This is a genomic window from Variovorax sp. GW823-FHT02B07, from assembly GCF_058797695.1.
The window spans coordinates 110,173-166,314 of record NZ_JBXAJX010000005.1; the positions used below are offsets into that span (position 1 = coordinate 110,173).

General features: G+C 67.6%; 49 protein-coding genes (2 of these 49 cut by a window edge). 25 read left to right on the forward strand and 24 right to left on the reverse strand.

The window, feature by feature from the left end:
* Both AC1RGU_RS24075 and mdeB read right to left on the reverse strand, forming a co-directional pair.
* Positions 1 to 32: the start of a FadR/GntR family transcriptional regulator gene (locus AC1RGU_RS24075; protein WP_070063260.1), read on the reverse strand. Its footprint begins 745 nt before the window's first position; 32 of the gene's 777 nt are visible here — the first part of the coding sequence; it begins with the start codon at positions 30 to 32; the stop codon falls past the left edge of the window.
* A gap of 74 nt (positions 33 to 106) precedes the next feature.
* Positions 107 to 2,767, reverse strand: a complete 2,661-nt coding sequence (mdeB, locus tag AC1RGU_RS24080) for an alpha-ketoglutarate dehydrogenase (RefSeq protein ID WP_492698406.1) — start codon at positions 2,765 to 2,767, stop codon at positions 107 to 109.
* 105 nt (positions 2,768 to 2,872) lie between these two features.
* Between mdeB and AC1RGU_RS24085 the strand changes: the two genes are divergently transcribed.
* The gene (locus AC1RGU_RS24085) at positions 2,873 to 3,346 is read left to right on the forward strand and encodes an Lrp/AsnC family transcriptional regulator (protein ID WP_062480783.1); all 474 of its coding nucleotides are present in this window, start codon (positions 2,873 to 2,875) and stop codon (positions 3,344 to 3,346) included.
* 119 nt (positions 3,347 to 3,465) lie between these two features.
* On the opposite strand, the gene AC1RGU_RS24090 is transcribed toward AC1RGU_RS24085, so the two are convergent.
* Positions 3,466 to 5,721, reverse strand: coding sequence for a PhoX family protein (locus tag AC1RGU_RS24090; protein WP_492698409.1), 2,256 nt, complete (start codon positions 5,719 to 5,721; stop codon positions 3,466 to 3,468).
* Between the two features lie 161 nt (positions 5,722 to 5,882).
* The gene (gene mltA / locus AC1RGU_RS24095; RefSeq protein ID WP_062480787.1) at positions 5,883 to 7,031 is read right to left on the reverse strand and encodes a murein transglycosylase A; all 1,149 of its coding nucleotides are present in this window, start codon (positions 7,029 to 7,031) and stop codon (positions 5,883 to 5,885) included.
* Here mltA and AC1RGU_RS24100 point away from each other — a divergent pair.
* From AC1RGU_RS24100 to AC1RGU_RS24120, 5 genes are all read left to right on the forward strand, one after another.
* Positions 7,030 to 7,179, forward strand: coding sequence for a hypothetical protein (locus AC1RGU_RS24100; RefSeq protein ID WP_167395077.1), 150 nt, complete (start codon positions 7,030 to 7,032; stop codon positions 7,177 to 7,179). The two genes, mltA and AC1RGU_RS24100, sit on opposite strands and share 2 nt — an antisense overlap.
* Positions 7,180 to 7,376: 197 nt before the next feature.
* A complete protein-coding gene (locus AC1RGU_RS24105; protein WP_062480790.1) occupies positions 7,377 to 8,036 on the forward strand; it encodes a YiaD family glycine zipper/OmpA-like lipoprotein in 660 nt (219 codons plus the stop codon).
* Between the two features lie 85 nt (positions 8,037 to 8,121).
* Positions 8,122 to 8,679, forward strand: a complete 558-nt coding sequence (locus AC1RGU_RS24110) for an OmpA family protein (protein ID WP_062480792.1) — start codon at positions 8,122 to 8,124, stop codon at positions 8,677 to 8,679.
* 136 nt (positions 8,680 to 8,815) lie between these two features.
* Positions 8,816 to 9,742, forward strand: a complete 927-nt coding sequence (locus AC1RGU_RS24115; protein WP_492698412.1) for a helix-turn-helix domain-containing protein — start codon at positions 8,816 to 8,818, stop codon at positions 9,740 to 9,742.
* Positions 9,743 to 9,879: 137 nt separating this feature from the next.
* Positions 9,880 to 10,359 carry a 2,4'-dihydroxyacetophenone dioxygenase family protein gene (locus tag AC1RGU_RS24120; RefSeq protein WP_159279179.1) on the forward strand — a complete coding sequence of 160 codons (480 nt, stop codon included), beginning with the start codon at positions 9,880 to 9,882 and terminating at the stop codon, positions 10,357 to 10,359.
* Between the two features lie 20 nt (positions 10,360 to 10,379).
* On the opposite strand, the gene AC1RGU_RS24125 is transcribed toward AC1RGU_RS24120, so the two are convergent.
* Genes AC1RGU_RS24125 through AC1RGU_RS24140 form a run of 4 tightly spaced genes read right to left on the reverse strand, consistent with a single transcriptional unit; the run spans position 10,380 to position 18,094 of the window.
* Positions 10,380 to 11,006 carry a response regulator transcription factor gene (locus AC1RGU_RS24125; RefSeq protein WP_062480799.1) on the reverse strand — a complete coding sequence of 209 codons (627 nt, stop codon included), beginning with the start codon at positions 11,004 to 11,006 and terminating at the stop codon, positions 10,380 to 10,382.
* Positions 11,007 to 11,055: 49 nt separating this feature from the next.
* Complete coding sequence (locus AC1RGU_RS24130; protein ID WP_492698414.1) at positions 11,056 to 13,113, reverse strand: sensor histidine kinase; 2,058 nt, start codon at positions 13,111 to 13,113, stop codon at positions 11,056 to 11,058.
* Between the two features lie 2 nt (positions 13,114 to 13,115).
* Positions 13,116 to 13,934, reverse strand: a complete 819-nt coding sequence (locus tag AC1RGU_RS24135) for a carbon-nitrogen hydrolase family protein (RefSeq protein WP_095747289.1) — start codon at positions 13,932 to 13,934, stop codon at positions 13,116 to 13,118.
* On the reverse strand, positions 13,931 to 18,094 hold the full coding sequence (locus AC1RGU_RS24140; RefSeq protein WP_492698416.1) for a YhdP family protein: 4,164 nt from the start codon (positions 18,092 to 18,094) through the stop codon (positions 13,931 to 13,933). Before AC1RGU_RS24140 ends, AC1RGU_RS24135 begins: the two co-directional genes overlap by 4 nt.
* A gap of 25 nt (positions 18,095 to 18,119) precedes the next feature.
* Here AC1RGU_RS24140 and glnE point away from each other — a divergent pair, with 25 nt between their 5' ends.
* Together glnE and AC1RGU_RS24150 are read left to right on the forward strand one after the other, a co-directional pair.
* Positions 18,120 to 20,915, forward strand: a complete 2,796-nt coding sequence (gene glnE, locus AC1RGU_RS24145) for a bifunctional [glutamate--ammonia ligase]-adenylyl-L-tyrosine phosphorylase/[glutamate--ammonia-ligase] adenylyltransferase (RefSeq protein WP_492698417.1) — start codon at positions 18,120 to 18,122, stop codon at positions 20,913 to 20,915.
* Complete coding sequence (locus tag AC1RGU_RS24150) at positions 20,908 to 22,023, forward strand: septal ring lytic transglycosylase RlpA family protein (RefSeq protein ID WP_492698419.1); 1,116 nt, start codon at positions 20,908 to 20,910, stop codon at positions 22,021 to 22,023. The genes glnE and AC1RGU_RS24150 overlap by 8 nt, the downstream gene beginning before the upstream one ends.
* Before the next feature lie 3 nt (positions 22,024 to 22,026).
* On the opposite strand, the gene AC1RGU_RS24155 is transcribed toward AC1RGU_RS24150, so the two are convergent.
* The 3 genes from AC1RGU_RS24155 to AC1RGU_RS24165 form a co-directional block, all read right to left on the reverse strand.
* Positions 22,027 to 22,494: a carboxymuconolactone decarboxylase family protein gene (locus tag AC1RGU_RS24155; protein WP_062475252.1), complete on the reverse strand. Its 468-nt coding sequence runs from the start codon at positions 22,492 to 22,494 to the stop codon at positions 22,027 to 22,029.
* A 108-nt stretch (positions 22,495 to 22,602) separates the two neighbouring features.
* Positions 22,603 to 23,493: an RNA polymerase sigma-70 factor gene (locus AC1RGU_RS24160; RefSeq protein WP_447748306.1), complete on the reverse strand. Its 891-nt coding sequence runs from the start codon at positions 23,491 to 23,493 to the stop codon at positions 22,603 to 22,605.
* Positions 23,494 to 23,592: 99 nt separating this feature from the next.
* Positions 23,593 to 24,450 carry a ferritin family protein gene (locus tag AC1RGU_RS24165; RefSeq protein ID WP_062475258.1) on the reverse strand — a complete coding sequence of 286 codons (858 nt, stop codon included), beginning with the start codon at positions 24,448 to 24,450 and terminating at the stop codon, positions 23,593 to 23,595.
* A 129-nt stretch (positions 24,451 to 24,579) separates the two neighbouring features.
* On the opposite strand from AC1RGU_RS24165, the gene AC1RGU_RS24170 reads away from it, so the two are divergent.
* Complete coding sequence (locus AC1RGU_RS24170; RefSeq protein ID WP_070063272.1) at positions 24,580 to 25,209, forward strand: glutathione peroxidase; 630 nt, start codon at positions 24,580 to 24,582, stop codon at positions 25,207 to 25,209.
* Between the two features lie 330 nt (positions 25,210 to 25,539).
* On the opposite strand, the gene AC1RGU_RS24175 is transcribed toward AC1RGU_RS24170, so the two are convergent.
* Positions 25,540 to 26,151 (reverse strand): glutathione S-transferase N-terminal domain-containing protein, encoded by a 612-nt coding sequence (locus AC1RGU_RS24175; RefSeq protein WP_062475264.1) that lies wholly within the window; start codon positions 26,149 to 26,151, stop codon positions 25,540 to 25,542.
* A 119-nt stretch (positions 26,152 to 26,270) separates the two neighbouring features.
* On the opposite strand from AC1RGU_RS24175, the gene purB reads away from it, so the two are divergent.
* The 4 genes from purB to AC1RGU_RS24195 all read left to right on the forward strand — a co-directional run bounded on the left by purB (position 26,271) and on the right by AC1RGU_RS24195 (position 31,720).
* Positions 26,271 to 27,650 carry an adenylosuccinate lyase gene (gene purB / locus AC1RGU_RS24180; RefSeq protein ID WP_095950454.1) on the forward strand — a complete coding sequence of 460 codons (1,380 nt, stop codon included), beginning with the start codon at positions 26,271 to 26,273 and terminating at the stop codon, positions 27,648 to 27,650.
* Between the two features lie 143 nt (positions 27,651 to 27,793).
* Complete coding sequence (locus AC1RGU_RS24185) at positions 27,794 to 28,918, forward strand: PepSY-associated TM helix domain-containing protein (protein ID WP_492698422.1); 1,125 nt, start codon at positions 27,794 to 27,796, stop codon at positions 28,916 to 28,918.
* A gap of 56 nt (positions 28,919 to 28,974) precedes the next feature.
* On the forward strand, positions 28,975 to 31,125 hold the full coding sequence (locus tag AC1RGU_RS24190; protein ID WP_492698424.1) for a TonB-dependent receptor family protein: 2,151 nt from the start codon (positions 28,975 to 28,977) through the stop codon (positions 31,123 to 31,125).
* Between the two features lie 34 nt (positions 31,126 to 31,159).
* A complete protein-coding gene (locus tag AC1RGU_RS24195) occupies positions 31,160 to 31,720 on the forward strand; it encodes a YaeQ family protein (protein WP_095950452.1) in 561 nt (186 codons plus the stop codon).
* A gap of 13 nt (positions 31,721 to 31,733) precedes the next feature.
* On the opposite strand, the gene AC1RGU_RS24200 is transcribed toward AC1RGU_RS24195, so the two are convergent.
* A complete protein-coding gene (locus AC1RGU_RS24200; RefSeq protein WP_492698426.1) occupies positions 31,734 to 32,039 on the reverse strand; it encodes a putative signal transducing protein in 306 nt (101 codons plus the stop codon).
* Between the two features lie 2 nt (positions 32,040 to 32,041).
* Positions 32,042 to 32,506: a DUF3717 domain-containing protein gene (locus AC1RGU_RS24205; RefSeq protein ID WP_095950450.1), complete on the reverse strand. Its 465-nt coding sequence runs from the start codon at positions 32,504 to 32,506 to the stop codon at positions 32,042 to 32,044.
* Positions 32,507 to 33,013: 507 nt separating this feature from the next.
* On the opposite strand from AC1RGU_RS24205, the gene AC1RGU_RS24210 reads away from it, so the two are divergent.
* The 3 genes from AC1RGU_RS24210 to AC1RGU_RS24220 all read left to right on the forward strand — a co-directional run bounded on the left by AC1RGU_RS24210 (position 33,014) and on the right by AC1RGU_RS24220 (position 34,759).
* The gene (locus AC1RGU_RS24210) at positions 33,014 to 33,748 is read left to right on the forward strand and encodes a TerC family protein (RefSeq protein WP_062475282.1); all 735 of its coding nucleotides are present in this window, start codon (positions 33,014 to 33,016) and stop codon (positions 33,746 to 33,748) included.
* Positions 33,749 to 33,834: 86 nt separating this feature from the next.
* Positions 33,835 to 34,299, forward strand: a complete 465-nt coding sequence (locus tag AC1RGU_RS24215; protein ID WP_070063278.1) for a hypothetical protein — start codon at positions 33,835 to 33,837, stop codon at positions 34,297 to 34,299.
* Between the two features lie 103 nt (positions 34,300 to 34,402).
* On the forward strand, positions 34,403 to 34,759 hold the full coding sequence (locus AC1RGU_RS24220) for a phage holin family protein (protein WP_095747298.1): 357 nt from the start codon (positions 34,403 to 34,405) through the stop codon (positions 34,757 to 34,759).
* A gap of 21 nt (positions 34,760 to 34,780) precedes the next feature.
* Here the strand turns inward: AC1RGU_RS24220 and AC1RGU_RS24225 are convergent, their stop codons facing one another.
* Entirely contained in the window at positions 34,781 to 36,352 is a 1,572-nt protein-coding gene (locus tag AC1RGU_RS24225; protein ID WP_492698428.1) for a M48 family metalloprotease, read from the reverse strand.
* Positions 36,353 to 36,406: 54 nt separating this feature from the next.
* Here AC1RGU_RS24225 and moaC point away from each other — a divergent pair, with 54 nt between their 5' ends.
* Positions 36,407 to 36,895, forward strand: coding sequence for a cyclic pyranopterin monophosphate synthase MoaC (moaC, locus tag AC1RGU_RS24230; RefSeq protein WP_062475294.1), 489 nt, complete (start codon positions 36,407 to 36,409; stop codon positions 36,893 to 36,895).
* A 10-nt stretch (positions 36,896 to 36,905) separates the two neighbouring features.
* Here the strand turns inward: moaC and AC1RGU_RS24235 are convergent, their stop codons facing one another.
* Complete coding sequence (locus AC1RGU_RS24235; protein WP_492698430.1) at positions 36,906 to 38,636, reverse strand: PglL family O-oligosaccharyltransferase; 1,731 nt, start codon at positions 38,634 to 38,636, stop codon at positions 36,906 to 36,908.
* Between the two features lie 155 nt (positions 38,637 to 38,791).
* Here AC1RGU_RS24235 and AC1RGU_RS24240 point away from each other — a divergent pair, with 155 nt between their 5' ends.
* The 7 genes from AC1RGU_RS24240 (at position 38,792) to AC1RGU_RS24270 (ending at position 46,814) form a co-directional block, all read left to right on the forward strand.
* Positions 38,792 to 39,271: a type IV pilin protein gene (locus tag AC1RGU_RS24240; RefSeq protein WP_492698432.1), complete on the forward strand. Its 480-nt coding sequence runs from the start codon at positions 38,792 to 38,794 to the stop codon at positions 39,269 to 39,271.
* 7 nt (positions 39,272 to 39,278) lie between these two features.
* A complete protein-coding gene (locus AC1RGU_RS24245) occupies positions 39,279 to 39,890 on the forward strand; it encodes a GspH/FimT family pseudopilin (RefSeq protein ID WP_062475297.1) in 612 nt (203 codons plus the stop codon).
* Between the two features lie 41 nt (positions 39,891 to 39,931).
* Entirely contained in the window at positions 39,932 to 40,351 is a 420-nt protein-coding gene (locus tag AC1RGU_RS24250; RefSeq protein WP_492698622.1) for a type IV pilus modification PilV family protein, read from the forward strand.
* A gap of 1 nt (position 40,352) precedes the next feature.
* On the forward strand, positions 40,353 to 41,495 hold the full coding sequence (locus tag AC1RGU_RS24255) for a PilW family protein (protein ID WP_492698434.1): 1,143 nt from the start codon (positions 40,353 to 40,355) through the stop codon (positions 41,493 to 41,495).
* Between the two features lie 9 nt (positions 41,496 to 41,504).
* Positions 41,505 to 42,203, forward strand: a complete 699-nt coding sequence (locus tag AC1RGU_RS24260) for a pilus assembly protein PilX (protein ID WP_157627368.1) — start codon at positions 41,505 to 41,507, stop codon at positions 42,201 to 42,203.
* A gap of 45 nt (positions 42,204 to 42,248) precedes the next feature.
* Positions 42,249 to 46,151 carry a pilus assembly protein gene (locus AC1RGU_RS24265; RefSeq protein WP_492698436.1) on the forward strand — a complete coding sequence of 1,301 codons (3,903 nt, stop codon included), beginning with the start codon at positions 42,249 to 42,251 and terminating at the stop codon, positions 46,149 to 46,151.
* Positions 46,152 to 46,550: 399 nt separating this feature from the next.
* Positions 46,551 to 46,814, forward strand: a complete 264-nt coding sequence (locus AC1RGU_RS24270; protein WP_492739341.1) for an energy transducer TonB — start codon at positions 46,551 to 46,553, stop codon at positions 46,812 to 46,814.
* A gap of 248 nt (positions 46,815 to 47,062) precedes the next feature.
* Here the strand turns inward: AC1RGU_RS24270 and AC1RGU_RS24275 are convergent, their stop codons facing one another.
* The 8 genes from AC1RGU_RS24275 to sucC form a co-directional block, all read right to left on the reverse strand.
* Complete coding sequence (locus tag AC1RGU_RS24275) at positions 47,063 to 47,563, reverse strand: pilin (protein ID WP_492698440.1); 501 nt, start codon at positions 47,561 to 47,563, stop codon at positions 47,063 to 47,065.
* Positions 47,564 to 47,765: 202 nt separating this feature from the next.
* Positions 47,766 to 48,569: a 3',5'-cyclic-nucleotide phosphodiesterase gene (locus tag AC1RGU_RS24280; protein WP_307695357.1), complete on the reverse strand. Its 804-nt coding sequence runs from the start codon at positions 48,567 to 48,569 to the stop codon at positions 47,766 to 47,768.
* A gap of 29 nt (positions 48,570 to 48,598) precedes the next feature.
* Complete coding sequence (locus tag AC1RGU_RS24285; protein WP_492698442.1) at positions 48,599 to 50,857, reverse strand: CHASE2 domain-containing protein; 2,259 nt, start codon at positions 50,855 to 50,857, stop codon at positions 48,599 to 48,601.
* A gap of 72 nt (positions 50,858 to 50,929) precedes the next feature.
* Positions 50,930 to 51,580, reverse strand: coding sequence for an FHA domain-containing protein (locus AC1RGU_RS24290; protein ID WP_095747310.1), 651 nt, complete (start codon positions 51,578 to 51,580; stop codon positions 50,930 to 50,932).
* 73 nt (positions 51,581 to 51,653) lie between these two features.
* Positions 51,654 to 52,463 (reverse strand): Stp1/IreP family PP2C-type Ser/Thr phosphatase, encoded by an 810-nt coding sequence (locus tag AC1RGU_RS24295; protein WP_070063289.1) that lies wholly within the window; start codon positions 52,461 to 52,463, stop codon positions 51,654 to 51,656.
* Positions 52,464 to 52,492: 29 nt separating this feature from the next.
* Positions 52,493 to 53,176 carry a TerC family protein gene (locus AC1RGU_RS24300; protein ID WP_062475329.1) on the reverse strand — a complete coding sequence of 228 codons (684 nt, stop codon included), beginning with the start codon at positions 53,174 to 53,176 and terminating at the stop codon, positions 52,493 to 52,495.
* 116 nt (positions 53,177 to 53,292) lie between these two features.
* Positions 53,293 to 54,186 carry a succinate--CoA ligase subunit alpha gene (gene sucD / locus AC1RGU_RS24305; protein ID WP_056575184.1) on the reverse strand — a complete coding sequence of 298 codons (894 nt, stop codon included), beginning with the start codon at positions 54,184 to 54,186 and terminating at the stop codon, positions 53,293 to 53,295.
* Positions 54,187 to 54,196: 10 nt separating this feature from the next.
* Positions 54,197 to 55,363, reverse strand: coding sequence for an ADP-forming succinate--CoA ligase subunit beta (gene sucC, locus AC1RGU_RS24310; protein WP_062475330.1), 1,167 nt, complete (start codon positions 55,361 to 55,363; stop codon positions 54,197 to 54,199).
* A 207-nt stretch (positions 55,364 to 55,570) separates the two neighbouring features.
* On the opposite strand from sucC, the gene argC reads away from it, so the two are divergent.
* On the forward strand, positions 55,571 to 56,142 hold the 5' portion of the coding sequence (gene argC, locus AC1RGU_RS24315) for an N-acetyl-gamma-glutamyl-phosphate reductase (protein WP_095950437.1). The gene runs 352 nt beyond the window's last position; the window shows 572 of its 924 coding nt (coding positions 1–572); the start codon lies at positions 55,571 to 55,573; the stop codon falls past the right edge of the window.

A 56,142-nucleotide genomic window follows, 5' to 3' on the forward strand; every position in this document is an offset into this window, starting at 1 on the left:
GCGGGAGCGAGGGACTGGAAACGGGCGGTCATGGGCGCGGGAAGGCGGTGGGGCCTGCGACTCTAACGCAGGCACCGCACCGTCACGCCGCATGGCCGCGCTGGCGTCAGGCGCCGAGCGCGTGCCGCGCGGCCCGCGCGATGCTCGCCGCGTCCACGCCGAAGAAACCGCGCAGCGCGGCGCGCGTGTCGCTGCGACCGAAGCCGTCGGTGCCCAGCGTGAGGTAGCGGCGGCCTTCGGGCAGGAAGGCACGCACGCTCTCAGGCAAAGCGCGCACGTAGTCGGTGGCGGCGACGATCGGGGCCTTGCCGCCTTTGCCGAGCTGCTGCGCGACGAAGGGCGTGCCGGCGTTCTTCTCGCCGGCCAGCGCGCGCTGCTCGCAGGCCTGGCCATCGCGCGCGAGTTCGCTCCAGCTCGTGACGCTGAACACCTCGGCCGCGATGCCTTCGTCGGCCAGCAGCTGCGCGGCCTTGATGACCTCGGTGAGGATCGCGCCCGAACCCAGCAGCGTGACGCTTTGCTTCGCCTTGCCCGATGCCGGCGCATACGTGCCGAAGCGGTAGCAGCCGCGCAGGATGTCGGCCTCGGCACCCGCCGGCAGGTCGGGCTGCGCGTAGTTCTCGTTCATGAGCGTGACGTAATAGAACACGTCCTGCTGCTCGACCATCATCTCGCGGATGCCCGCGTCGACGATGACCGCCATCTCGCCCGCGAAGGCCGGGTCGTAGGCCTTGCAGTTGGGAATCGTCGCGGCCACGAGGTGGCTGCTGCCGTCCTGGTGCTGCAGGCCTTCGCCGCCGAGGGTGGTGCGCCCCGACGTGGCGCCCAGCAAAAAGCCGCGAGCGCGCTGGTCGGCCGCCGCCCAGATGGCGTCGCCCACGCGCTGGAAGCCGAACATCGAGTAGTAGATGTAGAACGGCAGCATCGCCAGGCCATGCACGCTGTAGCTGGTGGCCGCGGCCGTCCAGCTGGCGATGGCGCCGGCTTCGCTGATGCCCTCTTCGAGGATCTGGCCGTCGGTGGCTTCGCGGTAGCTCAGCACCGAGCCGATGTCTTCCGGCGCATAGCGCTGGCCCACGCTCGAGTAGATGCCGACCTGCTTGAACAGGTTGGCCATGCCGAAGGTGCGCGCCTCGTCGGCCACGATGGGCACGATGCGCGGGCCCAGGGCCTTGTCCTTCATGAGGTTGCCCAGCATGCGCACGAAGGCCATGGTGGTGCTCATCTCCTTGCCCGCGGCGGCCGTGGCGAACTGCGCGTAGGCCGCGATGTCGGGCTTGGGCACGACGTCGCAGGCGGTCTCGCGGCGCGGCATGGCGCCGCCGAGCGCTTCGCGGTGCTGGCGCAGGTAGCGCATTTCGGCGCTGTCTTCGGCCGGGCGGTAGAAGTCCATCGCGGTGGCCTGCGCGTCGGTGAGCGGCAGGTTGAAGCGGTCGCGGAACTCGATGAGGTCGACGTCGCCCATCTTCTTGTGCGAGTGCGTGGTCATCTTGCCCTGCGCGGCGCTGCCCATGCCATAGCCCTTCTTCGTGTGGGCGAGGATCACGGTGGGCTGGCCCTTGTGGGCGGCAGCGGCGGCGTACGCGGCATGGATCTTCACGAGGTCGTGGCCGCCGCGCTTCAGGCGGTCGATCTGCTCGTCGGTCATGCCTTCGGCCAGGCGCGCGAGCTCGGGGTTCTGGCCGAAGAAGTTGTCGCGGTTGAAGCGGCCGTCCTTGGCGGCGAAGGTCTGCATCTGGCCGTCGACGGTCTCGGCGAACACGCGCGCGAGCGCGCCGCTCACGTCCTGCGCGAACAGGCCGTCCCAGTCGCTGCCCCACACGAGCTTGACGACGTTCCATCCTGCCCCGGCGAAGAGCTTTTCGAGCTCGTCGATGATGCGGCCGTTGCCGCGCACCGGGCCATCGAGGCGCTGCAGGTTGCAGTTGACGACCCACACGAGGTTGTCGAGCTTTTCGCGCGCCGCGAGCGTCAGCGCGCTCATCGATTCGGGCTCGTCCATCTCGCCGTCGCCGAACACGCCCCAGACCTTGCGGCCTTCGCAGTTCAGCAGGTTGCGGTGCGTGAGGTAGCGCATGAAGCGCGCGTGGTAGATCGAGCTGATCGGCCCGATGCCCATCGAGCCGGTGGGGAACTGCCAGAAGTCCGGCATCAGGTACGGGTGCGGGTAGCTGCACAGCCCGCGCGCGCCGCTGCCGTCGGTGAAGGCCGGGGCGGTGAGTTCCTGGCGGTAGTGGTTCAGGTCTTCTTCGCTCAGGCGGCCTTCGAGGTAGGCCCGCGCATACACGCCGGGCGCGCTGTGCGGCTGGAAGAACACGAGGTCGCCGCGGTGCGCCGGGCTGCGCGCATGGAAGAAGTGGTTGAACCCGGTCTCGAACAGGTCGGCCGCGCTCGCGTAGCTGGCGATGTGGCCGCCGAGTTCGCCGTACGCCTGGTTGGCCTTGGCCACCATGGCGAGCGCGTTCCAGCGCATGAGCGAGGCGAGCTTTTCTTCTACCGCGAGGTCACCCGGGAACGGCGGCTGGTCGGCCGCGGCGATGGTGTTGACGTACGGCGTGGCCAGTTCGGGCTGCCAGCCGATGCGCTGCTGCCGCGCCAGGCGCGCCAGCTCGGCCAGCATCTGGCGCGCGCGCTGCGGACCTTGCGTCTGCGCCAGCGCCAGGAAGGCGTCGCGCCATTCGGCGGTCTCTTCGGGGTCGGGGTCGTGCGACGGCGGCGTGTCGAGCAACAGGGCGCGCATCTGGTCGGCGGAGATCGGGGCATTCATGCCAGCACTTTAAGCCGCCTCGAGGAAAATTAGCTACCGGCACCTCTGATTTCATGGCTATTCGGAAGCATAAAATGCCGTCATTCAACAGTTTTGCGGAATTTCATGGAACTCGATGCCATCGACCTGCGCATTCTCGACGAGCTGCAACGCGACGGCGCGCTGTCGAACGTCGAACTGGCGCGCCGCGTGCACCTGTCGCCCTCGCCCTGCCTGGCGCGCGTGAAGGTGCTGGAGACCAGCGGCGTGATCGACCGCTACGTGGCGCTCGCGAACGCCAAGGCGCTGGGCCTGGGGCTCAACGTGTTCATCTCGATCAGCCTGACCACGCAGAGCAAGCAGTCGCTGGCCGACTTCGAGCAGCGCATCGCCGAGCACGACGAGGTGATGGAGTGCTACCTGATGACCGGCGACAGCGACTACCTGATCCGCATCGCCGTGGCCGACATGGCGGCGCTGGAGCGCTTCATCATGGAGCAGCTCACGCCGATTCCGGGGATCGAGAAGATCCGCTCGAGCTTTGCGCTCAAGCAGGTCAGATACAAGACGGCGCTGCCGTTGCCAGCAGCGCCGTTGTAACGGGTACTCCCCCAGGCTTCGCGCACTTCGTGTCGCTGCGCCAACCCCCTCGCCGGGGGCAACACCTGTGGCCCGGCGAAGCCGGCTCCACGGTGTTTCCCGAAGGGGGTTGAGGGCGTTTACAGGCCGATCAGGCCGCCGTCGTTCTTGGTGATGACCACGGTGGCCGAGCGCGGGCGGGACGTGCCGCCGTCCGGCCAGTGGCTGTTCGGCACCGCGACATCTTTCGTGTCTTCACCGGGGTGCTGAATGTTCACGAACAGCGCGCGACCGTCGCCCGATTCGGCGATGCCGGTGATCTCGCAGTCCTTCGGACCGACCAGAAAACGGCGCAGACCATCCGTGCCGGGCGCCTTGCCCACGAAGGTGTTCTGCGTGCGGGTGGTGGCGCCGTCGACGTTGGTGATCGCCTTCGCGCCGCCGTCGCCCACCTTGCCAGGCAGAGCCGCCAGCAGCATGCAGTTGGTGACGTCGGTGTAGGCGCCGTCGTCGGTCTCGAGCCACAGCAGGCCGGGCGCGGCCTGGCTGAACCACATGCCATCGGGGCTGGACAGGTCGTTGTCGGCCGTGAGCTGCGAGAGATTGACGTCGGCCGAGGCCGTCGAGCGCGCGCCAAAGAGGTACACGTCCCACTTGAAGCTCAGCGAGGTCGGGTCGGCGTTGTCGTCCGCAAAGCGCACGATGTGACCGTTGGGGTTGCCCTTCTGGTCGGCCGCGCCCTTCTTGTCGTTGTAGAAGCGAGGGTTGGCCGCGTCGGTGCTGCCGATCGGGCGCGCGCTGGCATTGGTGTTGGTCAGCGTCACGTAGACATCGCCGGTCTTCGGATTGACGGCGGCCCACTCGGGGCGGTCCATCTTGGTCGCGCCCGCGGCGTCGGCGGCCAGGCGGGCGTTGGTCACGACGTCGGCGGCATCGGCGAAGGCGTAGGTCGAATTGCTGGAGGTGATGCCGTTCACGCCGAGCTTCAACTCGAGCCACACGCCCGTGCCGTCGGCGTTGAACTTGGCCACGTAGAGGCGGCCGTCATCCATGTACTTGTCGCCCGCGGCGATGCCGCCGCCGATGTCGGCCGCGTCCCAGTTCTTGGTAGAGACGAACTTGTAGATGTACTCGTTGCGCGAGTCGTCGCCCATGTACCAGACCAGCGGCTTGCCGGCCACGACCGGGCCGAGGCAGGCACCTTCGTGGCCGAAGCGGCCGAGGGCGGTGCGCTTCTTCGGCGTGCTCGTCGGGTTGAACGGATCGATCTCGACCACCCAGCCGTAGGTGTTGTGGCCGTTGCGGTAGTCGGCAACGGCGGAGGCGCCAAGGACCTCGGTGTTCCAGCGGCCGTAGAGGTCATCGCTGGTGTCAGGCGTTGGCGTGGCCCACAGTTCACGCCCCGTCGCGGTGTCGACACCGTTGGAGTTTTTCGATCCGATACCGTAGCGCTTGAAGGAAGCCAGCTCCTTGACGCTGCGCTTGGCATCGTCGTTGGCCGTGATGCGGCGGAAGTAGCCCGCCCAGTTCTCTTCGCAGGTCAGGTACGTGCCCCAGGGCGTGGTGCCGTTGGCGCAGTTGTTGAGCGTGCCGCGGGTCTTGCTGCCGTCGGTCGAGTACTTGGTCTTCAGGTAGTCGGTCTTGGCGGCCGGGCCCGAGAAGGTCATTTCCGTCAGCGTGTGGACGCGGCGGTTCAAGCTCGAATCCTGCTTGTAGCTCCAGGCGTTGCCGCTCTTGTTGACCTCGATCACGCTCACGCCGTGCAGGTAGAACTCGCGCAGCACTTCGTCAGTGCTGGTGCGAACCGCAGCCACAGCGGTACCGGAGATGGTCTGCCCCTTGGGATGCAGAAACAGCGGCGTGATGGCTTCATGGTTCATCACCAGCAGACCGCGCGAAGGGTTGGCCGCGTCCCACTTGTTGCTCGCGTTCATGCCGAAGAAGGTCATGCCGTCGTGGTGGTCGCCGGCACGACGATCGTAGGTGACCGGATCGTCGGTGCCGTCGTTCTTGTACGCGGCCACGCCGGCGGCGATCGGATCGCCCAGGCGGTAGAGCACGCTGGCGGTGTAGCCGGCGGGCACAGTGACCACGTCGTCGAGGCTCTTCGCGACGGCATTGAAGCCCAGCTTCATCGGCGAGGGGGCCGGGACGGGAGCCGGCGCCGGCGCGGGAGCCGGTGCGGGCGGAAGGATCGGGAACGCGGAGCCGCCACCGCTGCCGCCGCCGCAGGCCTGCAGCAGCGCGGTGCCGGCGGTGCCGACGCCCAGCCCGAACAGATGGCGGCGGCTCAGGCGCGACGCGATCAGGTCGGTGAAGGACGGGTTCGCGGTCGGGTTGGTGCCGACATCGTCGAGATCGACGCCGTGGGCGTCCGTGCGGGTGTTTGCGGTCATGCGCAATATCTTTCGTGGGTTGGGATTGAAACCAGCCCGCGAAGTTAGGCACTTCGCATGACATGCCTGTGAAACGCTCGGCCGTTGGTTGGGGTACGGCGAGATTTCGTCAAAAAACCTTCACGCCCGCGCCACACATTGCAGCGCGGACGCTGCGCCCCTCAGGGCGCCGGCAGTTGCCTCGGCCACAACGCCCACAACCGCAGCGGCTGGTTCACGCTCGCCGCCAGCCGGCCGGCCTCCGCGCCGGTGCCGGCGAAGTAGTCGGCGCGCACGGCGCCCAGGATGGCGCTGCCGGTGTCCTGCGCCACCACCAGCTTCTGCAATTGCGCAGTCGGGCCGTTCGATGCGAGCCACACCGGCGTGCCGTAGGGAATGCTCTCACGATCGACCGCGATGGAGCGCCCCGCCGTCAGCGGCACGCCCTGCGCGCCGCGCGGACCGAAGGCGGCGTCGAGTTCGCTCATGGTCTCTTCGCGGAAGAACACGTAGCGCGGATTGCTCCACAGCAGCTGCGACACGCGCTGCGGGTTCTGCGCCACCCAGGCCTTGGTGTCGTCGGGCCACTTGCCGACCTTGGCGACGCCCTGGCTCATGAGCCACTGCTGCACGCTGCGATACGGCTGCTCGTTGGTGGCCGCGTAGGCCACGCGCACCGTGTGCTGGTAGCCGTTGGCCTCGGTGATGCGCAGCCGACCCGAACCCTGGATGTGCAGCATCAGCGCGTCGATGGGGTCGGCCATCCAGGCGATCTCGCGACCGCGCAGCGCGGCCTGGGCCTCGGGCAGGGTCTCGATCTCCTGGCGCGTGAACCAGGGGCGCTTGGGCACGAGGCCGTCGGGCGCCTGGTACAGCGGCACGCTGAAGCCGGCCGAAGGCACGCGCGAGGCCTCGTACACGGGCTCGTAGTAGCTGGTGAGCTTGCCTTCGCTCTGGCCCGCGAGCGATTCGACGCGGTAGGGCTGCAGCCGGTCGGTCATCCAGCGGCGCTGCTCCTCGGGCGTGGCGATGGCCAGCTGGCGCACCTCGCGGCACAGCGGCGCGAAGGCGGCGTTGGGGCGTGCGCAATTGGCCAGCAGCGCGATCCACGCCTCATGCAGCGGGTCTTCGCTGAAGCCCGGCAGTTCGGACCAGCCCACGGGCACCCAGCGGCTTTTCGGATGCGCGAGCGATCCGGTCAGCGGACCGAGGTCGCGCGGCGGGGTGACGGTGGGTCGGGTGGGGGTGTCGGGGGCGCGGGGGCCGAGGGAACAGCCGGCAAGCGTTGCTACGATCGCAAGCCCGACCAGCCACTGGAGTCCATTTCTCATGGGTTTGATTCTGCTTGAAGCCCTCGCCGCGGGACTCGTCCTGATCTTGATCATCTGGTGGACCATGTTTTCCGGGCGTAACAAGGGTGAATTGCATGACGACCCCGACGCCGAGCGTGAGGACAAGGATTCGCCGCCCAAAGTGTGAATTGCTCGTGTAGCCACACGGCGCGGCCCACTGTCGGACAAGCACCCTATTGCTACAACTTTAGTAGCAATCATCGCAGCATTCACGGGCGATGGCGAAAGTTTTCTTATTTTCCGTAGGGCTTTGAGCACGTACCATCGCATACCCGCCGGGGGCTAAGCTGTGGCCCGCTTGATTCAACCTTGAAAGGGATCGCCATGAAAAAGTTCGTTCTTGCAACCACCGCAGCTGCCCTCGTCCTGTCCGGCTGTGCCGGCGGAATGACCGACACCCAGCGCAACACCGGCATCGGTGCCGGCATCGGCGCGCTCGGCGGCGCGGCCATCGGCTCGGCCACCGGCGGCAACCGCGGTGCCATCGGCACGGGCGCGGTGGTCGGTGCGGCGGCCGGCGCACTGGGCGGCTACCTGTGGTCGCAGCGCATGGAAAACCAGAAACGCCAGATGGAAGCCGCCACGCAGGGCACCGGCGTGGCCGTGACGCAGACGGCGAACAACGAGCTCAAGCTCGCCATTCCGAGCGACGTGTCGTTCGACGTGGGCCGCTCCAACATCAAGTCGAACTTCGCGCCCGTGCTCGACCAGTTCGCCAACGGCCTGCGCAACAACCCGAACGCCGAGGTGCGCATCATCGGCCACACCGACAGCACCGGCTCCGACGCCATCAACAACCCGCTGTCGGTGGACCGCGCCGCCAGCACGCGCGACTACCTGGTGGCACGCGGCGTGAGCGCTGCGGCCTTCCGCATCGAAGGCCGCGGCTCGCATGAGCCGGTGGCCGACAACAACAGCGACGCCGGCCGGGCACAGAACCGCCGCGTCGAGATCTACGTGGGCGAGCGCGCACAGCGCGGCTGATCGCAGCCCCACCGGGAAACCGGCCGCCCTATCGAACGGCCGGTTCCCGCTTCAGTTTTCATTGGTCCAAGCAGAGGGAAAATTCATGAGGAAGTTTGTTGTGTCTAGCGCGGCCCTGGCCGCTGTGTTGTTCATCGCGGGGTGCGCATCGTCGACCCCGCCGGCCGAAGCACCGGCCGCACAGCAGGCCGCACCGGCCAACAGCTGGACCGCCCGACTGGACGCGCTGAAGGCCGAGCTCGAAAGCTCCACCAAGGGCACCGGCGTGGTGATCTCGCAGACCGCCGACAACCAGCTTCACGTCGTGATTCCGAATGAACTCTCGTTCGACACCGGCCGCGCCAACGTCAAGCGCAACCTCGCGCAGGTGCTGGACAAGGTCGCCGAAGGCCTGAAGAGCGCCACCACCGCCAGCCTGCGCGTGGTCGGCCACACCGACAGCACGGGCAGCGAGGAAGGCAACGAGCGCCTCTCGGTGAGTCGCGCCGACAGCGTGCGCAACCACCTGGTGGGCCGCGGCGTGTCGACCACCGTGATCACCACCGACGGCCGCGGCTCGCGCGAGCCGCTGGCGGACAACGGCACGGCCGCCGGCCGCGCGCAGAACCGCCGCGTCGAAATCTTCGTCGCCGAGAAGATCTGAGCCCAGGTGCTGCGCGCACGTCGCGCGGCACCGTGAGGAAATCCCGCATGAGGGCACGGCACCGCCGGCCCTAACATCGCGCGGCCTGCACGCGGCGCGCGCACCGCGTGCCGGGCGGACACGAGAGGAAACTCCGATGAACGCCATCGCGCCGGCCCCATCGAGCGTCGCATCCCGCTTTGCCCCGGACATCATCGCCGCGGGCACCGGCGCGCAACCGCAGTACCTCGTGACCGGCGGCGACCAGCTGTTCGCCGCCCGCTGGCAGCAGGACGCGTGCTGGCTGCCCTTCCACGGCGCGGCGCACCACGTGCTGGTGCTGCACGAGAACGGCAGCACGGCGGTGCGCAAGTACGAACGCGGCAAGCTCGTCGCCTCGCGCTCGCGGCTGGGCAGCGTGAGCTTCATCCCCTGCGACGGCACCGAATGGGAGATCGGCGGGCGCTGCGGCGTGGTGCACCTGTACATCGGGCAGGCGCTGATCGCGCGCGTCGCCGCCGAGGAAGGCCTCGGGCCGGCGGCGGAGATCGACCCCTTCTTCGCGATCCGCGACCCGTGGCTGCAAGGCTTCTTCCAGATGCTGGTGAGCGAGGTGGAGCTGTACGGCAGCGTGCCCGCGAGCCCCGATTCGCTGCTGCTCTCACAAAGCCAGCACCTGCTGGCGCATCACCTCGTGCGGCGCCACTGCGCCCCGGGGCGCGGTGCGCCGCCGCGCGCGGAGGGCACGCGCCGGCAGCCGGTCCTGACGCCGCGGCAGCTGCGCCGGGTGACCGAGCACATCGACGCGCACCTGGCCACGCCGCTGGGGCTGGCCGACCTGGCAGCGTTGGTGCACCTGTCGCAGGACCACTTCATCCGCAGCTTCAAGGCGGCCAGCGGCATGGCGCCCTACCAGTACCTGCTGCGCCGCCGCCTGGAAGGCGCCGCCGAACTGCTGCGCACCAGCGACCTGCCCGTGGAAGCCGTGGCCGCGCGCATGGGCTTTGGCAGCGCCGCGTACTTCTCGACGCGCTTCCGTGCGTTCGTCGGCGTGGCGCCAAGCACCTATCGCCGCATGCGCTGAACCGCGCTGCAACTTGCGCAAAAGCGCGCCACTTTCGACATCCCGTGCTTCGTTCGGGCCAACAGGCCATGGCGTGAGAAGCCGCTCCTAGACTGGCTTCGCAGGCCGATCCCGGCCGCATCACCCACGGAGACACCATGACCCTGACCGCCCTGAAAGCCACGCCGCCCGCCAGCGCCGCCCACGCGCGCATCACGCTGCCGTACCCGCATTTCCAGAAGCTCGACAACTATCCATGGAAGCCGTGGGTCATGCCCGGCGTGGCCTACAAGCTGCTGAGCATCAACCGGCGCAGCGGCGGTTTCACCTGCCTGCTGAAGGTCGATCCCGGCACCGAGGCGCCGGTCCACCACCACCTGGGCGCCATCGAGGTGATCGTGCTCGAGGGCGACATCTATTACGAGCGCAACGACATCGGCCGCCCGGGCGACTACATGCACGAGCCCGCCGGCGACATCCACCAGCCGCGCTCCGACGGCGGCTGCGTGCTGTTCTGCGTGTTCGAGGGCGCCATTGCCGGGCTGGGCGAGGACGGCAACGTCGTCGGCATCGTCGACGGCCGCAGCATGCTGGAGATGGCCACGCGCGACGGCGCGGCGCAGCACGTGCACAGCTGAGGCCCGGCCTGCGGTGCGGGCTAGAGATCCCGCAGGCGGTTGGCCAGCTCCACCGCCGACTTCACTTCCATCTTCTCGAACACGCGCGCCCGGTGGACCTCCACCGTGCGCACGCTGATCGCGAGCTGGTCGGCGATGAGCTTGTTCGGCAGGCCCTCGACCACGAGCCGCATCACGTCGCGCTCGCGGTCGGTCAGCTCGGCGATGCGGTCGGCCAGGCCGCGGCGCACGCGCTGCACCTCGAGCGCGCGCTGCGACATGCCCAGCGCCTGCTCGATGCGGTCGACCAGCGCGTTGTCCGAGAACGGCTTCTCGCAGAAGTCGAAGGCGCCGCGCTTGACCGCCTCGACGGCGGTGGGCACGTCGGCATGGCCGGTCAGGAAGATCACCGGCATCTCGGCCAGCAGGCCGCGTTCAGCCAGCCGGTCGAACAGCACCAGCCCGCTCATGCCGGGCATGCGCACGTCCAGCAGCAGGCAGCGCGGCTGATCGGGCAGCGGCGCCTCGTCCAGGTACTGCTCGAAGGCCTCGGCGCTGCCGAAGTGCTCGCTGGCCAGGCGGCGCGAACGCAGCAGCCAGGCCAGCGCCTCGCGCACGCTGGCGTCGTCGTCCACGATAAAGATCAAGCCATCGATCAGCGGTTGCATGCCATGAGGTCCAGCGGAACAGAGAAAACGAAGAAGAAGAAAAAGGCGGCTATCCCGCAGCCGGGAGCGTAAACCTGAAGACGGTGCCCCGGGGGCGGTTGGGCTCGAACATCAGCGCGCCGCCATGCTGCTCCACCACGGTGCGGCACAGGCTCAGGCCCAGGCCCATGCCGTCGGGGCGCGTGGTGAAGAAGGGCGTGAACAGGCGCGCCGCCACTTCCTCGCTGATGCCGCAGCCCAGGTCGGCCACGGAGAACTCGAGCCAGCGGCGGCCGTCGGCCGGCACGGTGGCGCCCACCGGCAGGGCACGCGCCACGCGCAGGCGCAGCACGCGGCTGCCGGGCGTGTGGTCGGCGCCGTCCATGGCCTGCATGGCATTGCGCGCCAGGTTCAACAGCACCTGCTCGACCAGCGTGCGGTCGCACACCACGGCGGGCAGGCGCTCTTCGCACACGATCTCGATCGTCACGTCGAGCTTGCGCGCCTGCAGCCGCACCAGCGGCAGCACGGCGTCGATCAGCGCCTGCGGCGCCACGGCCTCGCGCATGCGGTCGCGCCGGCGCACGAAGTCGTGCACGCTGCGGATCACCTGGCCCGCGCGGTCGGCCTGCTCGGCGATGCGCTTCACGGCCATGGCCACCTCGGCCTGCTCGCCGCGCGCCTCGGGCCCGATCAGGTTGAGCGAGCCGGTGGCGTAGCTGGCGATGGCGGCCAGCGGCTGGGTGAGCTCGTGGCTCAGCAGCGAGGCCATCTCGCCCACGGTGGCCAGGCGCGCGCTGGCCTGCAGGCGCTCCTGGCTGGCGCGCGAGAGTTCCTCGACGCGGCGCTGCTCGCTCACGTCGATGAAGGCGCTCATCCAGCCGGTCTGCACCTTGTGCGCGTTGATCAGCGGCGCCTCGAAGATGAGCACCGGAAAGCGCGTGCCGTCCTTGCGCATGAAGACCGACTCGAAGCCCTCGCGCGGCGGCAGGCCGCCCGCGAAGCGGCGCGTCTGGCGCAGGTGGTACTCGTGCGCCAGCTCGGTCGGCCAGTACGGCGCCTCGACGCTGTCGGCCATGAGCTCTTCGGGCGTGAAGCCGACCATCTCGCAGAAGGCCGGGTTGACGTAGGTGATGCGCCCCTGCAGGTCGCGCGCGCGCAGGCCGGTGATGACCGAGTCTTCCATCGCCTTGCGAAAGGCCAGCGCGTCGGCCAGGTCGCGTTCGGCGCGCAGGCGGCGGCGGGTGTCGCGCGCCAGCAGCACGAGCACCGACACGAGCGCGATCGAGATCGCCGTGACCAGCGCCGTGAGCATGTTCGGGAACAGGTCGGGCGCGGCGCGCCAGCCGTCCACGCGCAGCATGAGCGAGGCGCCCGGCAGGTCGATGCGCTGCTGCGAGGTGAACACGCGCGTGCCGATGCGCCGCGAGGTGCCCAGCGCCACCAGCCGCGTGCCGTCGGCCTCGGTGAAGGCGACCTCCTGGCCGCGCGTGAGCGTGGGGCCGACCAGCTCGACCAGCGTGTCGCGCAGCGAATAGCTGGCCACCAGGTAGTCGCCGGCGTCCATCGGCAGGCACAGCTCCATCACCTCGACGCCGCCGCCGCCGGCCACGGGCACGTAGTGACTGGGCGAGTAGGCGGGCGCGCCGGCCTTGCGCGCGGTGGCGCAGGCCTGCGCCACGTCGGCCTGCGCGGGGCCGCGGTTGCTCTCCTCGAGGATGCGCGTACGGTAGGGCGTGTTCACGGCTTCGATGGGTTGCAGCTGCGCATCGCGCCATTCGAGCCTCAGCCATTCGCGGTGCTCGCGCAACTGCGCCGCCGCGCGGTCGGCCCAGTGCGTGCGCTCCATGCCCGGCGCGAGCGTGGCGCGCAGGCTCTGGGCGTTGCGCTGCAGGCCGCTGCGCAGGTCGACGACGGCGTCGGCGGTGTCGCGCTCGAGCGCGGCCTGCACCTGCTCGACCTCGTGCCGACCGGCCAGCCACACGACGGTGACCAGCAGCGCCGACACCAGCACCGCCAGCAGCAGCCAGAGGAACCAGCGCTTCCACAGCGAGCGCAGGCGCGCGAAGGCGACGACCCAGGCCCGGCGCTGCGGCGGTGCGGAAACCTCGAGCGCCTCGTCGGCCATCGTCAGGCGAGCACGCGGTGCGACAGCGCGGGCAGCTGGGCGCGCGTGCGCTCGACCTGCCGGGCGTCGAGGTCGAACAGCACCACGCCCTCTTCGGCGGCCTGCTGCGCGACCACCGTGCCCCAGGGGTCGATGACCAGCGACTGGCCCCAGGTCTGGCGGCCGTTCTCGTGCGTGCCGCCCTGCGCGGGCGCGACCACCCAGGCCAGGTTCTCGATGGCGCGCGCGCGCAGCAGCACCTCCCAGTGGGCGGCGCCTGTCGTGCGCGTGAAGGCGCTGGGCACCAGCAGCAGGTCGGCGCCCTGCCCCGCCAGCGCGCGGTACAACTCGGGAAAGCGCAGGTCGTAGCACACGCTCATGCCCACGCGCCAGGCGTGGCCGTCGCGCGAAGGCAGCTCGAACACCACGGGCTGCGCGCCCGGCGCGATGACGCGGCGCTCGTCGTAGCGCTCGGTGCCGTTGTCGAAGAAGAACAGGTGGATCTTGTCGTAGCGCGCCACGCACTTGCCTTCGGGCGAGAAGGCCAGCGAGCTGTTGAAGACGTGGTCGGCGTCGTCGCTTTCGATGGGCAGCGTGCCGCCCACGATCCACAAGCCGAACTCGCGCGCCGCGTCGGCCAGGAAGCCCTGCACCGTGCCGGCGCCGGCGGTTTCGCGCAGGCCGAGCTTGTCGGTGTCGCGCGCGCCCATCATGCAGAAATACTCGGGCAGCACCGCGAGCTCGGCGCCGTCGCGCGCCGCCTGCCCGAGCAGCGCATGGGCGCGCACGAGGTTGGCTTCGCGGGCGATGGCGGACACCATCTGGATGGCTGCGACTTTCATTGCGTGGTCTCCGTTTTCTTGCCTTCGCTGGCGCCCGTGGATGTCGATCCACCCGGCAGGCCGGGCAGCAGCTGCAGCGAGCGCGGCACCTTGGCGATCTTGGGGTCGGCCCAGGTGCCTTCGACGTGGAACTCCTGCGTGGCGGCCGCGGCCAGCGGCTTGCTCAGCACCCACTGCGCGAGGAAGGTGCCCAGGCCGATGGCCGGGTTGATGGCCGTGGCCACCAGCGCGGCCGTGCCGGCGTTGATCTCGGGCACCACCACCACGCGCAGGTTCTGCGTCTCGCGCACGATGTCGGCCGAGCCGTCCATGAGCGCGGCGGCGTTCACGCCCTTCATCTGCAGGTTGTTGGTGCTGGCGATGCCCTTGTTGATCTTGGCGTCGCCGCGGATGAAGTCGAAGGCGAAGCCCTGGCTGAACACGTCGCGGAAATCGAGCGTGAGCCGGCGCGGCAGCGCCTGCAGGCTCAGCACGCCCAGCAGCTTGGCCAGGCCCGGGTCGGCCTTGAGGAACTGGCCCTGCTCCACGTCGACCTGCAGCTGGCCGCCCAGGCTGGGGTAGTCGAGCGAGAACGGCGAACCGCGCCAGTTCACCTCGCCTTCGAGCCGCCCTTTGCCGCGGCGCAAGACGCCCGGCATGCCGAAGCGCGTGAGCAGGTCGCCGGCGTCGGCGATGTCGAGCTTGAAGTTCATGGCCGTGGTGCGGCGCTGGCCGGCGCTTGCGCCGCCGCCCGCCGGTGCGGCCCAGGTGCCCTTGGCGGTGAAGGTGGCTTCGGGCACGCTGAAGGCGAGCTTGTTGAGCAGCCACTCGCGCCCGCCGCGGTTGACGGCGTCGATCTCGGCGCGGCCCAGGCGCTTGCCGAGCAGCTCGAAGTCGTCGACCACGATGTCCAGCGCCGGCAGGGTGCCGGGTTGCTCGTCGAGCAGGGTCTCGACCTGCGTGGCCTCGGCCGGCGCGATCTTCAGGCGCGCGAGCCGCGCATAGAGCCGGCCGGCCTGGCTGTGGCTGTACTCGGCGTAGCCGCTCAGTTCGGAGGCGTCGACATTGGCGCGCCACAGCGCGCCTTCGCGCGTGCCGCCGAGCACCACGTTGTGCAGGGTGCGCCCCGCGATGCCCAGCTGCTGCGCGCGCACCGCGATGCGCGTGGGCAGGTAGGCCAGGTCGGGATCGTCGGCGCGCTCGCCGCCGCCGACCACCGCGGCGGTGCCCACCAGCGTCTGCCAGGCGCCCATGTCGAGCTTGGCGACGTTGACGTTGGCGAACACGCCGCGATCGGGCGGCAACGCCGTCTCGCCGGGCGCCAGCCCGATGCCGATGCCGCCGCGCAGCACGTGCGCCTGGCCGTTGGCCGACAGCTCGCGCACGTACTGCACCGAGCCGACGCGGCCGAGCTCGAGCGTCAGCTGGTCCTGCGTGGCGCGGCGGGCGTCGCGCGCCAGCACCTTCTTCTCGATGCGCAGCGGCATCAGCTCTTCGGCCGTCTTGACCAGCGGCGTGGGCAGCGCCAGCGCCAGCCCCTGCAGGCTGCTGGTGAGCGAGAACTCGGGCGTGTCGTCGCGCATCGAGAAGGTGGCGGCGTAGGGCGTGCTGCCGGTGGCGTGCTTGGCCAGGCGCGCGAGCCAGTCGACCTCGCGCGCGCCGCGCAAGCCTTCGGCGCTGGCCGTGCCCTGCGCCTTCAGCGCCAGTTCGCGCTGCGGCCCGCTGAAGCGGCCCTTGCCCTCGACGCGCACCTCGCCGCCCAGCAGGCGGGCCTGCACGCCGGCCAGCGAGAAGCCGGTGTCGGTGAAGCTGAGCGTGCCGCGCGCCTGCGTGAACGGCGGCGCCTCGGGCACCACCTGCAGCTCGTTGTCGGCCAGCGTCACGGTGGCCTGCACCTTGGTGTTGTCGACGTTTTCCAGCGGCAGGTCGAGGCGCAGCTTGTAGTCGGCCGAGCCGGTGGCACGCGCGCGCTGCAGGAAGGGCCCGGCCTCGCCAGCCAGCGGTGCGCCGGCGCGCAGCACCTCGCCCAGCGGGCCCTTGGCCTGCGCATCGACGCGCAGCAGCGCGGCGTGGTGCGACATGTCGGCGATCTGCGCCTCGGCCTTCGTGACCTCGACGCCGGGCGCGCCCGCGATGCGCCCGCGCGCGTTGCGCACCAGCATGCCCGCGCGCTCGAACACCAGCTCGCCCGACACGCCGGTGAGCGCCGGCCACACGGGCGGCGGCGCGGCGGGCGGGCCGGTGCGCGACGCCGGGGTCGCGGGCGCGGCGGTGGCGGCCGCGAGCGAGGGCGGCACGTAGGCGTAGTGCACGTCCGACACCTTGGCCGCGATGCGGAACTCGCCCTGCTTCGGGTCCATGAAGGGCATGTCGTGCAGGTCGCCGCGCACGCGGAAATCGACCGTGCTGGCGGTGCCCTTGACGACCGACTCGCGCACGTAGTCGCGCGTGTGCTGCGGAATGTCGAGCGGCAGGTAGCGGAACACGCGGGTGCCGTCGGCGCGCGTGAGCTTGCCCTGCAGGTCGAGCACGCCGGGGTGCTGCGCGCGGCTGCTCGAGGTGGCCGGGTCGCTGGTGCGCCAGTGGGCTTCGGCCTCGCCCTCGGCGTCGGCGTTGGCGAAGCGCAGCTTCGACACCTGCACCTGCATGGCGCCGTTGTCGAGCTTCCACTGCAGCTGGGTCGAGAGCCGGTCGATGGGGATCACCGGGTCTTCGAACACGCCGGGGAATTCGAGCGTGCCCTTGGCCATGGCCAGCGTGGCGGTGCCGCCGGTGTGGCTGGCGTCGAAGTCGAGCGTGGCGCCGCTGAGGCCGGGGGTGCCGGGGTGCACGCGCGGCGGCGCGGCGGGGGCGCCGGCCGGTGCCGGGGTGGTCGGGGCGGTGACTGCAGGCGCCGGCTGCGAGGCCACGCGCAGGCCGCTGACCCGGCCCTTGGCCTGGTAGCGCGCGATCGCGTCGGGCGCGCCCTGCCAGTTCATGTCGATGCGCTCGACCAGGCCGCGCGGCGCATAGGCACCCAGCACGCGGTGGGTGGCCTCGCCCAGCGGCAGGCGGTCGGCGATGAGGGCCAGCGCCGCGAGGTCGAGCCGGTCGGCCTTCAGCGCGCCGTGCTCGGGCGTGCGGCCCTTGGCCGGCGTGTGCTGCAGCCACAGGTTGCCGCCCGGCCAGCGCAGGCCGTCGACGGTGTCGAACTGCAGCGCGGTGGTCGAGAACTCGAAGGTGTCCGCGTTCATCTGCCCCGCCAGCCGGCCGGTGACGGCGCGCAGCACCAGCGGCTGCAGCCCCTTGCCGAGCGAAGCGTCGATGCGGTTCAGCCCCAGGTCGGCGACGCCGCCGACGATGCGCCCGTCGTCCACGTCGGCCCACAGGCGCAGCGCGCCGTTGCCTTCGCGGATGCGCGCGTCGAGCGAGACGTACTGGCCCAGGCGCGTGACGTCGATGTAGGGCAGGTCGGCGTAGAGCTGGCCGTCCCAGGTCTGCCAGTGGCCGCTGCGGATCGACAGCAGCGGCTGGCGGAACTGGCCGCGCAGCGTGAAGCGTTCGCCCCAGCCGGCCGGCGGCGTGGCGTCCAGCCGCAGGCCGTGGCGGCGCGCGCCGTTGCGGGACACGAAGCGCACGTCGGTCAGCAGCAGCGGCTCGGCGCGGCGCTGCTCGTCAGTCCAGCGCACGGTGCCGCCTTCGATGACGAACTCGCGCTGCGCGAAAAACCAGTCGGCGGCGCGGGTTTCTCCGGTCGTGTCGGTCTCCATGTGCAATCCAGCCACATGGAGTTTTCCCTGAGTGTCGCGGCGCACGTCGAGCTGCGGGCCCTCGATATAGAGCTGCTCGAAATTCAGGCGCCACAGCGACCGCGGCGACACGCTCGCCACCACCCGCACGAGGCGAAGGGCCTCGCGCTGGTCTGCGTCCTGCAGCACCACGTCGCGCAATTCGAAGGCCGGAAATAGCCCTTCGGAACGGGCGGTGATGGCGCCGATGCGCACCGGGACACCGATGGCCTTGCTAGCCTGCGCCTCGAGTGCACCGCGAAAATCGCCGATTCGCGGCACAATCCACGCGTGCAGGACCACGACTGACAGTGCCAGCAGAAGCCACGCAGCGAAGAGCAGACCCAATAGCCAGCGCGCTGTCACAGCGGTGATTTGGAGCAGACGTGAAGGGGAAGACGCCGTGTCGTTCATTGAGGATCGCGCTGTGTCGGGAATTATGACCGCCAGCCTTGAGCCGGGTTCCGCGCCAACCCACACCAGTGTGAATCAGTTGCCATCCAATCCGACGCCTCCCGCGTTTTCTTCCAGTTCCCGATTCGTCCAGCGGCTGCGCCGCCGCTATGCGGCCGAGCTCGAATTGCTGCCGCCCGGCGAGCCCCGGCGCGAATCGATGACCGTCGCCTACGACGCCCTGCGCGCACGCGGCGTGGCCGTGGGCGATGCGTTGCGCATCGTGCGCCAGCTCACGATGGAACGTCTGGTCACACTCGACTGCGACCAGCAGGCCCCGCTCGCGGTGGTGACCACCGCCGTGACCGAGCTGGCCGAACTGGCCCTGGACATCGCCTGCCAAGACGCCTGCCATGAACTCGACGCCCAGCACGGCGCGCCGCTCGGCCCCGAAGGCCAGCGCTCGCAGCTGTGGGTGATCGGCATGGGCAAGCTCGGCGCGCGCGAGCTCAATGTGTCCAGCGACATCGACCTCATCTACCTGTACGACGTCGACGGCGACACGGCCGGCGATGCCGACGGGCGCGGCAAGCTGTCCAACCAGGAGTACTTCGCGCGGGCCGTGAAGCGCATCTATGCGCTGGTGGGCGACGTGACCGAGCACGGCTTCGTGTTCCGCGTCGACCTGGCGCTGCGGCCCAACGGCAACTCGGGGCCGAGCGTGGTCTCGCTCGACGCGCTGGAAGAGTATTTCCAGGTGCAGGGCCGCGAATGGGAGCGCTTTGCCTGGATGAAGAGCCGCGTGGTCGCGCCGCGCGCCGTGGTGCTCGACGGCCAGGCCCAGGCGCTGCGCAACGTGGTGCTGCCCTTCGTGTTCCGCCGCTACCTCGACTACAGCGTGTTCGACTCGCTGCGCATCCTGCACCGCCAGATCCGTGAGCAGTCGGCGCGCCGCAGCGCCGGACGCCCCGAGCGCGCCAACGACGTGAAGCTCTCGCGCGGCGGTATCCGCGAAATCGAATTCACCGTGCAGCTGCTGCAGGTGGTGCGCGGCGGCCAGTTCCCCGAGCTGCGCACGCGCCCCACGCTCGACGCGCTGCAGCGGCTGGCGCGCGCCAACCTCATGCCGCAGGACACGGCCGACACGCTGGCCGCGGCCTACGAGTTCCTGCGCCGCGTCGAGCACCGCATCCAGTACCTGGACGACCAGCAGACCCACGTGCTGCCGGTCAACGACGACGACCTGCGCTGGATCGCGCAGTCGATGGGCTATGCCGACTGCTGCCCCTTCCTCGAACAGCTCGACACGCACCGCGAATTCGTGGCCCAGGAGTTCGACAAGCTGCTGGGCGGCGAAAAGCCCTGCAACGGCAAGTGCAACGGCAAGAAGGCCGCCGCGCCCGCCGACCTGGCCGACCTGCTCGACGACCTGCCGCCCATGTTCGCCGAGCGCATCCGCGACTGGTGCGAGACGCCGCGCGTGCTCGCCCTGCGCGAGGAAACCCGGGGCCGCCTGCGCCAGCTGGTGCAACGCACCGGCCAGTGGCTGAAGGAGCCCGACGGCGAGGGCGCGGGACAGACGCCGCGCCACGTCGATGCCGCCATGCGCTGGGCCGACTGGATCGAGCCGCTGATGCGCCGCGAGAGCTACCTGGCGCTGCTGGTCGAACGCCCCGCCGTGCAGGAGCGCCTGCTGCGCCTGCTGGGCGCCGCGAAATGGCCGGCGCGCTACCTCATGCAGCACCCCGGCGTGATCGACGAGCTCGCGAGCGACGAGATGCTCTCGGGCCGCTTCATCGCCGACGAATTCGAACGCGAGCTCGAAGCGCGCCACACCTCGCTCACCCGCACCGGCGAGGCCGACGAAGAGCGCCTCTTGAACCTGCTGCGCCACGCCCACCACGCCGAGGTGTTCCGCACGCTGGCGCGCGACGTCGATGGCCGCATCACCGTCGAGCAGGTGGCCGACGACCTGAGCGCGCTGGCCGACACCACGCTGCGCGTGACCGCCCGCTGGTGCTGGCCGCACGTGCGCAATCGGCACCGCGAGGTGCCGCAGTTCGCGATCATCGGCTACGGGAAACTGGGCGGCAAAGAGCTGGGCTACGGCAGCGACCTGGACATCGTGTTCGTCTACGACGATGACGACGAGCGCGCCGGCGAGGTCTATGCGGCCTACGTGCGCAAGCTCATCAACTGGCTCACGGTGAAGACGCGCGAGGGCGACCTGTTCGAGATCGACACCGCACTGCGGCCCAACGGCAACTCGGGCCTGCTCACCACCAGCTTCGAGGCCTACGAAAAGTACCAGCTCGGTCGCGGCAGCAACACCGCATGGACCTGGGAACACCAGGCCATGACGCGCGCGCGCTTCGTGCTGGGCAGCGCCGACCACGGCGCCGAACTGGGCGCGCGCTTCGACCAGGTGCGCGAAGCCGTGCTGGTGGCCCCGCGCGACCGCGAGGCGCTGAAGGCCGAGATCATCGGCATGCGCAACAAGCTGCGCGGCGCCCGCCCCGTGAAGGCCGACCGCTTCGACGTGAAGCACAGCCCCGGCGGCATGGTGGATGCCGAGTTCGCGGTGCAGTTCCTGGTGCTGTCGGCCTCGGGCGCACACCCCGAGCTGATTCCCAACCTGGGCAACATCGCGCTGCTGCTGCGTGCCGAACAGGCCGGGCTGCTGCCCGAAGGCGTGGGCCGCAACGCCGCCACCGCCTACCGCGAGCTGCGCCGCGTGCAGCACACCGCACGCCTGAACGAAGAGCCCACGCAGGTCACGCCGCCCGCCCTGAGCGCCGAACGCGACGCCATGCTGGCCTTGTGGAAGGCGGTCTTTGGCTGACCGCGCCCTCGCCTCCCGCGCGCTGACGGCCTGCGCCCTGGCCGCCGCGCTCGTGCTGGCCGGCTGCGCCAGCGGACCGCGCAGCAGTGGCGGCGGCGTCGCCAGTGGCCGCGACGGCCCCGGCAGCAACATCCCGTCGGACCTCGACCGCGTGCCCGACGCCGAACCCCGCATCGAGGCGATCCGCAGCAGCGGCGGCACCAGCAAGCCGTACACGGTGCTGGGCCGCGGCTACGTGCCGATCACCGACGACCGGCCGTTCCGCGAATCGGGCATCGCCTCGTGGTACGGCCGCAAGTTCCATGCAGCCTCGACCGCGAGCGGCGAGCCCTACGACATGTACGCCATGACGGCCGCGCACAAGACGCTGCCGCTGCCGAGCTACGTGCGGGTGCGCAACCCGGCCAACGGGCGCGAGGTGATCGTGCGCGTGAACGACCGCGGCCCCTTCGTGGACGGCCGCGTGATCGACCTGAGCTACACGGCGGCGCTGAAGCTCGACCTGCTGCGCGGCGTGGCGCCGGTGGAGATCGAGCGCATCACGAACGACGACATCCGCACTGGCGCCTGGCGCCGCGATGCGGGCACGGCCTATGCCGCGGCACCTGCGCCAGCGCCAGCCCCCGTCCGGGTGGCGGCTGCGCCGGTGGCCGTGCCGTCGGCCTGGGTGACGCCGGTCGCGATGACCGCCGCTGCAGCCCCCGCCGCGACGATGCCCGTGGCACCGCAGACGCCGGTGATGGCCGCGGCACCGGCGGAACCCGAAGCACCGGCCGGCCCGCGCGAGGCGATGGTGGTGACCGACCTGGCGCCGCTGGCCCCGCTCGCCGCGCCGGCCACGTCATCTGCGCCATCGACGCCCTCTTCCGCTGCCGCCGGTTTCTGGGTGCAGCTCGGCGCGTTCCGCGAACGCGACGGCGCCGAGACGCTGAGAAGCCAGGCCGCGCGCGGCCTGCCCACGCTGGCACCGCAGCTGCGCGTGTTCAGCGAAGCCGGCACGCACCGCCTGCAGGCCGGGCCGTTCCCATCGCGCAATGCGGCGGGCGAGGCCGTCACGCAGCTGCGCGACAACCTGCGCATCGCGCCGATGGTGGTCGAGCGGCGCTGAGGCTCAGGGCATCGCCTTCGCCACAACCTGCGAACGCAGGCCCACGCCGAGGCGGTTCCAGGCGTTGATCTGCGCCACGGCGAGCGAGAGCTCGACGATTTCCTGGTCGCTGAACACGGCCTTCAGGGCTTCGAACTCGGCATCGCGATCGGCGTGGTGGTCGGCCAGGCGCGTGAGCGTTTCGGCCCAGTCCAGCGCGGCGCGCTCGCGTTCGTTGAACAGGCTCACCTCGCGCCAGGTGGCCAGGCTGTTGATGCGCTGCCAGTCTTCGCCCTGCACGCGCAGGTCGCGCACGTGCATGTCCAGGCAGTAGGCGCAGCCGTTGATCTGCGAGACGCGGGCAAAGACGAGGTCGATCAGCACCTTGCCGAGCGTGCTCGACTCGAAGCTGCCGTTGACGGCGATCATGGCCTGGAAGGACTTGGGGGCGAACTTGGTCCAGGCGAGACGGAGGGCGGGGGCTTGGCTCATGGTGTGTACTCCAGGGTGGTTGGTGAGAGAAAGAGAACGAAATCTGCTTGCTACACCCTGAAGACGCGCCAGCCACCGGCCCTGTGACAGGCCGTCCGAATTTTTTCTTCAGGCGCCCCGTTTGGCCGCGAACAGCTGGGCGATGCGCGCCAGCTTGTCGGGGTTGCGCTGGGCGCGGATGCGCACGATGCGCTCGCCCTCGATCTCGAAGGTCTGGGCCGATTCGAGTTCGCCGTCCAGAAAGCGCAGCATCCCGGGCTCGCCGTTGAGCTCGACCAGCTCCATGCGCACGCCGGCGCCCATGCGGCGCCAGAGCGAGAAGTACAGCTGCGCCAGCCGCTGGCTGCCGCGCAGGATCTTGCTGAAGGTCTGCACCTTGCCACCGCCGTCGCCGATGAGTTCGACGTCTTCGGCCATCAGCGCCTTCAGGTCCTGCATGCTGCCGCGCGCGGCGGCGTCGGCAAAGGCGCGCAGCAGGCGCTGGTGGGTCTCGCGCGAGACCTGGAAGCGCGGGCGGGCCTCCTGCACCTGGGCCTTGGCGCGGTGCACCAGCTGGCGACAGGCGGCCTCGCTCTTGCCCAGGGTCTGGGCGATCTCGTCGTAGTCGGCGTCGAACACCTCGCGCATGAGAAAAGCGGCGCGCGCCTCGGGCGCCAGGCGCTCGAGCACGGCCAGGAAGGCGACGGAGATGTTGTCGACGCGCGCTAGCGTTTCCTCGGGCGTGTCGGGCGACCCGGTGAGGGTGGGCTCGGGCATCCACGGGCCGATGTAGTGCTCGCGCTGGACCTTGGCGCTGCGCAGCCGGTCGATCGACAGGCGCGTGACGACGGTCACGAGCCAGGCTTCGGCGCTGTCGAAACTGGCCTTGTCGGCCTCGTGCCAGCGCAGCCAGGCGTCCTGCACCACCTCTTCGGCCTCGGCGACGGAGCCGAGCATGCGGTAGGCGATGCCCTGGAGGCGGCGGCGGTGGCTGTCGAAGGTGAGGGTCGGGTCGTCCATGCCCGATTAGACGTTCGAGGCCGGCGGGCTGTGACAGCCGGCGGCCAAAAAAAATCGCCCCGGCATGCGGGGCGGTTTCATCGAGGTCCTGGGGGCGGCTCAGGCGCCCTGGTATTCGGGCTTGGGGCCCAGCGTGGCCGAGACTTCCTTGCGGTAGCGGTTCAGCTCCTGCACGGTCTTGAAGCTGCGGTTCATCAGCAGGCTCAGGTTGTGCAGGATGCGCTCGCCGACCTTGGTTTCCCAGCCGGCGTCGAACTTGATCTGCTTGTCCAGCCAGTGCTCGAGCCAGTCGGGATCGGGCATGCGGCTCTGGATGGTGTCGTTCGGGAACAGCGCCTTGTTCACGTGCAGGTTGGTCGGGTGCAGCGCCTGGGCGGTGCGGCGCGCGCTGGCCATGAGCACGCCGACCTTGGTGAAGGCGGCGCGGGCTTCGTCGCCGAACTTTTCCATGGCGCGCTTCATGTAGCGCAGGTAGGCACCGCCGTGGCGGGCTTCGTCCTGGCTCAGCGTGGTGTAGATGTGCTTGATGACCGGCTCGGTGTGCCACTGGGCGGCACGGCGGTACCAGTGGTTCAGGCGGATCTCGCCGCAGAAGTGCAGCATGAGGGTTTCGAGCGGGGGCGCCGGGTCGAAGTCGAAGCGCACCTCGTGCAGCTCCTGTTCGGTGGGCGCGTGCTGCGGGCTGAAGCGCTTCAGGTACTCCATGAGCACCAGCGAGTGCTTCTGCTCTTCGAAGAACCAGATCGACATGAACGCCGAAAAGTCGCTATCGTGCCGGTTGTCGCGCAGGAACATCTCGGTGGCCGGCAGCGCCGACCACTCGGTGATGGCATTCATCTTGATGGTCTGCGCCTGCTCTTCAGTCAGCAAGGAAGCGTCGAACGACTGCCAGGGGATGTCCTTGTCCATGTCCCAGCGGACGGATTCGAGTTGTCTGAAGAGTTCCGGGTAGAGCATCAAAGTCTTTCAATGGCCGCCGATTTTAGTCGGGCCGTTTGGCGCGCCCGTGACAGACGCGCGATGATGTGCTTACGCGCGCGCCCGCGCCATAGATGCACACCCCCCTTTTCGATCCAGGAGCCCGTCATGCGAACCCCCGCCCGATTGTCGATGCTGCGACGTTGCGCCACGGCCTTTTCCCTCGTGGCGGGCCTGTCCGCCGCCCTGTCGGCGGGTGCCCAGACGGCCCCCGCCGCCCCTGCCGCGCCCGCGGTGGGCGGCGCCGCCGGGTGCCCGGCGATCCTGCAACACAGCTTCCCGCGGCTGCAGGATGAAAAGCCCCAGAACCTGTGCCAGTACTCCGGAAAAGTGGTCCTGGTGGTCAACACGGCCAGTTTTTGCGGCTTCACCCCGCAGTACAAGGGGCTGGAGGCGCTGGACATGAAGTACCGCGCCCGCGGCCTGGTGGTGCTGGGCTTCCCGTCGAACGATTTCTCCCAGGAATCGGGCTCCAACAAGGAAATCGCCGATTTCTGCGAAAGCACCTTCGGCGTGAAATTCCCGATGTTCGCCAAGTCGTCGGTGCGCGGCACCGACGCCAACCCGCTGTTCAAGCAGCTTGCGCAGGCCTCGGGCACGACGCCGAAGTGGAACTTCTACAAGTACCTGATCGGGCGCGACGGCAAGGTGGTGCAGGCGTGGTCGAGCATGACGGCGCCCGACGAGAACGGCTTCATCCAGGTGATCGAGAAACAGCTCGGCCCCAGCGGCGACTGACCGGCCCTGCAATGTGAACTTTGAGTCACAAACGTTTACCACTCGAACGGGAACCGTGCGGCGGCACCGCGCTCATACTTGAGCGTGGGCGGCCAAGGCCCACAGGTTTTCATGTTGCGAGGTCTTCCGGGCGCCTGCCGTCCGGTTGAAATCCCGAGGCGATTCTTCTCCTCCTCCCTCCCTCCCTCCTTCGTGTCGGGGCGCCTCGCAGCATTTTTGTCTTCCCGCCGACAGCGGGGCCCGCGATGACGCAGCGCCCCCTCGGCCTTCCCGCATGCGGTGGCCCGAACGGCCCCAAGAAAAAAGCGCCCCGCGGGGCGCTTTGTCGTTTCAGGGCTGGGTGTCGATGAAGCTCGGCCGCAGCATGAGCTTGTCGTACAACTTGGCCAGGTTGGCGTGGTCGCCGCGCCAGTCGATCTCGGGAAACCGCAGCCCCAGCCAGCCCAGCGCGCAGCCGACCGCGATGTCGGACAGGCTCAGGTGGATGCCGCTGCAGAAGGGCTTGTCGCCCAGGCCCTTGGCCATGGCGGCCACGCCGGCCTGCACCTTGGCCCGCTGGCGCTCGATCCAGGCGGCGCTGCGCTCGGCGTCGGCGCGGCCGGTCCAGGTGGCTTCGAGGCGCCAGAGCACGCCGGCGTCCATGACGCCGTCGGCCAGCGCTTCCCAGGTCTTGACCTCGGCGCGCTCGCGGCTTTGCTGCGGAATGAGCTTGCCCACGGGCGACAGGGTGTCGATGTATTCGACGATGACGCGCGAGTCGAACATCGCCTCGCCGCCTTCCATGATCAGGCACGGCACCTTGCCCAGCGGGTTCGAATGGGCGATCGTGGTGTCTGCGGACCAGACGTCTTCGATCACGAACTGGTAGTCGAGCCGCTTTTCGGCCAGCACCACGCGCACCTTGCGCACATACGGGCTGGCGGCGGATCCGATCAGTTTCATGAAGGCTCTCTCCCCATCGCTTGTTAACGTTTGTTCGCAGGCATTTTAGGTGAAGGGAAAAAGACGGCGCCCGAATTCCTCCGCGGCGCGGCCACCCGGCAGCCGCCTAAAATTCGGGCATGAGCTTTTCCACCGTCTCCGCCCTCTCCCCCCTTGACGGCCGCTATGCGGCCAAACTCGCGGCCTTGCGCCCGCTGATGAGCGAACAGGGCTATATGCACCGTCGCGTGCAGGTGGAGGTGGCCTGGTTCATTGCGCTGTCCGACTGCGGCTTTGCCGAGTTCAAGCCCCTCACGGGCGGCGCCCGCAAGTACCTGATGGGGCTGGTGTCGCACTTTTCCGAGGCCGACGCGCTGGCCATCAAGGACATCGAGAAGACCACCAACCACGACGTGAAGGCCGTCGAATACTGGATCAAGTCGAAGTTCGAGGCCCGCCCCGAGCTGCTGGCCGCCGCCGAGTTCGTGCACTTCGCATGCACCAGCGAAGACATCAACAACACCAGCCACGCCCTGCAGATCCAGGCCGCGCGCGACACCGTGGTGCTGCCGGCCATTGACGGCCTGATCGCCAAGCTGCGCGAGATGGCGCACCAGTTCGCCGACGTGTCGATGCTCTCGCGCACGCACGGCCAGACCGCCAGCCCGACCACCGTGGGCAAGGAAATCGCCAACGTGGCGGTGCGCCTGACCAAGGCCCGCGCGCAAATCGCCGCCGTGCAGCTGCTGGGCAAGATGAACGGCGCCGTGGGCAACTACAACGCCCACCTGGCCGCCTGGCCCGAGTTCGACTGGGAAGCCTTCAGCCGCAAGGTCGTCGAGACGCCCGCGCCGCTGGGCCTGGGCCTGAGCTTCCAGCCGTACAGCATCCAGATCGAGCCGCACGACTACATGGCCGAGCTGTTCGACGCCGTGGCGCGCGTCAACACCATCCTGGTCGACTTCTCGCGCGACATCTGGGGCTATGTGAGCCTGGGCTACTTCAAGCAGCGCCTGAAGAAGGGCGAGATCGGCTCCTCGACCATGCCGCACAAGGTCAACCCGATCGACTTCGAGAACGCCGAAGGCAACCTGGGCCTGGCCAACGCGGTGCTGCGCCACCTGAGCGAGAAGCTGCCCATCAGCCGCTGGCAGCGCGACCTGACCGACAGCACGGTGCTGCGCAACATCGGCGTGGCCTTCGGCTACGCCACGCTGGCCTACGCGAGCCTGGCCACCGGCCTGGGCAAGCTCGAGATCAACCAGGAAGCGCTGGCCGACGACCTTGAGGCCTCGTGGGAAGTGCTGGCCGAGCCGATCCAGACCGTGATGCGCCGCTTCGGCGTGCAGGGCGCCTACGAGCAGCTCAAGGAAGTCACGCGCGGCAAGACCGTGACGGCCGAGGCGCTGCACGGGCTGATCCGCTCGCTGGCCATTCCCGAGGAAGAGAAGACCCGCCTCCTGGCCATGACGCCCGCCAGCTACACCGGCAAGGCGGCCGAACTGGCCCGTAGAATTTAGGCTTCCCCCGCGACGATCCGCCGGCCCGTGTTGCCCACGGCCGGTGCGCTTCGTTCGCTCATCGATACCTCCCAGCCAACGTGCCCTGTGCAGGGCACGCCAGCCGACAACCCTGACGGGACGCCCCGACGTCCCCGTTGTTCATGCGGCGCGCCCCACTGAGACGCCTCTGGCTCACGCTCCACCGATGGATCGGCCTCACGCTCGGGCCGCTGCTCGCCCTCACGGCGCTCCTGGGCGCCCTGCTGGTGGTGGCGCTGCCGCTCGACCGCGCAGCGCATCCTGAGCTCTTCACTGCGCGCAGTCACGGCAACGCGGCTCCGGCGCCGCTGGAGCCCCTGCGCCAGCGCCTGCTCGCCGAGTTCGGCCCCGACACCAACTTCACGCTGCGCCCGCCGCGCCAGCCCGGCGACACGCTCTGGGTGCTGGTGCGCGGCCCGTGGGACGGCACGCTCTACCTCGACCCCGCCACCGGCGCCGAGCAGGGCCGCCGCGGCACACACGAAGGCGCCTACAACCTGCTGTTCGAGCTGCACAGCAGCCTGCTGCTGGAAGACACGGGCAAGGGCATCCTCGCCATCGCCGCGCTGGCCTACCTGTTCCTGCTGGTCACCGGCGTGGTGCTGTGGTGGCCGGCGCGCTGGCCGCCCTCGCTGCGCATCGTGCTGGACCGCGGCCTGCTGCGCGGGCTGTTCGACCTGCACCGCACCGGCGGCGCCGTGCTCGGGCTGCTGATCGCGGTGTCGGTCTTCACCGGCGCCTACATGGCCTGGCGACCGCTGGGCGGCTTCATCTCGACCGCGCTCGGGCAAACACCTGCCAAGGCGCCCGGGGTGCCCAAGGGCACCGCCACCGGCCCGCGCCTGCAGCTCGACGACCTCGTCGCCCGCGCGCAAGCCGTGTTCCCCGGCCAGCCCATCGGCTACGTGCAGGTGCCCGGCCGATCGGACCGGCCGCTGCGCGTGCGCTTCCGGCTCGCCGACGACCCGCACCCGAACGGCATCGGCTCGGTGTGGGTGCATCCGGTCACGGGCGAGCTGCTCGGCGTGCGCCGCTGGCAGGACATGGACACCGGCAACGGCGCGGTGGTCGTGATCTACCCGCTGCACACCGGCGTGCTCGGCGGCGTGGTGCACCAGGCGGTCACCGCGCTGCTGGGCCTGGCGCTGGCCGGCCTCGGCCTGAGCGGCGTGTGGCTCTGGTGGCGCCGGCGCGCCGTGGCTGCGGCCGCGCGCAGCCAGGCGCTGTCCCGCGGCGCGGCGCCCTGAACGACGCACACATCCCATCCCTTCATCCATCACAAATACATCGAGGAGGACTCCCCTTGTTCCCGCACAAAAAGACCGCCATCGCCCTGGCCCTGCTGCCCCTGAGCCTGCACAGCTTCGCGGCCGACGCCGAGCCGTCGAAGTCGCTCGAGGCCATCACCGTCACCGGCGACTGGCTCGGCACGCCCACCGAGACCAAGGTGCTCGAGCACGCCGGCGCGCGCAGCATCGTGGAGCGCCAGCAGATCCAGGAAAGCGGCTCGGCCAGCGTGCGCGACGTGCTGCGCCAGGTGCCCGGCGTGCAGGTGCAGGAGAGCAACGGCACCGGCGGCAGCGACATCTCGCTCAACGTGGGCGTGCGCGGCCTGACCTCGCGGCTGTCGCCGCGCTCGACCGTATTGCTGGACGGCGTGCCGCTGGCCTACGCGCCCTACGGCCAGCCGCAGCTGTCGCTGGCCCCGGTGTCGCTGGGCAGCCTCGAGGCCGTCGACGTGGTGCGCGGCGCGGGCTCGGTGCGCTACGGCCCCCAGAACGTGGGCGGCATCATCAACTTCGTGACGCGCTCGATCCCCAAGCAGTTCGCAGGCGAAATCGGCGTGGGCGTCGAGAGCGCCAGCCACGGCGGCGGCACCAAGACCACGCCCAGCCTGTTCATCGGCGGCACCAACGAGAACGGCCTGGGGCTGGCACTGCTTTATTCGGGTACGCACGGGGACGGCTTTCGCCAGAGCAACGACAAGACCCGCATCGACGACCTGATGCTCAAGGGCGCCTACCGCCTCTCGAAGACCGACGACATCGCGATCTCGCTGCACCACTTCGAAGGCAAGGGGCGCATGCCCGGCGGCCTGACGACGGCGCAGTTCGCGGCCAACCCGTTCCAGTCGGACCGCCCCTACGACGAGTTCACGGGCCGCCGCACCGACGGCTCGCTCAAGTACACGCACAACGACGGCGTGAACAAGTTCGAGATGCTGACCTACTACACGGACTCGTACCGCAGCAGCTACCTCGAGCAGGAAGGCACGGGCGCCAACGCCAACCGGCGCCGCCTGACCACCGCGCCGCGCAACTACAAGACTTACGCCTTCGAGCCCCGCTACTCGCGCCTGATCGACTCGGGCAGCGTGGTGCAGGAAATCAGCATCGGCGCGCGCTACCTGAAGGAAGAGGCCTCCGAGGTGGCCACGCGCAGCAGCTACTACCGGCCGGCGCCGGGCTTCGACGCCTACGCGCTCGCGCAGCCCGCCTACCAGACCAGCAAGGGCGGCACGACCGCGCACGCGTTCTACATCGACGACCGCATCGATTTCGGCAACTGGACGGTCACGCCCGGCGTGCGCTACGAATCCTTCCGCTCGCACAACGACGTGTTCACGGTGGCCAACAACCGCATCACCAACGCGATCTACCCGAAGATCGATTCCAACGAGGTGCTGCCCACGCTGTCGGTGCTCTACCGCATGAGCGAGCGCTGGACGCTGTTCGCCAATGCCGGCGTGTCGTTCGGGCCGCAGCAGTACGCCCAGCTCGCGCAGTCGACCACCAGCCTGCACCCCGAAAAGGCCAAGACCTACGAGATCGGCACCAAGTACAAGGGCGAATCCTGGAGCGGCGAGCTGACGCTGTTCAACATCAACTTCGACAAGGAGCTGCAGCTGGCGCGCTCCATCACCGGCGACGTCGGCCAGTGGACCGACCTGGGCGCCACGCGCCACCGCGGGCTGGAGTCGGCGCTGCGCTACGACCTGGGCAGCCTGAGCGACGCGCTCAAGGGGCTGTCGGTGTCGGGCACCTACACGTACACGCAGGCCACCTCGAAGGCGGGCGTGTTCGCGGGGCGCGACCTGCCGTTCTACTCGCGCCATGTCGCGACGCTCGGCGCACGCTACGAGCGCGGGCCGTGGACGCTCAACGCCGACCTCTACGCGCAATCCAAGCAGCGTTCGCCGGGCTCGCCGGACGACGGCGCGAAGTACATCACCGTGGAAGACGCGAGCGGGCGGCTGGGCGACATCCCGGGCTACGGCACGGTGAACCTGCGCGCCGCCTACGACTTCGGCCCGTCGCTGAGCCACCTGAAGCTGGCCGTGGGCGTGAAGAACCTGTTCGACCGCCGCTACTACAACCGTTCGGTCGACAACAACGGCGGCAAGTACGTGGGCCAGCCGCGCACGCTGTACCTGCAGGCGTCGCTGGCGTTCTGAGGCCGAAGGGGCGCGCGCATACACTCGCGCACCCATGGCTCTCAAATCCACCATCTTCAAGGCCACCCTCGCGGTGGCCGACATCGACCACGGCTACTACGCCGACCATGCGCTGACCCTGGCGCGCCACCCCAGCGAGACCGACGAGCGGATGATGATCCGGCTGGTCGCGCTCGCGCTCAACGCGCACCAGCTGCAGGACATCTGCAACGGCGACGGCACGCTGGCCTTCGGCGCGGGCCTGTCGAACGTCGAGGAGCCCGACGTGTGGCTGCGCGACTTCACGGGTCAGACCAAGATCTGGATCGAGGTCGGCCAGCCGGAAGACAAGCCCATCATCAAGGCCTGCGGCAAGGCGGACGAGGTGATCGTCTACTGCTTCAACCACGCGGCCGAGATCTGGTGGCGCGGCATCGAGAGCAAGCTCACGCGGCCGCAGAACCTGAAGGTCTACCGCGTGCCGACCGAGGCCTCGCAGGCGCTCGCCAGGCTGGCGCAGCGCAGCATGCAGCTGCAGGCGACGATCCAGGAAAGCACGCTGACGCTGGGCGACGGCGTGAACAGCATCGACGTCGAGCTGCTGCGCTGGAAGTAACGAGCCCGGGCGGCTAGGCCGCCGGCATCATCTCGCCGCACTGCCAGCACTGCTCGAAGCCGCCTTCGACCTGCTCGCCGCACACGCACAGCCAGCTGCGTTGCGGGCGGTTCTGCAGTTCGTGCAGCAGGCGCCGCGCGAGTTCGTACTGCGATTCGTCGTCGATCCATATCTCGGGCAGGCACTGGTCGGGCGGCAGCTGGCCCATGACCGCGCCGAGGAATTCGCGCTGCACGGTGGCGGCCACGCCCTCCTCGCACAAGGCGTGCGCCCACACGGTCGCGATCGCGAGGTTGGGGGCTTGCGCGAGGCGGCGCATGGTCAGGGGGCCCAGTTTTTCTCGTCGTCCGGGTCGAACTCGGGCTGCGCGGCAGTCGGCTCGGCTTCGCGTGCGCGTTCGGCATAGCGGTTGAAGCGCCAGGCCGAGTCTTCCATGGTGATGCGGCGCCAGGTGACGCGCTTCTCGACCGGCGTCATGGCCGGCCAGTACTGCACCTCGTCGAAGGTGCGTCCGCAGCCCTTGCACTCGTCGTCGCCCTGGCTGGTCGAGCAGATCGCGATGCAGGGCGTGTCGGGCGTGCTGTGGTACCAGTCGAGCCAGGCAGCCCAGGCCTTGGCGGGAAAGCCGACCTCGTCGACCTCGTCTTCGTGGTGGAAGACCATGAGCGCGTAGACCTCGGCCAGCGCGCGCAGCTCGGGTGCCAGCGTGATGCCGTCGGGCGAGGGAGACTTCTCGCGCCAGTGGTTGATGGCGGCCTCGATGTCGGTGATGTGGATGGCGGCCATGGAGAGTGAAAAAACAGCGAGCGGCGATCATAGTCCCGCAATGTCCCGCCACCTCTTAGGGCCATAGGCGCTCCCAAAAATGGAGCATCAAATGCCCACTGCATGCGCCCCTCCGGACCTTTGCCCTTAAATGTAAAGAAAACTTTTGGTTGCCTCGGCGCGGTCTTCAATGCTCTAATCCCGCCCACGAAGGGGAGTAGCTCCCGATCGCTGTCCCCGGGCAGCGTGAATCGTCAGGTCGTCAATACGAAGCACAACACTTCCGGCCTGTCGGGCGACACACGCGCGGACGCAGGTCGGCGCGCTTGCTGTTGTCGAGCGAGACCTTCGATTTGAACCTGCGCAGGTTTGGTCGAAGCGTTCGCAAGTCCCCGGTGTCACCCGGCCTTCGCTCCCCCGCTTTCGACCGCACCCGCGCAGGGTGAATCGAAACGCATCGGCATGCCGCTGCCCGTCGTGGTCCCCATCAGGGAGCTGCGGGCGTGGCGCCAAGACAAAGAGGAATCTATGGAACAGTTCATGGCCCCGGAATTCTGGGTCGCGGTCGGTCAGATCATCATGATCGACATTCTTTTGGGCGGCGACAACGCCGTCGTCATCGCGCTGGCCTGCCGCAAGCTGCCGCCCGCGCAACGCACCCAGGGCATCCTGTGGGGTACCGCCGGCGCCATCGTGCTGCGCGTGATCCTGATCTTCTTCGCGCTCACGCTGCTCGCGATTCCGTTCCTGAAGCTGGTGGGCGCGATCCTGCTGCTGTGGATCGGCGTGAAACTGCTGGCCCCCGACCATGACGACGCGCACGGCAACATCGCCGGCAGCGACCGCCTCTGGGGCGCCGTGAAGACCGTGATCGTGGCCGACCTGGTCATGAGCGTGGACAACGTGATCGCCATCGCCGGTGCCGCACAAGGCGCGGGCGACGGCCACCAGATGCCGCTGGTGATCTTCGGCCTGCTCGTGAGCATCCCGATCATCGTCTGGGGCAGCCAACTGGTCATCAAGCTGATGGACCGCTTCCCGATGATCATCACGCTGGGCGGCATGCTGCTGGGCTGGATCGCCGGCACGATGGCCGTGTCCGACCCGGCCCTGGCGAACCCCGCCAACTGGACCTGGGTGCCGAAGGTGCCGCAGACCGACACCATCAAGTACGCCGCCGGCATCATCGGTGCGCTGCTGGTGCTGGCGATCGGCAAATGGGTGGCTTCGCGCAAGCCGGCCCCCGCCACCCCGGCCCACTGAGCGTTCGTTGAACGATAAACGCCCCGCACTGAAACTTCTTGCATCAATCCGGTCTCTGTCACTCTAACTATCAAAGGAGAGCACTCATGGAAAAGATCATTCTTTACGTCGACGACGCCGTCTATGCCAGCGAGCAGTTCGCCGAACTGGCGCCGGATGCCGACAACGTCGTGGCGCGCCATTGGGTGCTCGTGGCCTGCGCGCCGCGCATGACACACCGGATCAGCAAGTGGGTGAGCCACAGCGCGCGCGAGAACTGGCGCGCCAAGTGGTTCAGCAAGGTGCAGGCGCAGATGCTGCCGCTGCTCGAACGCAACGGCGGCCAGGTGACGGCGGTCCTGGCCAAGGGCCCACTGACCGACCTGACGCAGCAACTCAAGCGCGAGCACGCGGCCACCCACGTGGTCGATGCGCGCCGCCCGAAGATCGGCGTCGACCTGGAACCGGTCACGCCCGACCAGACCCCGGCCAAGCAATCGGGCTGGGCCTTTCCCGGCGCCGTGATGGGCATGGGCGCGCTGCTGGTGCTGGCCAACGAGCTGGCCGAGTAAGCCTGATCAGGGCCGCACGCCCTCCCGAACCGACACAAGCCCCGCTGCGGCAACGCAGCGGGGCTTGTTCTTTTGTGCGGGCCCGTGGGGTATCCTGCGGCGCATGCGCATCCTCCTCAAATGGCTGCTCAGCGCCGTCGCGCTGCTCGCGGTCGCCTACCTCTACAGCGGCGTCCAGGTCCAGAGTTTCGGTTCGGCGCTGCTCGCGGCGGCCGTGATCGGCCTGCTCAACATGGTCGTGCGGCCCGTGCTGGTGATCCTGACGCTGCCGGTCACCATCGTCACGCTCGGGCTGTTCCTGTTCGTGATCAACGCCCTGCTGTTCTGGGCCGCCTCGGGCCTGCTCGGCGGCTTCCATGTGAACGGCTTCCTCGCCGCGCTGCTGGGCTCGCTGATCTACTCGCTGCTCGGGCTGCTCATCGAAAGCGCACTGGGCGGGCTGCTGTCCTCCCGGCGCTGAACGCCGCCCCTCGACGCGTCACTACTTCAGCGGCGGCTCCTCGGCCTGCTGCTTGACCAGCACGTCGACGGCGCGTGCGCGCGTGTCGATGATCGATGCCTCGTAGTGGTCGATGGGCGCACCCGACTTGCGGACCAGCTCCTGCGCCGCCTTGAAGCGGTCGCGCGCCGCCGGGTAGTCGAGGATCGCCACGTTGGCCTCGGCATCGGCGCGAATGGCGCGCAGCGTGTCGTTCTGCGCCCCGTACAGATTGGCCAGCGTGCGCCAGGCCGTGGCGTCCCGCGGATGAACGGCCACCCAGTCGCGCAGCACGGGCACCATCGGCGCGGGCTGGCGCTGGGCGATCGCGGCTTCGGCTGCGAGGATCATCTCGGGCCGCTCCTTCGACTTGGCGTCGAGCAATGCCGCCGCACGAGAAGCGCCACCGGCCGCGAGTTCGATCTCGGCCTGCAGCCAGCGCGCCTGCTTGCTTGCGGCCGCATCGTCGGCCGTGCGGGCCACGAGCCGCTCGGCCAATGCGCGCGCCGCCTTGAAATCGCGCAGCTCCTTGGCCGCCATCGCCGCCGCGTAGAGCGTGCCCGCCTGCTGGGCCGGAGAACTGCCCGCGAACTCGCCGCTCGACGCGGCATTGACCCACAGCCGCAGCACGTCGACGCCCGGGCGCGTCAGCACGCGAGCGCGCGAGGCGACCATGGCGTGGTCCATGACCAGCGGCACCATCGGCGGTGCCGCTTCGGCACGGAACTGGAACCGGCCCTGCATGTCCGAGATGCGCTCGGTCGTCAGCGGGTGGCTGCGCAAGTACGGGTACGAGCCGTTGTCGTTCAGGCGCGAGGCGTACTGCAGCTTCTCGAACATCGCCGCGGCGCCCTGCGGCGCAAAGCCCGCCTGCGTCATCACGCCGAAACCGATGCGGTCGGCCTCGCGCTCCATGTCGCGCGAGAAGCTCAGCTGGTTCTGCATGAACAGCGCCTGGCTGCCCATGATCACGGCCTGGCCGGCGTCGGAGTTGCGGCTCTTGCTGGCCGCGATCATCCCGAGGATCAGGCCGGCGATCATCAAGGGCATCTGCTTGCCCTGCTTGCTCATGATGCGCGAGATGTGGCGCTGCGTGACGTGCGACAGCTCGTGCCCGAGCACCGTCGCCAGCTCGTCGCGGCTGCCGACCGCGGCCAGCAGCCCCAGGTTCAGCCCGAGGTAGCCGCCCGGCAGCGCGAAGGCGTTGATGTTGCGGTCGCGCCCCAGCAGGATGGTCCAGGCGAAACGCTCGTCGAGCTCGGGCGTGAGCTCGCCGCGCGAGCGCGCAGCGGCCAGCAGCCGCTGCCAGATGTCCTGCACGTAGGCGGCGATCACCGGGTCGTCGATGTAGTCGGTGTCGCGGTACAGCTCGCGCACGATCTGGTCGCCCAGCCGGCGCTCGGCGCTGGCCGTCATCTCGCCGCCGTCACCGAGGCCCGGCAGGATCTGCTGCACCTGCGCCAGCGCGGGGGCCGGCAGCAGCACCTGGGAAGCTATCAAAAAGGTAGCGCACACCGCATGCCGGAGGGGCGTCGGGCGGGTTTTCTTGTGGGGAGAGGGAGTCAAGCGCGGCATTCCTCGTCTGTGGCTCGGGCTCGTATGATGCATCTTCAAAACGAACGTTCACCGATGAGCACCCTCACCCATTTTGACGCCCAGGGCCAGGCCCACATGGTCGACGTGGCGGCCAAGCCCGCGACCCACCGCGTGGCCGTGGCCACCGGCCGCATCGAGATGCAGCCCGCGACGCTGGCGCTGATCGAATCGGGCACCGCCAAGAAGGGCGACGTGCTGGGCATCGCGCGCATCGCCGGCATCCAGGCGGCCAAGAAGACCAGCGACCTGATCCCGTTGTGCCACCCGCTGGCGCTGACCCGCGTGGCCGTGGCCTTCGCGCTCGCCGAGGGCGGCCAGGCGCCGCAGGTGGCCTGCACCGCGACCGTCGAGACCGTCGGCCCGACCGGCGTGGAAATGGAAGCCCTGACCGCCGTGCAGGTCGCGCTGCTCACCATCTACGACATGTGCAAGGCCGTGGACCGCGGGATGCGGATCACCGACGTGCATGTGCTGGAGAAGCACGGCGGGAAGTCGGGCAGCTACGTCGCGACGGCGGGCTGAAATCCAGCGGCTATAGCTCGGGTGCGTCGTCCGGGCGGTTGTCCAGCCAGCGGGCGAACGCGGCTGGAAACGCTACACGGAAGCGCTCGGCCAGCGCGTGCGCTTCTGCATCGCGCCCCAGCAGCTCGGCGCTTTCGATCAGCTTCACGATGACACGCGGCTCGGGCGAAAAGTGCAGCACGCGCCCGGCCAGTTCGTGCATGTGCGCGGCATTCGCCGGTGTGACCGTCGTCAGCGTCACCTCGGCGAAGTCCACCTGGCGTGAGAACAGCCACGAGCCCTGGAGCTTGGCGAGCGTGTCGTCGCGGTAGGCCGGCATGCGGGCGTCGCGCGGCAGGTAGATCTGGCTGATGCGGGTGTAGTCCCAGGCGGCGTAGCCAATGACGACGACCCAGGCCGCGGCGGCTGCGAACGCGGCGAGCTTTCTGCCGCGCGCTTCCGGGCGCTTGGACGATGCCGGCCACAGGATGCCGAGGCACAGGCCGAACACCAGCTGGAACGGGCCATACCAGAGCGGGTACTCGAGCAGGCTGTGCAACAGGATGACGCCGAGCAGGCCCCACGCCATCAGCCGCAAGGGATCGCGCTCGCGCCACGGCTTTGCCGCCCCCACCATCCAGAGAAATCCGCCGCAGATGAGCAGCGCCACCGGAATGCCCAGCTCGACCGCGAGGTGCAGCGGCAGGTTGTGGGCGTTGTCGAGGATCACGGGGAAACGCGGGCCGCTGTACAGCGTGGCGAAGTGCGCGAAGCTGAGTTCGCCCCAGCCCCAGCCGGTGAGGGGGCGCTGGGCGATGAGGGACAGGACGTTCTGCCAGAGGACGACACGGCTGTCGGTGGTGACGATGGCGGGTTGGAGGCGGTGGAGCATGCCGGTGCCGGCGGTTGCTGCATGGCCGACATCGCCTCCGCTGGCCAGGTACGGCATCAGCCAGTGCAGGGCGGCGTACAACGGGATGGCGGCGAGCAGGAGCGGGGGGGCTGGCAGGCGAAAGTCCGCCGGGCCGGAGTGCCGCGGCGCCCGGCGACGCTCCCGCCACGCCATGGCAGCGGTACCGATGGCGATCAGCAGCAACTGCAGGAAGCCGGTGCGTGATCCCGAGGCCACAAGGGCCGCTACCAGAAGCCCGCCGGCGGGAACGAACAGCCGGCGGATGCGCGGTGACCGCGATGTGGCGTGCCACCACAGCGCCGCGACCAGCGTCAGACTGATCAACGTGGCGAACTGGTTGGGCTGGCGGAGGTTGCCCCAGCCGCGGCCGGAAGTGGGCGACGAGGTCAACGCACCAAGGAACTCAGTGACACCGTAGTACTGGAGCAGGCCCAGGAGGGCGCTGAGCAGACCGGCGGCGAGCAGCCCGACGGCCAACGCGTGACCCAGCGGCCCGCGCTGCTGCGCCACTCCTGCGCCGAGACAAGCTGCTGTGGCAATCCCCGCCAAAGCGCCCAAGGTCGGTAGCAAGAGCGTGGCTCCGGTACCCACGGCTGCGGACAACACGACGAAAAACGCCATCACCGCCAGCCCGGCGCGCAGTCTCCTCGAGGGAAAGGCGGACGGCGCCATCGCAAGCAGCCCCGCAACACAGCCCCATGACATCAGTTGCTGCCAGACATTGATCGAAGGGCCGCCCACCAGCGGGGAAAGAAACGGCCAGGCCACGAGGCCGGCACAGACGAATTCAGCAAGCCGTAAAGGCGTGTGCAGAGGAGGCGCCGGCAAGGACGCGTCAAGGCGATTCATCGACCCATCATGCCAACCCGCCATCGCCGATGAGTGGCAGCGCGCGGCGGATGAGTGGATTTGCATTTAGAAACAGTTATCGACACTCTATAACAATCCTAAATCACCATTGCCTGTCGCTCGGCCACCGCAGCGGCAGCCGAGAGGCCTGTTCGATGACCAGACAACAATTCGCCGTGAAAGTAGCAGCCGTGCGGCGCCGCAGTTTGCAGGGTTTCACGCTCATCGAGGTCATGATCGTCGTGGCCGTCATCGGCATCCTGGCTGCCATCGCGCTCCCGAGCTACAACGACTACGTTCGACGCGGGCAACTGCCTGAGGCGTTCAATACGCTTTCCGCCTATCGGGCGACGATGGAGCAGTACTACCAGGACAACCGGAACTACGGGCCCTCGGGAACCAATTGCGCCGCCAACGCGGCGGCCGCCTTTACGCCTTCCGGTGCCAAGTACTTCGGCTACACCTGCTCGACGTCCGCCAGCCAGCAGAACTATGTCATCACTGCCACAGGCAGCGCGGGACGGGCGGTCGGCCATACGTACACCATCAACCAGAACGGCGACCGAGTCACCACCCAATTCAAGGGCAGCACCGTGACGCAACCGTGCTGGCTTACCAGCGCCAATGCCTGCTGATCGAACCATGCCGATCACCGTGCGTCAACGCGGCTTCACACTGGTCGAATTGGTCGTCACCATCGCGGTGCTGGCGCTGATCCTCTTCGCTGCGATGCCGAGCATCGGCTCATGGCTGGAGAACACCCGCATCCGCAACGTTGCCGATTCGCTGCAAAACGGGCTCCAACTGGCGCGCGGCGAAGCTGTGCGGCGCAATCAGAGCGTGTCGCTGTGGTTGGTGTCGCTCAACGACCCTGCCGTACTGAGCGATGACTGTTCTCTCTCGGGCGCCAGCGGCGCCTGGATTGTGAGCGTGAACTCGCCGGTCGGACATTGCGCAGATGCGCCGTCCACGAACAGCTCCCCCATGATCGTCACAGGACGCGCATCCGGGGACAGTGGGGGACGAGTCTCAGTGGCGGCCGTGCAATCCGCTGACGGCTCGACCGAGGGCACGCGCGTCACATTCAACGGATTCGGACGCGTTGCCAACACCGACGCCATTGGCCAGATTGACGTGACCGGGACCACCACTGGCGCCCGAGCGTTGCGCATCGTTGTCTCGCCCTCCGGCTCGGTGCGCATGTGCGAGCCGGCCATCGTCGACAGCGCGGCAAAGGATCCCCGTAAATGCTGAATCGAATGAATCGCGTGCGTGCGACCGACCGGCTTCGCCCGATGCGGTGCACGTCCCGCCAAGCACGGCACGCTCGAGGCATCGCCTTGATCGAAGTGCTCGTGGCATTGCTGATCTTCATGCTCGGCGTGCTCGGCTTGGTAGGCCTGCAGGCATCGATGACACGCGCCCAAACCGCTTCCAAGGTGCGCGCCGATGCCGCTTACCTGGCCAGCGAACTGAACGGACGCATGTGGTCCGATCTTGCCAATCTCGCGAGCTATGACGGCGCCGGCTGCGCCTCCCAAGCTCGATGCAGCGAATGGCAGAGCAAAGTCGGCAGCAGCCTGCCTGGTGGGACCGGTGCAGTCACGGTCAATGCGACCTCTGGCGATGTCGCCGTCACCATCAGCTGGACGATGCCGGGTGGTGAAACACATCAGTACGTCACCCACACCACCGTCGCCAAGGCTGCGAACTGAGATGCGCACCATTCACCAATCCCCCGTCGCCAAGTGTCCTTCCCAGCGCGGTTTCACGCTGGTCGAGCTCATGGTCGGCCTCGTCCTGGGACTTCTCACAGTGCTGGTCATCAGCCAGGTGCTCGCGCTGGCCGAAGGCAAGAAGCGCTCCATCACGATGGGCAGCGATGCGCAGGTCAACGGCGCGTTGTCGCTGTTCACCCTCCAACGCGACGTGCAGATGGCTGGCTACGGTGCGGCCGCCAGCCCGGATGCCCTCGGCTGTTCAGTGACGGGGAAGTACGACGCCGGCGGCGCGTCGTTCGTTTTTCCGCTGGCACCCGTGGTCATCACCAACGGCACCAGCACCGACACCGACGCGCCGGACACGATCACCGTCTTGCAGGGTCAGACCACCAACTTTTCCGTACCCATGGTCCTCAAGGAAGAGCACCCGCAGTCCAGCAACTATTTCGAAGTGGCGTCCTCATTGGGAGCCTCGGTCGGCAACATGATGATTGCCGTGCCGAAACTCCAAGGTTCCGGCGTGGGGTGCACGCTCTTCACCGTGACCAACGACACCACATCCCCCGCCACAACCCTGGGGCCCACGCGCGTGCCCCACGCCACCACCGCTGCGAGCAAGTGGAATCAGAACAGCATATTTCCGGCAAGCGGATACATGTCAGGCAGCTATCTGCTGAACATGGGTTCGATGGTCTATCGCAGTTACTCGATCAGCAGCGCCCACAGCCTCCAGATGGTCGAACGCTCTCCGGTGAATGGAGCACTGACCGACCCGCCGTTGGAGCTCTATCCGCAGATCGTCAACCTCCAGGCCCTGTACGGCAAGGACACCAATGGCGACGGCGTCGTCGACACCTACGACAACGTGACGCCGACCACCAACGTGGGCTGGCTCCAGGTGCTCGCGATCCGTATCGCGGTAGTGGCGCGCAGCAATCAGTACGAGAAAGAAATCGTTACAGCGAGTGCCCCCCAATGGGACGTCGGCGCCAACGCCACCATCGCCGGCACCACAAGCTGCCACGGCACCAGCAAGTGCATTGCACTGCGAGTGAGCCAGGTCGCCGAATGGCAACACTATCGCTTCAAGGTCTACGACACGATCGTGCCGCTGCGCAACGTCCTCTGGAACTCCTGAGTCATCGCCATGCAAATCAGGCCTTTGAATCTTTCCCCACGACGACGCGCACAGCGCGGCGTCTCACTGCTTTTTGCCCTGCTGACGCTGGTTGCGCTTTTGCTTGCAACGTTGGCACTGGTGCGTTCGGTGGATACCAGCACGCTGCTTCTGGGCAACATGGGCTTCAAGCAGGATGCCACCTCTGCAGCAGACCAGGCTGCACGCCAGGCCATTGATTGGCTGACCGCCAACAGCGCCAGCCTGAACACCGATGCGGCATCGAGCGGCTACTACGCAAGCACGCAGGAGCTTGCTGCCGATGGGGTCACTGCAAAACCGCCCATTGATGTCACTGGCCGGCAACTCGCGACAAGCAACAACCGCCAACTGATCGACTGGGACGGCAACACCTGCCAGTCCGCCACGACGGGCACCTACAACGGCTGCACCGTCACCACGGCGGATGCTGGTGTCATCAACAGCAACAACGCCCGATTCGTCATCTTCAGACTGTGCTCCAAACCGGGCAACTACGTCACCGACGCGAGTATCAGTTGCGCCAAACCGATTTCAGGTGGCGGCGCCAACGTGAGCAAGAAGGGCGAGATGAACTACGCCGAACAGCCATTTCCCGGTGGTGCATCCGGCCCGTACTACCGCATCGTGGTCCGCGTGCTGGGTGCGCGCAACACCGCCAGCTTCACCGAAACCATTGTGCATTTCTGATGAGGAAGCGCCTCCTCCGGCGCGAGACACAAAGAACTCAACATCATGACAAATAGATCCAATCCTGCCCTCGACCGCAAGTACAAAAGGCAGGCCATCTGTTGTGCGGTGATGGTCTGCGCGTTGCTGCTGGGGTCGTTCGCTCCCGTGATCGAAGCGGCACCCACCGACCTCTCGAACCAGCCGCTGGCAACACTCCCTGCGGTTCAAGCCAAGCCGAATCTGTTGTTCGTTCTCGATGACTCGGGAAGCATGGACAGCGACTACATGCCAGACGAAATGTCCAACGGCAGTGGCAACGGCAGGTATGGATACCGCTCCGCGCAGTGCAATGGCGTGGCCTACGATCCGTTGATGACCTATGCGCCACCGCTCAACGCTGATGGGACGTCCTACCCCAATGCAGTTTTTACAGCGGCACGTGTCGATGGTTATGACACGTCGAGTGGCACCACAAACCTCAACAACCGGTACTACTACACCTACAGCGGCACGCAGCCCAAAATGGGCTGGATATACACCAGCAGTGGCGCCGTCCGGAACACCTTCTACAACGAGTGCCGAACCTCGACTGACTCGTCGAGCGGCGTTTTTACCCTCGTCACGGTCACCAGCGCCTCCAACGACGCTCAAAACTACGCCAACTGGTACTCGTACTACCGCAAGCGCTACCTGTTAATGCGCACCGCCATGGGGCGGGCGATCTCGGTGCTCGACTCGAGCTATCGCGTTGGCTTCAGCACGATCAGCGACGGAACTGCAGTAGATGGCAGCAATTACTTTCGGGACGTCAAGGATTTCGATAGCGACCAGAAGGCCAACTTCTACAGCAGCCTCTACAACGCCTCGCCGAATGGCTGGACCCCCTTGCGCGCAGCCTTGTCCAAGGCCGGACGTTACTTCGCCAATAAGGCCCCAGATCAAAGCTACGATCCAGTCCAGTACTCCTGCCAACGCAACTACGCGCTGCTTTCTACGGACGGCTACTGGAACAAGGCCAAGGGCTTGAAGCTCAACGGGACCAGCGAAATTGGGCAGCAAGACGGTAGCGAAGCTCGCCCGATGCGGGACGACACACGGTTGATCGTTACCACGGTAACACCCTACACCGTGGCGCTGACTCAGAACGCGCTGTCCACCCAGACGCAAGCCAGGGACTGGACGCGCACCTCCGTCACGGTTTCTTCAACGCCCAAGGCCAACAATCCGAACAGGGGGAAATACCTCGTCACTACGCGCACAAATCAGCGCTACACCGAGACGCAAACCCGGACCCGTACAACGCCGCAATCTGCAACCGAGTCTTACACCGAGACGGTCGTGACAACCGATGGTGTCGAGACATCCAGAAGCACCAGCCCGCGCACCACCTCCACCTGGATCAACACCGCGACGCCAACCGAGACGTTCACCGGCAATGGTCCTCCCACTGTTGACAGCAGTTTCACAAGTGGGACATCGACCTCGACCTACCAGACCGCAAAGGGAGATGACCAGACGACCTATTCGAATCCGGCCCCTGGAGGCTGGAGTGCATGGTCTACACCAGCAGTCACATCCAATTCGCCCCCGGTTCGCCAGCCGGCCGTTGCAGGCACACCCACTCAAACGCCGTCCACATCTGGCGGCACCGGCAACACACTGGCTGACGTTGCCCAATACTACTTTGCAACAGACCTGCGCACGAGTGCGCTCGGCAATTGCACCTCAAGCAGTTCCGGCAGCAACCAGGATGTTTGTAGCAACATCGTGCGACCGGTTGGTAACGACAGGGCTGCATGGCAGCACATGAACTCGTTCACGATCGGCCTCGGCGTGAGCGGCACGCTGCCTTACGACAAGAACTACCTGACCCAGACCACCGGCACCTACGCCGACCTGACCAGCGGCGCCTTGACCTGGCCTGTGCCGGAGGGCGCGGATCTGAACAACGGCGAGGGTGGCAACGCCACCAACGTCGACGACCTGTGGCACGCAGCCGTCAATGGCCGCGGCCAGTACTACTCGGCACTCGATGCCAGTGCACTGAGCGAAGCCATCAACGGCGTCGTCACCTCGGTGCAGCAGGTTGCCGGCTCGGGCGCCACCGCCTCGACCAGTTCACTCCAACTGGTGGCCGGCGACAACAACCTGGTCTTCCGGGCCAGCTACACCACGCAATTGTGGACCGGTGATCTTCAGGCCTTCTCAATCAACGGCTCGACAGGCGTCATTGCGAATACCGCCACCTGGTCTGCCCAAGCAAAACTCGACGCGACCACTCCTTCGTCCCGCAGGATCTATTTCAGCGATGGCTCGGCCCTGCGAAGCTTCGAGTATGGAAATCTGAGCGCCACGCAAAAAGGCTACTTCGACAACCTCTGCAGCCAGACTCTCATTGCAGCGCAGTGCCCGCAGCTGTCGGCCAGCAACAAGACCGTGGCCAACAACGGCACCAACCTGGTCAACTACCTGCGCGGCGTACGGACCCACGAATCGGCCAGCGTCGACGCGTCCAACACCAACATCCCCGCGCTCTATCGCAAACGCGATCATGTGCTGGGTGACATCATCAACGGCGCCCCAGTCCATGTCGGGAAGCCGCCGTTCCGGTACGCTGACGCGGGCTACGCTGATTTCGTCGCTGCGAAGGCAGCGCGTGCGCCCGTGGTGTATGTGGGGTCGAACGACGGCATGTTGCATGCTTTCTCGGCTGCCACCAACGACACGGGCGGCACCGAGCTCTGGGCCTATGTACCGAGCGCAGTCATGCCCAACCTCTACAAGATGGCCGACACGAGCTACGGGTCGAAGCATCAATACTCCGTGGACGGCGCGCCGGTCATGGGCGACATCAAGGTCGGAACCACCTGGAAAACCATCGTCGTTGGCGGTCTCAACAGTGGTGGACGCGGCTATTACGCACTCGACATCACCGACCCCAACGATCCCAAGGCCCTTTGGGAATTCACCGACGCCAACCTGGGCCTCAGCTTCGGCAACCCGGTGATTGCCAAACGCAGCGACGGCACCTGGATCGTTGCCTTCGCCTCTGGCTACAACAACGCCGATGGCAAAGGTCACCTCTACGTGTTGAATGCCAATACCGGCGCCCTGCTGCTGGACATCGCTACCAGCGACGGCAGCAGCACGGATCCGAGCGGCCTGGCAAAGATCAACGCCTGGATCGAAAGCACCAGCGACAACACGGCCAAGCGCTTCTATGGCGGCGATCTGCAAGGCAACCTCTGGCGTTTCGATATTGACGCGCTCCTGCCGCCCAACCGGGCAGCGATGCGACTCGCCAAGTTCCAGGTCGATGCCTCGACGCCGCAACCCATCACCACCAAACCGGAAACCGTCGAGATCTCCGGCCGCCCGGTGGTCGTGGTTGCGACAGGTCGATACCTCGGCGCAACCGACATCACGGATTCGACGCAGCAAAGCATCTATGCGGTGAGAGACACACTTACTGCCACCGGATGGAGCGACGTGCGCGCCGATACTGCGAACTTCGTCAGGCAGACATTTACCTTGAACGGCCCTGTGGCAACGGCCACTGCGGCTTCGGTATCCAATACGGCGGTCAACTGGTCGACCAAGGGAGGATGGTGGATCGATCTGCCGCATTCACGTGAACGCGTGAACACCAACCTGGGCCTGCAATACAGCACCCTGTCGATTGCCACCGCCATCCCGAACGGCGATGCCTGCGCATCGGGCGGCACGGCTTGGCGCTACTACCTCAACGTGGCCAATGGCGGTGTAGTCACCACCAACCCGGCCGGAGGACTCTGGAGCACCGACGGATTGATCATGGGCATGACATGGGTGCAGGACAGCAATGGCAATGCCCGCATCATTTATCAGAAGAGCAATGGCGACAACGTGATCGAGACGCCACCGGTGGCAACGTCCTCCGGCTCCGGCAGCGTGCATCGGACCTCCTGGCGCGAGCTGGTGGACTGATCTGCGATGAAAGCGGTCCTGGCTTGGCACGCGTCGGGCCAGGAAAAGATGCGATACATAGTTTGCGCGAGCGCAGTGCTCTCTTTGGCGCTTCACGCCACTGTGCTTTCGATGTGCACCTCATCCGTCGCCCCGAAGCACGCGGCGAACACTGCAGTTGGAAGTGCTGCCGCTTCCATGCGCGTGCGAGCGGTCCGCACCCATGCTTCCCTTTCGCCGCTTTTGGCCGTCCATGCCCCCCTGCTGGCGACAGGAGTGCCTCATGCATCTGGGCACGCACCAATCCTCAAGGAAGAGCCGTCGGCGATCACGCCGCCTACGCCTCCCGCGTCAACCACGACCGAGGTTGAGGTCGACAACTACATTCCACGCAGTCAGCTGTCGACGCCACCGATTGCCTTGACGACCATCGTGCTAGAACCTCCGTCCGGCGAACCAGTGGGAGATCGGCTCGTTGGCATTCTTTCGCTCTTCATTGATGAGCAAGGTCACGTTGAGCAGGTCGACGCCGAGGAGCCGATACTTCCTCCAGCTTTCGAGCAAGCCGCACGCGAAGCCTTCATGGCCGCGGAGTTTTCTCCCGGTGAGATCGATGGCCGAGCAGTCAAGTCACGACTGCGAGTGGAGGTGATGTTCAACGACACGTCGCCTTCAATGCGTTGAAGCGCTCTCCTCAGGTTAAATCTTGCCAGCGTGCGACGAAGTGCGTAGCCGCCGTTCAATCCAGGGAGCTCGTCCAGCCGTCCAAGATGGTGTCGATAGAAGCAGGCATCAGGGCCGCGCAGCGCTCTTCGTGAAGAACATCTCGACCATGCAGGACGATAAGGGCCACCTAACTGTTGGAGCCAGTGAGGTTCGAGTAGACGCAAAAAAGCCGCCCGAAGGCGGCTTTTTGTACCCCGGCTAAGGGGTTACAGCTTTGGGCGGAACTTCGCGGCCAGGGTGGTCGCAGCGGAAGTGTCAACGGTCCAGACTGCGCTGCCTGCACCGAACGAACCATTCAAGATGAGAACCTTGCCGGCCAAGTCCGCCGGGACATTCGCCGCTGCAGGCTTGTAGGTGATGGTGATGGTGGCGGTTTGGGGGGTAGCGCCAGCAGCGCTCGTGCCTGCAGCGGCAACGCTTGCGACGACATTGCCAGTGATCGCCGTCGCGACGGGAAGGCCGAGCACGTCATCAGCGGCCGCGGCATTCGTTACTGCGGAGATGTCGCCTCGAGCAGCCGTCTCGGACAGCGCAGTCTTTGCCGCAGTCGCCAAGCTGATGCCCTCGGCCGCCTTTGCGCGAACGGTGTAGTCTTGGTATGCCGGCAGAGCAACTGCAGCCAAGATACCAATGATCGCCACAACGATCATCAATTCGATCAGGGTGAAACCCTTTTGCACATTGCGTGCGATAGAACGACGGTTCATTCGATTAACTCCAGGTTGGTTTGTAAAGCCCGGGAACCAGCCCGGAGCGGGATCACTTCCGCAGCATCCGTGCCACCTGGCTTCCCCACCCTGCAGCCCTCGATCGGGCCGCCTTTGGTCACAAGATGGTTACATGATGTGACACAACTCGCACTCAGATGCCAATTGTGTCGACAAATTTGTCATGCCCGACCAGTCCCTGTCAGAAGGTCAGCACCCCATCCGCCTTGAGCCAGCGGATGTCCCGCTGCGCCAACCCTGCCACCTCCCGCCCCGCCAGCATCTCGATCTGGCTCATGATTTCTTCGGTCTCCGCCGGCTTGGTGTGGGTGATGTAGATCGGGTACTGCTTGCCCGGATCGATGTGCGCCAGCTCGTGCGCCAGGGCCACTGGCGACAGGTGCAGGCTGCGTTCGGCCAAAGCCTCTTCGCGGGAGCTGAAGGCGGTCTCGATGACCAGCATCGCCACGTCGATCGCGTTGACGCGCTCCCAGAACGGGGGATTGCGTTCGGTGTCGCCGCTGAAGACCCAGTGGGCGCCGCCTTCGGCCCTTCGGATGGCGAAGCCGCAGGCCGGCACGGTGTGGACGGCCGGCAGCACCTCGATCAGCTTGGGAGCGTCGCTGCCCAGCTCGAGGCGTTGCCCGACCGTGATCTCGTGGAAGCTCACGAAGGGCGATTCGGGGCTGGGAATGCGTTCGAAATTCGGCCAGATGACGTTGTTGAACACATGCGCCCGCAGCGCGTCGATGGTGGCTGCCAATGCGTGCACGCGCAGCGGCCGAGTGCGGCGGCTGCCGACGGCGTCGAGCATCAGGGGCAGGGCAGCGATGTGATCGAGGTGCGAGTGGGTGAGCACCACGTCGTCGATGGCGGCCATCTCGTCGAGGGTGAGGTCGCCGACGCCCGTGCCGGCGTCCACGAGCAGGTCCGCATCGACCAGGAACGAGGTGGTGCGGCAGTCCTTGGCGATGGCGCCCGAGCAACCCAGCACGCGAACCTGCATTGTGGAAGACCCCTTGTATGCGTCTGTCGTCATTTGGTGTCGAACCGGGTGGCGCCGTCCCAGTCCGGGTCCTGCGGGCGAAGCGCCATCGAGGCTAAACGCTGGGCGTAGAGCTGGTAAAGGACTTTTTTCGCATCCGCGGCGAGCAGGGGAGCCAGCAAGTTCCGGCCCAGCGCCCAATCCTGGCGGCGGTAGGCGGCGAGCACCTGGCTCCAGCGGTCGAGTTGCTGCCGTGTGTCCTGCGCCTCGGCCGCAGCTTCCGGCACGAGCGGGGTGTAGATGGCGACAGCCTGGGCCTTGCCCTTGACGCGCACGCTGTCGAGTTCCTGCCAGACGAAGCCGGGCGCCGCCTCGCGGGTGGCGCCGCTGGCCACGATCTCGACCCCGTAGTGTCCGCTCAGGCCCTCGAGCCGCGACGCGAGATTGACCGCGTCGCCGACCACGGTATAGCTACGCCTTGCGGTCGAGCCCATGTCGCCGACGCTCATGAGGCCGCTGTTCAGGCCGATGCCTGCGCTGATCTCGGGACGGCCGTTGGCGCGGTGCTGGCGGTTGATGTCGTGCACGGCGGCGGCCATGTCGATCGCCGCCTGCACGGCGAGCGCGGCATGGCCGGGCGTGTCTATGGGCGCGCCCCAGAAGGCCATGACGCAGTCGCCCATGTATTTGTCGACGGTGCCGCGGTGCGCACTGATCACCTCGGTGAGCCGGCTGAAGACGGTGTTCAAGAAAGCCTGCAGCTCGGCCGGCGCCATCTGCTCCGACAGCCGGGTGAAGTCGCGCATGTCGCAGAACATCACGGTCATTTCCTTGCTCTCGGCGCGCATGCTGTAGCGGCCGGGGCGCACGAGCATTTCGTCGACCAGCTGCGGCGGCACGTAGGTGCCGAAGAGCCGCACCAGCCCGCGCCGCGCGCGCGATTCGACGAAGTAGCCCCAGCTCATGTTGAGCGCGAAGGCCAGCGCCACCATGACGAGCGCCGACGCCAGCGGGAGCACGAGGCTGTGGCCGACGTAGAGCCAGGTGTTGAGGCCGACCAGCGCGGCGACCACGCCGGCGCCGAGCAGCACGGCGCGCGATGCGGACAGCAGCGACAGCCCGAACGCGAGCAGCAGCCCCACCGTCAGCACGGTCAGCACTTCGTAGCCCGGCGCGTAGTCGGGCACGGCCAGCAGGCGCCGGTCGAGCAGGCCCGAGACGATGTTGGCGTGCACTTCGACGCCCGGGAACGCAGCGCCGACCGGGGTGGCGCGCAGGTCCTGCAGGCCGGGCGCGGTGGCGCCGAGCAGCACGATCTTGTCCTTCAACTCGCCCGGCGCCAGCCGGCCCTCGAGGACGTCGGCAGCGGCCACGTAGCGGAACGACCCTGCGCGCGGCCCGCCGGGGCCGCGGAACGGCACCTGCAGGCTGGCACTCTGGTCGACCGGGATGCGCAGCGACCCCAGCACCAGCGCCTGCAGGCGCGGAAAGTTGCCGTCGCCGGCCACGAGCGCCGGCCGCACGGGCGGCGAGCCGTTCGCCAGCCGGTACACCGCCAGCGCCAGCGACTCGTAGTGCCCGGGCGACGCATGCTCGCCTTCGTAGCGGGCGATGAGCGGCACGCTGCGAATCACGCCGTCGTCGCTGCCGTCACCGACAAGCGTGTTCAGGAACCCCGCGACCGGCGCCGCGCGCCCCAGCACCGGCAGGCTGGCGCCGAAGCCGTTCCAGAGCGTGACGAAGGAAGCATGGGGCGGAAAGGCGTCGGGCGGCAGCACGGGCGTCGCCGGCAGCAGCCCCTTGGCGCTGGGCTGTTCGGTGCGGGTGAAGTAGTAGCCCAGCGCCACGGGCTGGCCGCGCAGGGCTTGGGCCAGTGTGGCGTCGTGGTCGAGGGTGGGCGCGAGCTGGTCGATTTCGGCAGCGAGGCCCGGCACGCCGCTCAATGGCCCGGCCGCGATCTCCTTCAGGCGCCCGAGGCCGGAGCTGCGGTCGGGCTCGAGAAACATCACGTCGAAACCCAGCACGGCCACGTGCTGGCGGGCCAGCAGTTCCGTCGTGAGGCTGGCGATCTTGTCGCGCGGCCAGGGCCACTGGCCCTCGCGCGCCAGGCTGGCGTCGTCGACATCGACGATCACGACCCGCGTGTCGGGCGTGCCCGGCATGGTGGCGCGCAGGCGGGCGTCGTAGATCAGGTGGTCCAGGTGCTCGATCACGCCCAGCCGCCAGGCGCCGGTGGCATGGAGCAGCGCCAGCAGCACCGGCAGCAGCGTGATGGCGATGCGCGGCCAGTGCCGCCGCAATGCGCTCATGGCTGGTCAGCCTTGGACAACAAATGCCTGTCGGCGAGAAAACGGGGAGCGGAGCAGGGCGTCCGGGCCGGCTCAGATCCGGACGAACTGCATGCGCGAGGCGCCGCCGAGTTCGAGCACGTCGCCTTCCTGCAGCGCGACGGCCTCGGCGCCCAGCGGGGCGCCGTTGAGCGTGACGCTGCCGACGACGGTGGCCGCCACGTAGCCCTGGCGGCGGCGGGTGACGACGGCCACGGCGACGCCGGGCTTGCCGATGGTGGTGACCACCTTCTGCAGCGGGACGTCCTGGCCTTCGTTGGCGCCCGAGAGCACGCGCAGCACGGGCACGCCCAGCTCGACCAGCGCGCCCGATTCGGTGGGTGCCGACGAGAGCGGCATCGGCGCCGAATACTCGGAGAGCGAGGCCCGCACGGAGCCGGGGCCGGCCATGAGGTTGCTGTGCGAGCGGAAATGGATGCGGCAGCCGCCGACCTCGATGACGTCATTGTCCTGGAGCGCCTGCTTCTGGACGGCCAGCGCATTGACGTAGGTGCCGTTGGTGCTGTTGAGATCTTCAATTTCGACTTCGCCGCCGCTCATGTGCAGCACGGCATGCTCGCCGCTGACGGCGAGATTGTCGATCACGATGTCGTTGTAGGCGCGCCGGCCCAACGTCGTGCGATTCTTGGCGAGCGCCACTTGGCCGATGACGACGCCATCGACCGAAATGATCATCTTCGGCATGGCCGATTACTCCCCGTTTGCAAAGATCCAGCACCGTCAGGCGGCGCAAACGGTCCGCCGCCTGGGTTGGCTGCTACATGGCCCCGCGGGTCGCTTCGCTGACGCCCGCCTTGGCCAGAACAACTGAAATGTTATCCCGTCCGCCATTGTCGTTTGAAATTGCAACCAAAAGTGAAGCCATCTCCTTCAGCCCCAGATCACGGCTCAAAAGCGTGAAAAGCTGCGCATCCGGCACCATCTCGCTGAGCCCGTCGGAGCACAGCATGTACAGGTCGCCCGGCCTGGCGCTGTGCTCGTGCATCTCCAGCAACACCTGGGCTTCCACGCCCACGGCCCGCGTCACGAGGTTGCGGGTGGGGGAGTTCAGGGCCTCTTCGGGCGTGATGGCGCCCGCGTCGAGTTGCTGCTGGCGCAGCGAATGGTCGCGCGTGAGCTGCTCCAGCTTGTTGTTGCGCAGGCGGTAGCAGCGCGAATCGCCGATGTGGCCGACCACCACGCGCTGCGGACGGAACGCCGCCAGCACCAGGGTCGTGCCCATGCCCCGCAGCTCCTCGTGGGTGATGCCGGCCTGGAGGATGGCGCCGTTGGCCTCGTCGGTGGCCGCCTGCAGCGCACGCCGGACCACGCGGGCCGGCGCCTGCATGCCGGCCTGAGCGAACCAGCGGCCGAAGCTCGCATGCATCAGCGAAATGGCCATGGCACTGGCCACCTCGCCGCCCTTGTAGCCGCCCATGCCGTCGGCCAGCAGCGCCAGGCCGAGGGCCGGGTCGACATGCACCGCGTCTTCGTTGTGGGCGCGCAGGCGCCCGACATCGGTCAGCGCCGCAAACTCCCAGCTCAGCGCCGGTCGACTGGAGAAAAGGGAAACGCCAACACCTGCCATCGTTTGTCAGCGCTCGCTTTTTTAGGGGATCAGTGCGCAGCAGCGCGTGCGCGCCGTTGCAGGAAGCGGCCCAGGGCCACGACGAGCACCGCGCCGGCGATCGCGCCCACGTAGTGCATCCAGGGGTTGGCCGCCAGCGCCTCGTGCAGCGACACGTCGCTCACGATGGTCTCGCCGCCGACCCAGCCGATCAGCGCGGCGCCCAGCATGACGATGATCGGGAAGCGTTCCATGAGCTTGATCATGAGCGTGCTGCCGAAAATCACCAAGGGGATGCTGATGGCCAGACCCAACACCAGCAGCACCATGCTGCCTTGCGCGGCGGCCGCCACGGCGATCACGTTGTCCAGGCTCATCACCAGGTCGGCCAGCAGGATGGTCCGCACGGCCGCGAACATGCTGCCGTATTCCTTGGACTCGCCGTCGCCTTCGTCTTCCTCGCTGAGCAGCTGCAGGCCGATCCACAGCAGCAGGGCGCCGCCGATGATCTGCAGGTAGGGCAGCGCCAACAGCTTGGCCGCCACCACCGTCAGCACGATGCGCAGCACGACGGCCGCGCCCGAGCCGAACAGCACGGCCTTTTTCTGTTGTGCGGGCGGCAGCGATCGCGCCGCCATGGCGATCACGACGGCGTTGTCGCCCGAGAGGATGATGTTGATCCAGACGATCTTGATCAGACCGATCCAGAAGTCCGTGCTTTGAAGAAGTTCCATGTCTCTGATTCCACTGTGTTGTAGTTAAAAAAGCGCCCGCAACTCAATGCGGGCGCTTTTTCATTTCTGCGTGGTAATGCGAGCGGCGGGAATGCCGCCAGCGGTACGTGTGCTTTTTACAGCTTGCCCTTGAGCAGCTTGGCCAGCTCCGAGAAGTTGCGCGTCACGGTGAAGCCGCACTCTTCCATGATGGCGAGCTTGGCTTCGGCCGTGTCGGCGCCGCCCGAGATCAGCGCGCCGGCGTGGCCCATGCGCTTGCCGGGAGGGGCGGTGACACCGGCGATGAAGCCGACGACCGGCTTCTTCATGTTGTCCTTGCACCAGCGGGCTGCGTCAGCCTCGTCGGGGCCGCCGATTTCGCCGATCATGATGACGGCGTCGGTGTCCGGATCGTCATTGAAGGCCTTCATCACGTCGATGTGCTTCAGGCCGTTGATCGGGTCGCCGCCGATGCCGACTGCCGACGATTGGCCCAGGCCGATTTCCGTCAGTTGAGCCACGGCTTCGTACGTCAGCGTGCCCGAGCGCGAGACCACGCCGATGCGGCCCTTGCGGTGGATGTGGCCGGGCATGATGCCGATCTTGATTTCGTCGGGCGTGATCAGGCCGGGGCAGTTCGGGCCCAGCAGCAGGGTCTTCTTGCCGCCGGCCGCTTCCTTGGCCTTCATCTTGTTGCGCACTTCGAGCATGTCCCGAACCGGGATGCCTTCGGTGATGCAGATCGCCATGTCCAGGTCGGCTTCGACAGCTTCCCAGATGGCGGCCGCGGCACCTGCCGGCGGCACGTAGATCACCGACACGGTGGCGCCGGTCTGCGTGGCGGCTTCCTTCACCGAACCGAAGATCGGGATGTTGAAGATCGACTCGCCGGCCTTCTTCGGGTTCACGCCGGCCACGAAGGCGTTCTTGCCGTTCGCGTATTCCTGGCACTTCTCGGTGTGGAACTGGCCGGTCTTGCCGGTGATGCCTTGCGTGATGACTTTGGTGTCTTTGTTGATGTAGATCGACATGACTTGTTCCTTAGGCCTTCTTGACTGCTGCCACGACCTTCTGGGCCGCGTCCGCCATGGTGTCGGCGCTGATGATCGGCAGGCCCGACTCGGCCAGCAGCTTCTTGCCTTCGACTTCGTTGGTGCCCTTCATGCGCACGACCAGCGGCACTTGCAGGTTCACGGCCTTGCAGGCTGCGATCACGCCGGTGGCGATGGTGTCGCACTTCATGATGCCGCCGAAGATGTTGACGAGGATGGCTTCCACGTTCTTGTTCTTCAGCATGATCTTGAAGGCTTCCGTGACCTTCTCGGGGGTGGCACCGCCGCCCACGTCCAGGAAGTTGGCCGGCTCGCCGCCGAACAGCTTGATGGTGTCCATGGTGGCCATGGCCAGGCCGGCACCGTTCACCAGGCAGCCGATGTTGCCGTCCAGCGAGATGTAGGCGAGGTCGAACTTGGAGGCTTCGACTTCGGCCGCGTCTTCTTCGTCCAGGTCGCGCAGGGCCACGATTTCGGGGTGGCGGAACAGCGCGTTGCTGTCGAAGTTGAACTTGGCGTCCAGGGCGACGACGTTGCCCTTGCTGTCACGGTTGAGCGGGTTGATCTCGACCAGCGAGGCGTCCGTCTCCATGTAGCAGGTGTAGAGCTTCTTCAGGATGTCGACCGTCTGGGCGGTCGAATCGGCCGGCATGCCGATGCCGTCGGCGATTTCCTTGGCTTGCGCGTCGGTCAGGCCGTCCTTGGGGTCGGCGTAGACCGTGATGATCTTCTCGGGGGTGGAATGGGCCACTTCCTCGATGTCCATGCCGCCTTCGCTCGAAGCGATGAACGCCACCTTCTGGGTGGCGCGGTCGGTCACGGCCGAAATGTAGTATTCCTTGTTGATGTCAGCGCCGTCTTCGATGTAGAGGCGACGCACCTTCTGGCCTTCAGGGCCGGTCTGGTGGGTCTTGAGCTGCATGCCGAGGATCTCGCCAGCCAGCTTCTTGACGTCTTCGATCGACTTGGCGACCTTGACGCCGCCGCCCTTGCCGCGGCCACCCGCGTGAATCTGGGCCTTGACGACCCAGACCGGGCCTCCAAGCTTCTGGGCGGCCTCGACCGCCTCCTGAACCGTATAGGCCGGAATGCCGCGCGGCACCGGCACGCCGAACTTGGCAAGGATTTCCTTGCCTTGGTACTCGTGAATCTTCATGAGGGATGTCTCTCGGAAGGAGGAGGTTGAGAACGGGAGATCGGGAGTGAGACTGTTGTTTCTGCTCTGTTGTTCGCGGGCGACGGCAGCCTGACGGCTGGGGGCGGCGAACAACCGCGGACTGTATCATGGTGCGCCGCACCAATACTTGATGCGCGGTTGCGGTCAATACGTACTTTCTTCTAGCCACCCTACGCATACTCCGATATGGCCAAGGTTTTCATCGACGGCGAAGCCGGCACCACCGGCCTGCAAATTCGCGAGCGGCTGCAGACGATGCCGCAGATCGAGCTCGTGAGCATCGCGCCCGAGCTGCGCAAGGACGTGGCCGCCAAGCGCGAGCTGATGGCCGGCGTCGACCTCGTGGTGCTGTGCCTGCACGACGACGCGGCGCGCGAGTCGGTCGCGCTGATCGACCAGCTCCCGGGCAAAAAGCCCAAGATCATCGACGCCTCGACCGCCCACCGCATCGCGCCGGGCTGGGTCTTCGGCTTCCCCGAACTGGTCGAAGGCCACTGGCAGGCCGTGGCCCAGGCCGACCGCGTCGGCAACCCCGGCTGCTACGCCACCGGCGCGATCGCCATGGTGCGCCCGCTGGTCGATGCGGGCCTGCTGCCGGCCGATTTCCCGGTGTCGCTGCCTTCGGTGAGCGGCTATTCGGGCGGCGGCCGGACCATGATCGAGGACTACGAGGCCGGCAAGGCGCCGCTGTTCGAGACCTACGCGCTGGGCCTGAAGCACAAGCACATCCCCGAAATCATGACCTACACCGGCCTCAC

What these genes read in the sequence shown, in the direction of transcription:
- mdeB (WP_492698406.1), bottom strand. Translation starts at nt 2,767, where the DNA reads ATGAATGCCCCGATCTCCGCCGACCAGATGCGCGCCCTGTTGCTCGAC.
- AC1RGU_RS24085 (WP_062480783.1), top strand. Translation starts at nt 2,873, where the DNA reads ATGGAACTCGATGCCATCGACCTGCGCATTCTCGACGAGCTGCAACGC.
- AC1RGU_RS24090 (WP_492698409.1), bottom strand. Translation starts at nt 5,721, where the DNA reads ATGACCGCAAACACCCGCACGGACGCCCACGGCGTCGATCTCGACGAT.
- AC1RGU_RS24100 (WP_167395077.1), top strand. Translation starts at nt 7,030, where the DNA reads ATGGGTTTGATTCTGCTTGAAGCCCTCGCCGCGGGACTCGTCCTGATC.
- mltA (WP_062480787.1), bottom strand. Translation starts at nt 7,031, where the DNA reads ATGAGAAATGGACTCCAGTGGCTGGTCGGGCTTGCGATCGTAGCAACG.
- AC1RGU_RS24105 (WP_062480790.1), top strand. Translation starts at nt 7,377, where the DNA reads ATGAAAAAGTTCGTTCTTGCAACCACCGCAGCTGCCCTCGTCCTGTCC.
- AC1RGU_RS24110 (WP_062480792.1), top strand. Translation starts at nt 8,122, where the DNA reads ATGAGGAAGTTTGTTGTGTCTAGCGCGGCCCTGGCCGCTGTGTTGTTC.
- AC1RGU_RS24115 (WP_492698412.1), top strand. Translation starts at nt 8,816, where the DNA reads ATGAACGCCATCGCGCCGGCCCCATCGAGCGTCGCATCCCGCTTTGCC.
- AC1RGU_RS24120 (WP_159279179.1), top strand. Translation starts at nt 9,880, where the DNA reads ATGACCCTGACCGCCCTGAAAGCCACGCCGCCCGCCAGCGCCGCCCAC.
- AC1RGU_RS24125 (WP_062480799.1), bottom strand. Translation starts at nt 11,006, where the DNA reads ATGCAACCGCTGATCGATGGCTTGATCTTTATCGTGGACGACGACGCC.
- AC1RGU_RS24130 (WP_492698414.1), bottom strand. Translation starts at nt 13,113, where the DNA reads ATGGCCGACGAGGCGCTCGAGGTTTCCGCACCGCCGCAGCGCCGGGCC.
- AC1RGU_RS24135 (WP_095747289.1), bottom strand. Translation starts at nt 13,934, where the DNA reads ATGAAAGTCGCAGCCATCCAGATGGTGTCCGCCATCGCCCGCGAAGCC.
- AC1RGU_RS24140 (WP_492698416.1), bottom strand. Translation starts at nt 18,094, where the DNA reads ATGAACGACACGGCGTCTTCCCCTTCACGTCTGCTCCAAATCACCGCT.
- glnE (WP_492698417.1), top strand. Translation starts at nt 18,120, where the DNA reads ATGACCGCCAGCCTTGAGCCGGGTTCCGCGCCAACCCACACCAGTGTG.
- AC1RGU_RS24155 (WP_062475252.1), bottom strand. Translation starts at nt 22,494, where the DNA reads ATGAGCCAAGCCCCCGCCCTCCGTCTCGCCTGGACCAAGTTCGCCCCC.
- AC1RGU_RS24160 (WP_447748306.1), bottom strand. Translation starts at nt 23,493, where the DNA reads ATGGACGACCCGACCCTCACCTTCGACAGCCACCGCCGCCGCCTCCAG.
- AC1RGU_RS24165 (WP_062475258.1), bottom strand. Translation starts at nt 24,450, where the DNA reads ATGCTCTACCCGGAACTCTTCAGACAACTCGAATCCGTCCGCTGGGAC.
- AC1RGU_RS24170 (WP_070063272.1), top strand. Translation starts at nt 24,580, where the DNA reads ATGCGAACCCCCGCCCGATTGTCGATGCTGCGACGTTGCGCCACGGCC.
- AC1RGU_RS24175 (WP_062475264.1), bottom strand. Translation starts at nt 26,151, where the DNA reads ATGAAACTGATCGGATCCGCCGCCAGCCCGTATGTGCGCAAGGTGCGC.
- purB (WP_095950454.1), top strand. Translation starts at nt 26,271, where the DNA reads ATGAGCTTTTCCACCGTCTCCGCCCTCTCCCCCCTTGACGGCCGCTAT.
- AC1RGU_RS24185 (WP_492698422.1), top strand. Translation starts at nt 27,794, where the DNA reads ATGCGGCGCGCCCCACTGAGACGCCTCTGGCTCACGCTCCACCGATGG.
- AC1RGU_RS24195 (WP_095950452.1), top strand. Translation starts at nt 31,160, where the DNA reads ATGGCTCTCAAATCCACCATCTTCAAGGCCACCCTCGCGGTGGCCGAC.
- AC1RGU_RS24200 (WP_492698426.1), bottom strand. Translation starts at nt 32,039, where the DNA reads ATGCGCCGCCTCGCGCAAGCCCCCAACCTCGCGATCGCGACCGTGTGG.
- AC1RGU_RS24205 (WP_095950450.1), bottom strand. Translation starts at nt 32,506, where the DNA reads ATGGCCGCCATCCACATCACCGACATCGAGGCCGCCATCAACCACTGG.
- AC1RGU_RS24210 (WP_062475282.1), top strand. Translation starts at nt 33,014, where the DNA reads ATGGAACAGTTCATGGCCCCGGAATTCTGGGTCGCGGTCGGTCAGATC.
- AC1RGU_RS24215 (WP_070063278.1), top strand. Translation starts at nt 33,835, where the DNA reads ATGGAAAAGATCATTCTTTACGTCGACGACGCCGTCTATGCCAGCGAG.
- AC1RGU_RS24220 (WP_095747298.1), top strand. Translation starts at nt 34,403, where the DNA reads ATGCGCATCCTCCTCAAATGGCTGCTCAGCGCCGTCGCGCTGCTCGCG.
- AC1RGU_RS24225 (WP_492698428.1), bottom strand. Translation starts at nt 36,352, where the DNA reads ATGCCGCGCTTGACTCCCTCTCCCCACAAGAAAACCCGCCCGACGCCC.
- moaC (WP_062475294.1), top strand. Translation starts at nt 36,407, where the DNA reads ATGAGCACCCTCACCCATTTTGACGCCCAGGGCCAGGCCCACATGGTC.
- AC1RGU_RS24235 (WP_492698430.1), bottom strand. Translation starts at nt 38,636, where the DNA reads ATGAATCGCCTTGACGCGTCCTTGCCGGCGCCTCCTCTGCACACGCCT.
- AC1RGU_RS24240 (WP_492698432.1), top strand. Translation starts at nt 38,792, where the DNA reads ATGACCAGACAACAATTCGCCGTGAAAGTAGCAGCCGTGCGGCGCCGC.
- AC1RGU_RS24245 (WP_062475297.1), top strand. Translation starts at nt 39,279, where the DNA reads ATGCCGATCACCGTGCGTCAACGCGGCTTCACACTGGTCGAATTGGTC.
- AC1RGU_RS24250 (WP_492698622.1), top strand. Translation starts at nt 39,932, where the DNA reads ATGCGGTGCACGTCCCGCCAAGCACGGCACGCTCGAGGCATCGCCTTG.
- AC1RGU_RS24255 (WP_492698434.1), top strand. Translation starts at nt 40,353, where the DNA reads ATGCGCACCATTCACCAATCCCCCGTCGCCAAGTGTCCTTCCCAGCGC.
- AC1RGU_RS24260 (WP_157627368.1), top strand. Translation starts at nt 41,505, where the DNA reads ATGCAAATCAGGCCTTTGAATCTTTCCCCACGACGACGCGCACAGCGC.
- AC1RGU_RS24265 (WP_492698436.1), top strand. Translation starts at nt 42,249, where the DNA reads ATGACAAATAGATCCAATCCTGCCCTCGACCGCAAGTACAAAAGGCAG.
- AC1RGU_RS24275 (WP_492698440.1), bottom strand. Translation starts at nt 47,563, where the DNA reads ATGAACCGTCGTTCTATCGCACGCAATGTGCAAAAGGGTTTCACCCTG.
- AC1RGU_RS24280 (WP_307695357.1), bottom strand. Translation starts at nt 48,569, where the DNA reads ATGCAGGTTCGCGTGCTGGGTTGCTCGGGCGCCATCGCCAAGGACTGC.
- AC1RGU_RS24285 (WP_492698442.1), bottom strand. Translation starts at nt 50,857, where the DNA reads ATGAGCGCATTGCGGCGGCACTGGCCGCGCATCGCCATCACGCTGCTG.
- AC1RGU_RS24290 (WP_095747310.1), bottom strand. Translation starts at nt 51,580, where the DNA reads ATGCCGAAGATGATCATTTCGGTCGATGGCGTCGTCATCGGCCAAGTG.
- AC1RGU_RS24295 (WP_070063289.1), bottom strand. Translation starts at nt 52,463, where the DNA reads ATGGCAGGTGTTGGCGTTTCCCTTTTCTCCAGTCGACCGGCGCTGAGC.
- AC1RGU_RS24300 (WP_062475329.1), bottom strand. Translation starts at nt 53,176, where the DNA reads ATGGAACTTCTTCAAAGCACGGACTTCTGGATCGGTCTGATCAAGATC.
- sucD (WP_056575184.1), bottom strand. Translation starts at nt 54,186, where the DNA reads ATGTCGATCTACATCAACAAAGACACCAAAGTCATCACGCAAGGCATC.
- sucC (WP_062475330.1), bottom strand. Translation starts at nt 55,363, where the DNA reads ATGAAGATTCACGAGTACCAAGGCAAGGAAATCCTTGCCAAGTTCGGC.